General features: G+C 42.2%; 55 protein-coding genes and 1 riboswitch (2 of these 56 running past the window's edge). Of the genes, 23 read left to right on the top strand and 32 right to left on the bottom strand.

Annotated elements, in window-relative coordinates; all coding sequences use genetic code 11:
• From JOD03_RS04100 to JOD03_RS04090, 3 genes are all read right to left on the bottom strand, one after another.
• A protein-coding gene (locus tag JOD03_RS04100; protein WP_204589558.1) for an aldehyde dehydrogenase family protein crosses the window boundary here: on the bottom strand, window positions 1–770 show its 5' portion. It extends 703 nt beyond the left edge of the window; only the first 770 of its 1,473 coding nucleotides appear in the window; it begins with the start codon at window positions 768–770; its stop codon lies beyond the left edge, outside the window.
• Window positions 771–877: 107 nt separating this feature from the next.
• Window positions 878–1,438 (bottom strand): hypothetical protein, encoded by a 561-nt coding sequence (locus JOD03_RS04095; RefSeq protein WP_204589557.1) that lies wholly within the window; start codon window positions 1,436–1,438, stop codon window positions 878–880.
• Window positions 1,435–2,226 carry a hypothetical protein gene (locus JOD03_RS04090; protein ID WP_204589556.1) on the bottom strand — a complete coding sequence of 264 codons (792 nt, stop codon included), beginning with the start codon at window positions 2,224–2,226 and terminating at the stop codon, window positions 1,435–1,437. The genes JOD03_RS04095 and JOD03_RS04090 overlap by 4 nt, the downstream gene beginning before the upstream one ends.
• Window positions 2,227–2,392: 166 nt before the next feature.
• Between JOD03_RS04090 and JOD03_RS04085 the strand changes: the two genes are divergently transcribed.
• Window positions 2,393–3,067 (top strand): TVP38/TMEM64 family protein, encoded by a 675-nt coding sequence (locus tag JOD03_RS04085; RefSeq protein WP_204589555.1) that lies wholly within the window; start codon window positions 2,393–2,395, stop codon window positions 3,065–3,067.
• 15 nt (window positions 3,068–3,082) lie between these two features.
• Here JOD03_RS04085 and JOD03_RS04080 read toward each other — a convergent pair whose 3' ends face one another.
• The 3 genes from JOD03_RS04080 to JOD03_RS04070 all read right to left on the bottom strand — a co-directional run bounded on the left by JOD03_RS04080 (window position 3,083) and on the right by JOD03_RS04070 (window position 5,663).
• A complete protein-coding gene (locus JOD03_RS04080; RefSeq protein WP_204589554.1) occupies window positions 3,083–3,574 on the bottom strand; it encodes a flavin reductase family protein in 492 nt (163 codons plus the stop codon).
• A gap of 433 nt (window positions 3,575–4,007) precedes the next feature.
• Window positions 4,008–4,757: a gamma-glutamyl-gamma-aminobutyrate hydrolase family protein gene (locus JOD03_RS04075; protein ID WP_204589553.1), complete on the bottom strand. Its 750-nt coding sequence runs from the start codon at window positions 4,755–4,757 to the stop codon at window positions 4,008–4,010.
• A gap of 39 nt (window positions 4,758–4,796) precedes the next feature.
• Window positions 4,797–5,663: a DUF1028 domain-containing protein gene (locus JOD03_RS04070; RefSeq protein ID WP_204589552.1), complete on the bottom strand. Its 867-nt coding sequence runs from the start codon at window positions 5,661–5,663 to the stop codon at window positions 4,797–4,799.
• Window positions 5,664–5,799: 136 nt separating this feature from the next.
• Between JOD03_RS04070 and JOD03_RS04065 the strand changes: the two genes are divergently transcribed.
• Together JOD03_RS04065 and JOD03_RS04060 are read left to right on the top strand one after the other, a co-directional pair.
• The gene (locus JOD03_RS04065; RefSeq protein WP_204589551.1) at window positions 5,800–6,120 is read left to right on the top strand and encodes a YflT domain-containing protein; all 321 of its coding nucleotides are present in this window, start codon (window positions 5,800–5,802) and stop codon (window positions 6,118–6,120) included.
• A gap of 127 nt (window positions 6,121–6,247) precedes the next feature.
• Window positions 6,248–8,338 (top strand): type IA DNA topoisomerase, encoded by a 2,091-nt coding sequence (locus JOD03_RS04060; RefSeq protein ID WP_204589550.1) that lies wholly within the window; start codon window positions 6,248–6,250, stop codon window positions 8,336–8,338.
• 18 nt (window positions 8,339–8,356) lie between these two features.
• Here the strand turns inward: JOD03_RS04060 and JOD03_RS04055 are convergent, their stop codons facing one another.
• On the bottom strand, window positions 8,357–8,725 hold the full coding sequence (locus JOD03_RS04055) for a rhodanese-like domain-containing protein (RefSeq protein ID WP_204589549.1): 369 nt from the start codon (window positions 8,723–8,725) through the stop codon (window positions 8,357–8,359).
• A 365-nt stretch (window positions 8,726–9,090) separates the two neighbouring features.
• Entirely contained in the window at window positions 9,091–9,945 is an 855-nt protein-coding gene (locus JOD03_RS04050) for a YflT domain-containing protein (RefSeq protein WP_204589548.1), read from the bottom strand.
• Between the two features lie 183 nt (window positions 9,946–10,128).
• Between JOD03_RS04050 and JOD03_RS04045 the strand changes: the two genes are divergently transcribed.
• Window positions 10,129–10,326, top strand: coding sequence for a hypothetical protein (locus JOD03_RS04045; RefSeq protein WP_204589584.1), 198 nt, complete (start codon window positions 10,129–10,131; stop codon window positions 10,324–10,326).
• A gap of 182 nt (window positions 10,327–10,508) precedes the next feature.
• On the opposite strand, the gene JOD03_RS04040 is transcribed toward JOD03_RS04045, so the two are convergent.
• Window positions 10,509–10,973, bottom strand: coding sequence for a YusW family protein (locus JOD03_RS04040; RefSeq protein WP_204589547.1), 465 nt, complete (start codon window positions 10,971–10,973; stop codon window positions 10,509–10,511).
• 97 nt (window positions 10,974–11,070) lie between these two features.
• On the opposite strand from JOD03_RS04040, the gene ytxJ reads away from it, so the two are divergent.
• Together ytxJ and JOD03_RS04030 are read left to right on the top strand one after the other, a co-directional pair.
• The gene (ytxJ, locus tag JOD03_RS04035) at window positions 11,071–11,406 is read left to right on the top strand and encodes a bacillithiol system redox-active protein YtxJ (RefSeq protein ID WP_204589546.1); all 336 of its coding nucleotides are present in this window, start codon (window positions 11,071–11,073) and stop codon (window positions 11,404–11,406) included.
• A gap of 14 nt (window positions 11,407–11,420) precedes the next feature.
• On the top strand, window positions 11,421–12,245 hold the full coding sequence (locus JOD03_RS04030; RefSeq protein WP_204589545.1) for an STAS domain-containing protein: 825 nt from the start codon (window positions 11,421–11,423) through the stop codon (window positions 12,243–12,245).
• A gap of 45 nt (window positions 12,246–12,290) precedes the next feature.
• Here JOD03_RS04030 and JOD03_RS04025 read toward each other — a convergent pair whose 3' ends face one another.
• Both JOD03_RS04025 and JOD03_RS04020 read right to left on the bottom strand, forming a co-directional pair.
• Window positions 12,291–12,524 carry a hypothetical protein gene (locus tag JOD03_RS04025; protein ID WP_204589544.1) on the bottom strand — a complete coding sequence of 78 codons (234 nt, stop codon included), beginning with the start codon at window positions 12,522–12,524 and terminating at the stop codon, window positions 12,291–12,293.
• Window positions 12,525–12,537: 13 nt separating this feature from the next.
• Window positions 12,538–12,843 carry a DUF3243 domain-containing protein gene (locus JOD03_RS04020; protein ID WP_204589543.1) on the bottom strand — a complete coding sequence of 102 codons (306 nt, stop codon included), beginning with the start codon at window positions 12,841–12,843 and terminating at the stop codon, window positions 12,538–12,540.
• A gap of 196 nt (window positions 12,844–13,039) precedes the next feature.
• Here JOD03_RS04020 and JOD03_RS04015 point away from each other — a divergent pair, with 196 nt between their 5' ends.
• Window positions 13,040–14,764: a mechanosensitive ion channel gene (locus tag JOD03_RS04015; protein ID WP_239584820.1), complete on the top strand. Its 1,725-nt coding sequence runs from the start codon at window positions 13,040–13,042 to the stop codon at window positions 14,762–14,764.
• A gap of 112 nt (window positions 14,765–14,876) precedes the next feature.
• Complete coding sequence (locus JOD03_RS04010; protein WP_204589542.1) at window positions 14,877–16,484, top strand: AarF/UbiB family protein; 1,608 nt, start codon at window positions 14,877–14,879, stop codon at window positions 16,482–16,484.
• Window positions 16,485–16,541: 57 nt separating this feature from the next.
• Here JOD03_RS04010 and JOD03_RS04005 read toward each other — a convergent pair whose 3' ends face one another.
• The gene (locus JOD03_RS04005; protein WP_239584819.1) at window positions 16,542–17,732 is read right to left on the bottom strand and encodes a CynX/NimT family MFS transporter; all 1,191 of its coding nucleotides are present in this window, start codon (window positions 17,730–17,732) and stop codon (window positions 16,542–16,544) included.
• Between the two features lie 216 nt (window positions 17,733–17,948).
• Here JOD03_RS04005 and JOD03_RS04000 point away from each other — a divergent pair, with 216 nt between their 5' ends.
• Both JOD03_RS04000 and JOD03_RS03995 read left to right on the top strand, forming a co-directional pair.
• Complete coding sequence (locus JOD03_RS04000) at window positions 17,949–18,143, top strand: hypothetical protein (RefSeq protein WP_204589540.1); 195 nt, start codon at window positions 17,949–17,951, stop codon at window positions 18,141–18,143.
• Between the two features lie 163 nt (window positions 18,144–18,306).
• Window positions 18,307–18,395, top strand: a riboswitch (cyclic di-GMP riboswitch).
• A 47-nt stretch (window positions 18,396–18,442) separates the two neighbouring features.
• Window positions 18,443–19,306 (top strand): amidase, encoded by an 864-nt coding sequence (locus JOD03_RS03995; RefSeq protein ID WP_204589539.1) that lies wholly within the window; start codon window positions 18,443–18,445, stop codon window positions 19,304–19,306.
• Between the two features lie 146 nt (window positions 19,307–19,452).
• Here JOD03_RS03995 and JOD03_RS03990 read toward each other — a convergent pair whose 3' ends face one another.
• Entirely contained in the window at window positions 19,453–20,934 is a 1,482-nt protein-coding gene (locus JOD03_RS03990) for a phytoene desaturase family protein (RefSeq protein ID WP_204589538.1), read from the bottom strand.
• 136 nt (window positions 20,935–21,070) lie between these two features.
• Here JOD03_RS03990 and pepF point away from each other — a divergent pair, with 136 nt between their 5' ends.
• Window positions 21,071–22,879 (top strand): oligoendopeptidase F, encoded by a 1,809-nt coding sequence (pepF, locus tag JOD03_RS03985; RefSeq protein WP_204589537.1) that lies wholly within the window; start codon window positions 21,071–21,073, stop codon window positions 22,877–22,879.
• Window positions 22,880–22,954: 75 nt separating this feature from the next.
• Window positions 22,955–23,929 carry a class I SAM-dependent methyltransferase gene (locus JOD03_RS03980; RefSeq protein WP_204589536.1) on the top strand — a complete coding sequence of 325 codons (975 nt, stop codon included), beginning with the start codon at window positions 22,955–22,957 and terminating at the stop codon, window positions 23,927–23,929.
• 314 nt (window positions 23,930–24,243) lie between these two features.
• Here JOD03_RS03980 and JOD03_RS03975 read toward each other — a convergent pair whose 3' ends face one another.
• Window positions 24,244–25,143 carry an acetamidase/formamidase family protein gene (locus tag JOD03_RS03975; RefSeq protein WP_204589535.1) on the bottom strand — a complete coding sequence of 300 codons (900 nt, stop codon included), beginning with the start codon at window positions 25,141–25,143 and terminating at the stop codon, window positions 24,244–24,246.
• Window positions 25,144–25,169: 26 nt separating this feature from the next.
• Entirely contained in the window at window positions 25,170–25,727 is a 558-nt protein-coding gene (locus JOD03_RS03970) for a hypothetical protein (protein WP_204589534.1), read from the bottom strand.
• Window positions 25,728–25,815: 88 nt separating this feature from the next.
• Between JOD03_RS03970 and JOD03_RS03965 the strand changes: the two genes are divergently transcribed.
• The 3 genes from JOD03_RS03965 to JOD03_RS03955 are packed head-to-tail and all read left to right on the top strand — an operon-like array spanning window position 25,816 to window position 28,365.
• Window positions 25,816–26,784, top strand: a complete 969-nt coding sequence (locus JOD03_RS03965) for an ABC transporter ATP-binding protein (RefSeq protein WP_204589533.1) — start codon at window positions 25,816–25,818, stop codon at window positions 26,782–26,784.
• The gene (locus JOD03_RS03960) at window positions 26,781–27,428 is read left to right on the top strand and encodes an ABC transporter permease (protein WP_204589532.1); all 648 of its coding nucleotides are present in this window, start codon (window positions 26,781–26,783) and stop codon (window positions 27,426–27,428) included. The genes JOD03_RS03965 and JOD03_RS03960 overlap by 4 nt, the downstream gene beginning before the upstream one ends.
• 16 nt (window positions 27,429–27,444) lie before the next feature.
• On the top strand, window positions 27,445–28,365 hold the full coding sequence (locus tag JOD03_RS03955) for a glycine betaine ABC transporter substrate-binding protein (protein ID WP_204589531.1): 921 nt from the start codon (window positions 27,445–27,447) through the stop codon (window positions 28,363–28,365).
• Between the two features lie 287 nt (window positions 28,366–28,652).
• On the opposite strand, the gene JOD03_RS03950 is transcribed toward JOD03_RS03955, so the two are convergent.
• The 5 genes from JOD03_RS03950 to JOD03_RS03930 all read right to left on the bottom strand — a co-directional run bounded on the left by JOD03_RS03950 (window position 28,653) and on the right by JOD03_RS03930 (window position 33,816).
• A complete protein-coding gene (locus tag JOD03_RS03950; protein WP_204589581.1) occupies window positions 28,653–29,900 on the bottom strand; it encodes a NupC/NupG family nucleoside CNT transporter in 1,248 nt (415 codons plus the stop codon).
• Window positions 29,901–30,080: 180 nt separating this feature from the next.
• Window positions 30,081–31,091, bottom strand: a complete 1,011-nt coding sequence (locus tag JOD03_RS03945) for a FecCD family ABC transporter permease (RefSeq protein WP_204589530.1) — start codon at window positions 31,089–31,091, stop codon at window positions 30,081–30,083.
• Complete coding sequence (locus JOD03_RS03940) at window positions 31,088–32,098, bottom strand: FecCD family ABC transporter permease (protein WP_204589529.1); 1,011 nt, start codon at window positions 32,096–32,098, stop codon at window positions 31,088–31,090. The genes JOD03_RS03945 and JOD03_RS03940 overlap by 4 nt, the downstream gene beginning before the upstream one ends.
• Window position 32,099: 1 nt before the next feature.
• Entirely contained in the window at window positions 32,100–33,020 is a 921-nt protein-coding gene (locus JOD03_RS03935) for an iron-hydroxamate ABC transporter substrate-binding protein (protein WP_204589528.1), read from the bottom strand.
• A gap of 1 nt (window position 33,021) precedes the next feature.
• A complete protein-coding gene (locus JOD03_RS03930; RefSeq protein WP_204589527.1) occupies window positions 33,022–33,816 on the bottom strand; it encodes an ATP-binding cassette domain-containing protein in 795 nt (264 codons plus the stop codon).
• Between the two features lie 119 nt (window positions 33,817–33,935).
• Here JOD03_RS03930 and JOD03_RS03925 point away from each other — a divergent pair, with 119 nt between their 5' ends.
• Window positions 33,936–34,976: an NAD(P)/FAD-dependent oxidoreductase gene (locus JOD03_RS03925; RefSeq protein WP_204589526.1), complete on the top strand. Its 1,041-nt coding sequence runs from the start codon at window positions 33,936–33,938 to the stop codon at window positions 34,974–34,976.
• 804 nt (window positions 34,977–35,780) lie between these two features.
• On the opposite strand, the gene JOD03_RS03920 is transcribed toward JOD03_RS03925, so the two are convergent.
• From JOD03_RS03920 to JOD03_RS03885, 8 genes are all read right to left on the bottom strand, one after another.
• Window positions 35,781–36,227: a DUF4385 domain-containing protein gene (locus JOD03_RS03920; protein ID WP_204589525.1), complete on the bottom strand. Its 447-nt coding sequence runs from the start codon at window positions 36,225–36,227 to the stop codon at window positions 35,781–35,783.
• 200 nt (window positions 36,228–36,427) lie between these two features.
• Window positions 36,428–36,607 carry a hypothetical protein gene (locus JOD03_RS03915; RefSeq protein ID WP_239584818.1) on the bottom strand — a complete coding sequence of 60 codons (180 nt, stop codon included), beginning with the start codon at window positions 36,605–36,607 and terminating at the stop codon, window positions 36,428–36,430.
• Between the two features lie 62 nt (window positions 36,608–36,669).
• Window positions 36,670–38,091 (bottom strand): NAD-dependent succinate-semialdehyde dehydrogenase, encoded by a 1,422-nt coding sequence (locus JOD03_RS03910; RefSeq protein ID WP_204589523.1) that lies wholly within the window; start codon window positions 38,089–38,091, stop codon window positions 36,670–36,672.
• 15 nt (window positions 38,092–38,106) lie between these two features.
• The gene (locus JOD03_RS03905; RefSeq protein ID WP_204589522.1) at window positions 38,107–39,288 is read right to left on the bottom strand and encodes an iron-containing alcohol dehydrogenase; all 1,182 of its coding nucleotides are present in this window, start codon (window positions 39,286–39,288) and stop codon (window positions 38,107–38,109) included.
• Window positions 39,289–39,299: 11 nt separating this feature from the next.
• Window positions 39,300–40,148, bottom strand: a complete 849-nt coding sequence (gene ahlS, locus JOD03_RS03900; RefSeq protein WP_204589521.1) for an AhlS family quorum-quenching N-acyl homoserine lactonase — start codon at window positions 40,146–40,148, stop codon at window positions 39,300–39,302.
• Between the two features lie 113 nt (window positions 40,149–40,261).
• A complete protein-coding gene (locus JOD03_RS03895; protein WP_204589520.1) occupies window positions 40,262–41,275 on the bottom strand; it encodes a LacI family DNA-binding transcriptional regulator in 1,014 nt (337 codons plus the stop codon).
• Between the two features lie 102 nt (window positions 41,276–41,377).
• Window positions 41,378–42,271 (bottom strand): DMT family transporter, encoded by an 894-nt coding sequence (locus tag JOD03_RS03890; protein WP_239584817.1) that lies wholly within the window; start codon window positions 42,269–42,271, stop codon window positions 41,378–41,380.
• Between the two features lie 12 nt (window positions 42,272–42,283).
• Window positions 42,284–43,213 (bottom strand): AEC family transporter, encoded by a 930-nt coding sequence (locus JOD03_RS03885; protein ID WP_204589518.1) that lies wholly within the window; start codon window positions 43,211–43,213, stop codon window positions 42,284–42,286.
• Between the two features lie 147 nt (window positions 43,214–43,360).
• Here JOD03_RS03885 and JOD03_RS03880 point away from each other — a divergent pair, with 147 nt between their 5' ends.
• The 5 genes from JOD03_RS03880 (at window position 43,361) to JOD03_RS03860 (ending at window position 49,539) form a co-directional block, all read left to right on the top strand.
• On the top strand, window positions 43,361–44,542 hold the full coding sequence (locus tag JOD03_RS03880; RefSeq protein WP_204589517.1) for an MFS transporter: 1,182 nt from the start codon (window positions 43,361–43,363) through the stop codon (window positions 44,540–44,542).
• Between the two features lie 89 nt (window positions 44,543–44,631).
• Window positions 44,632–45,186 carry a glycerol-3-phosphate responsive antiterminator gene (locus tag JOD03_RS03875; RefSeq protein WP_204589516.1) on the top strand — a complete coding sequence of 185 codons (555 nt, stop codon included), beginning with the start codon at window positions 44,632–44,634 and terminating at the stop codon, window positions 45,184–45,186.
• 186 nt (window positions 45,187–45,372) lie between these two features.
• A complete protein-coding gene (locus tag JOD03_RS03870; RefSeq protein WP_204589515.1) occupies window positions 45,373–46,197 on the top strand; it encodes an MIP/aquaporin family protein in 825 nt (274 codons plus the stop codon).
• A 13-nt stretch (window positions 46,198–46,210) separates the two neighbouring features.
• Window positions 46,211–47,701: a glycerol kinase GlpK gene (gene glpK, locus JOD03_RS03865; protein WP_204589514.1), complete on the top strand. Its 1,491-nt coding sequence runs from the start codon at window positions 46,211–46,213 to the stop codon at window positions 47,699–47,701.
• 218 nt (window positions 47,702–47,919) lie between these two features.
• On the top strand, window positions 47,920–49,539 hold the full coding sequence (locus JOD03_RS03860) for a glycerol-3-phosphate dehydrogenase/oxidase (RefSeq protein ID WP_204589580.1): 1,620 nt from the start codon (window positions 47,920–47,922) through the stop codon (window positions 49,537–49,539).
• Between the two features lie 85 nt (window positions 49,540–49,624).
• On the opposite strand, the gene ptsP is transcribed toward JOD03_RS03860, so the two are convergent.
• The 4 genes from ptsP to JOD03_RS03840 form a co-directional block, all read right to left on the bottom strand.
• On the bottom strand, window positions 49,625–51,343 hold the full coding sequence (ptsP, locus tag JOD03_RS03855; protein WP_204589513.1) for a phosphoenolpyruvate--protein phosphotransferase: 1,719 nt from the start codon (window positions 51,341–51,343) through the stop codon (window positions 49,625–49,627).
• On the bottom strand, window positions 51,340–51,609 hold the full coding sequence (locus tag JOD03_RS03850; RefSeq protein ID WP_204589512.1) for an HPr family phosphocarrier protein: 270 nt from the start codon (window positions 51,607–51,609) through the stop codon (window positions 51,340–51,342). Before JOD03_RS03850 ends, ptsP begins: the two co-directional genes overlap by 4 nt.
• Before the next feature lie 253 nt (window positions 51,610–51,862).
• Window positions 51,863–53,149 (bottom strand): Zn-dependent hydrolase, encoded by a 1,287-nt coding sequence (locus tag JOD03_RS03845; protein ID WP_239584816.1) that lies wholly within the window; start codon window positions 53,147–53,149, stop codon window positions 51,863–51,865.
• Window positions 53,149–54,675 (bottom strand): AbgT family transporter, encoded by a 1,527-nt coding sequence (locus JOD03_RS03840; protein ID WP_204589510.1) that lies wholly within the window; start codon window positions 54,673–54,675, stop codon window positions 53,149–53,151. The genes JOD03_RS03845 and JOD03_RS03840 overlap by 1 nt, the downstream gene beginning before the upstream one ends.
• 204 nt (window positions 54,676–54,879) lie before the next feature.
• Between JOD03_RS03840 and JOD03_RS03835 the strand changes: the two genes are divergently transcribed.
• The gene (locus tag JOD03_RS03835; RefSeq protein ID WP_204589509.1) at window positions 54,880–56,061 is read left to right on the top strand and encodes a M20 family metallopeptidase; all 1,182 of its coding nucleotides are present in this window, start codon (window positions 54,880–54,882) and stop codon (window positions 56,059–56,061) included.
• Window positions 56,062–56,065: 4 nt separating this feature from the next.
• Window positions 56,066–57,671 carry the 5' portion of a helix-turn-helix domain-containing protein gene (locus JOD03_RS03830; protein WP_204589508.1) on the top strand. It continues 140 nt past the right edge of the window, so only the first 1,606 of its 1,746 coding nucleotides appear in the window; its start codon is at window positions 56,066–56,068; the stop codon falls past the right edge of the window.

Here is a 57,671-nt window from a genome sequence, read left to right as displayed (position 1 = left end):
TCATCCATTACGATGACTGCATTCTTTCCGCCCATCTCAAGAGACACTTTCTTTAAGTGACGTCCACCAAGTTCAGCTACTTTGCTACCTGTCTCCGTCGAACCTGTGAAGGAAATCACTTTAACGTCTGGATGTTCAATCATTGCCGTACCTACTTCAGACCCTGAACCAAATACGATATTGGCAACACCTTCTGGAAGACCTACTTCTTCAAAGATTTTCGCCATTTCATAGGCCATCATTGGTGTCTCTGTAGCCGGCTTCCAAAGGAATGTATTTCCTGCAACTATAGCCGGGAACGATTTCCAAGTTGCGATGGCTACCGGAAAGTTCCATGGTGTGATGAGTCCAACAACACCAATTGGTGCACGCACACTCATCGCAAATTTATCAGCGAGTTCTGAAGGTGTTGTTTCTCCAAACAAACGTCTTCCTTCACCCGCCATATAGTAAGCCATATCGATTCCTTCTTGGACTTCTCCACGACCTTCTTCAATTACTTTTCCCATTTCTTTTGTGAGCACTTGAGACAAATGTTCTTTTCGCTCTTCCATCAAGCGACCAATTGCATATAAATACTGTGCACGCTTTGGAGCGGGAACTTTTGCCCATTTCTTCTGAGCAGTTTTTGCCCCTTCGACTGCCTTTGCCACGAGGTCCGCATCTGCCATTGGAACATGTGCTAGAACTTCTCCTGTAGCTGGATTTAGTACTTCTTTTGTGTGCCCAGATTCGAGCCATTCTCCGTTGATAAAATGTGTTAACTTCATTCGATCCCTCTTTTCTAGTTGTCAGTACGAAAAAGCCCTTAATTTGAAAGCGCTTACAGATAGTATTCTACAGACTCAAAGAAGTTCCTTCTATTTTTTTCAAATTTTCATTGAGGGAATTGTACGAGAGTCTTCACAGGAAGCTCTCTCGTTTCTCTTTCGAACGATTTTCTCTTCCATAAAAATCCGAAATAGTACATGTAACAGACGACAGATCCGACAACTAAGCCTATTACCCAAGTACCGGCTTCACTCGCTGTAAAATGAGGAGTGAGACCAGTTGCAGCGTAAATAAAAAGTTGGGCGCCTAAAAATACTTTAGGAATTCCTGTACCAAGCTCCGGAAGCCGCTGCGTAGACACGATAAAAACATATGCTAGCTGAAGAATAATCAATGCTCCAATTACACTCTCAATCACAAAAGGATAAAAACTGTAAAGGACTAGATAACCTGTTGGTTCAAGCCGGACAAACAACAGAATGAATGAAATTACAGCGAGGACCAGTGAAATGGTTTGTCCTACTTGGGCTTCTTTGGTTTTGACCGAATCAAACGCTGTCGCGATTAAAAAAAAGCCTAGAAAGTCTGGTAACACATCGATTGCATTGACGTTAAAATCGAAGACGACTAATAGGCTTCCTAGTAAAACACGCTTGTGAAAGTTCATTTGTTCTTCGCCTCCTGTACTTGTGCTTGGATCCATTCTTCGGAAGGTCTGCTGTTAAACGCTGACACTAAGAATAGTTCACTTGGCTCTCGAAATTCCTCTTTGATAGTTAATTGCACAGTTCCCCACTCCCCGAGAAATAGTGCGGGTGAATCGGATTGCACAACCACAAATGAATCTCCTTTACTAATTGAAAGCGGCTCGTCCAATGGAACTTTCAACTCTTTATCGTTTAAGCGAACACTCAAGATTTCAATACGCTCATCTGGAATGATATCCATTAAAATGAAATCATCTTGTGCTCTATAAGACTCTGTCTGAGTTTCATTACTACCAACCCAAGATTGAGAAACAAGTACGTTGTTTAGCGGAAGCTTTTGTAGCACTTGAAGAGGAAACGACTGACTTGATTCATCTCCGAAATGAATAGTCAGTGTTTCAGCATTCTCTATAAACTCATAATAGCCATCGTGTGGCAATTGAATGGTTACAGAATAGATTGCGTGATACGGATACTCCACTTCAAGTTGCGCATTGATTTGAGGAGTCTCTTCAAAAAAGAAAATGTCTCCGTTGCCCGGTGCAAAGTTGTATCCATTGATCTCGACTTTTTCCACGTCAGCAGGTTCAAGAGTTTTCGTAATATACGAGACAAAAACTGAATTCAATTCCATATTCATTTGGCTCGCTACCACTACTGGCTCATCTACTGTTTTCGCCTCGTAGACACCGACGGACAACCAGCGAAACCCTAACAGAACGACTACTACAATCCAAAACTTCTTCATTCCACTATCCCCTAGAATTGATTTTCTTCAGTATAGTAGATTGGTTGATACTCGTATATCCTTTTATTCCATTTATTTGTATTTTATATTGAAAAGCTAGGCGTACTAAAATGGGCAACGCGTGGGAATAATGCTATGATAGAACGACTAGAGAGGTGACGATGACATGAAAAAATGGATGATAGTTCTCCCCATTGCCCTACTGATTTCCTGTTTATTAGTCATTCATTTTGACCTCTTCCGCTACTTGTATGAAAGAGATATTGACAGAGCACAAGCTTATTTGACTAGAAACTGGGCGTCTACACTATTACTAACCTTCTTAATCATGTTGATTCAACATACATTTACTATATTCCCTTTATTACTCGTCATCTCTATGAATGTTTTGATTTATGGACTACTACCAGGGTTTTTATGGAGTTGGTTTGCAAGCCTTCTGGCATCCGCCATCGTTTTCTACGCTGTTCGGTATTTAGTAGATGACTTGGTCGTCAGAAAAATCCCGAAATCAATTACACGCTCAATAGAAGCAAACAGCTTCCTGTATGTATTTCAAGCCCGTATCATTCCATTCATTCCTACTAGCCTCGTAAACTTAGCTGCAGGTCTTAGTCACGTGAAATTCATGCCATTTATCCTAGCTACCGCTATAGGAAACTTTATCTTTTTCTTCCTTTTAGCATTAGTGTCAGAAGGTTTATTAGAAGCGACAACGGAGCAATTTTCACTCTTTGGTATAGCGTTCGCGGCTCTTCTTATTTATTTAGTTCTCATGTGGAGAAAACGGAAATGGAAAAAACCAAAAGTGAAGACAGAAGAAAACCCGCCACACCTGTGACGGGTTTTTGTGGAATTACGACTGTTGATAAAATGCATCTGGAATTTTTCCGAATAGACGCTTGTGATAAAGAAGCGGCTCTTTGTCTTCATTATGAATAGAAGTCACTTCGCCGATTAGAATCATATGATCTCCAGCATCTACTGTATTGTAGACCGTGCACTCTAGCTGTGAAGCCGTGTCTTTTAATACAGCGACTCCATTTTGACCTGGGTGCCATTCACACTTGCCGAAGCGATCATCTACACGACTTGCAAATAGCATACACAAATCGCCTTGGTCAGCAGCTAAAATGTTAACATTGAAAGTAGTTGCATTTGTGAAAGCATCGTAATAAAACGCGTTTTTATCGATGGACCATAAAATTAAGAGAGGATCTATCGAAACCGATGCGAATGAATTTACGGTCATTCCAATCGGATTTCCGTCTGCATCTTGTGCAGTGACGACAGTAACGCCTGTCGGATAATTCCCTAGCGCTTGCTTAAATTGTGTAACAGCGTCCATACGGATCACTTCCTTCTTTCTAGTGTTTGTTCTCTTTTATCATACTAGATTGAGGAGTGAAATGCTTTCCATATACTCTCATTCAAAAGACTGATTTTTAGTTAGCAAAAGAGCTACATAAAACAAAATATGGAGTTCTCGTAATTGAGTAACTCCATTCTGTTTGGTGTTGGGTGTGTAGGGGCAGTATTCCGCGAGCTGAGCCAAAATCGAGTTACAAACGCCAGAAATACACTCCGGAATCAGCCGAACCCACAAAGGCTGTACTTCGCCTTCATGGGCACGTCTGATTTCCTCGGAATTTCTAGAGCGGCGTTCTCCACATCTAAAACAAGGTCTCAGCTTCCGCTTTTAATCCCGCTGGAGTCACCCCTACCCACTCTCGATATTCAGTTCTTTCGATACTATATACCCATGAATTTTTCAACTAAATTTATTGTCGATCTCGCTTTTTTGAATCATCAATTTCTTTTCTGCGCTTGATTGCTTGCTTCATGAACGCTTCAAAAATCTTACCTGAAGTTTCGTCACCAGCCATTGCAAATTCTTCCGGATGCCACTGGAAGCCGAATGCAAATTCATGTGTTTTACTTTCCATCGCCTCAATGATTCCATCTGTTGCACGTGCAACGACTTTCAAATCACGCCCAACTTGATCACATGCTTGGTGGTGGAATGAATTCACACGGAACTTTTCCTCCCCAAGAATTTTACCGATTTTAGAGTCCAAGTCTAACTCTACTTCATGAGAGCGGTAGGTACGAGGACCTTTTTGTAGGTGCAGATACGATTTTTCTTCTCGTTGCGCATGAATGTCTTGGAACATCGTCCCACCTTGCACAATATTCAACATATGCAGTCCGCGACAGACACCGATATATGGTTTATCGAGTTCTAGCATGAGCTTTACAAGTTCCGATTCCATTTGGTCGATTTCAGGTGCGATCTTGCCAAGTTTCAAATGCGGATTTTCATTATAATAAGAAGGGTCAATATCTTCTCCACCGGTAATAAATAGTCCATCCAGACGAAGCGAAAGCTCATCTAGATTTTCATCCCCCATTACTGGAATCATAAGAGGTAAGCCCCCGTATTTTAATACAGTTTCTACATATACAAAAGGTAACCAGAAATGATCTTGATTTTGTGACATTTCTGCAGATATCCCTATAAGTGGTTTCATGTCATTCATCCTTTCAAGTACAATGACTCTCTATACCCACTATTTCTTTGCTGTGAAACCTCTCGCCTGTTCTTCCAAATACTCGAGTACACGGCGATCAACTTGACCTCTAGATTGTTGGCGCTCTTCGAAGTTCTCCGTATGATGATACGTATCTAGTGCCTCAAGAACTTCGTCTGTTGAAACTTCTTCCAGTTTTAAATAACCGAGTTGATGAAGTGATGTTGCAAGTTGGGCTTCTAGTTCTTCTGTGATAGATAATACATCGTCTTCTCCAGTCTTCTCAAAATACAGATGACGAAGTTTCAATAACCGTCCCAGTTCTTGCACAGGATCTTCGTGATCATCTATTCGCAGATCAATATAGCGATCCGTATACCCGCCGTAGCTCCCATTCTCTTTCACAACAAGTAAAGCTGCTGATTGCCGCCCTCGACTATCTCCACCAGCTGCATCTCCAGCAAGTAAAGCTGCTAGCAAGCGCTCAGCCAAAGAACCTTCCGTTTGCTCAAATGTCGCTTCCATCTGTTCCACCACTTGCTGGCTCACTAGGATATTTCCTTGAATCGCATAATTCTTAGCTGCTTTTCCACCAGCCCAGTCGTAACAATCATCTCCTGTGTATGTAGCGCTTTGGCCTGTAGCATCCACTATACCCACTTGCCGCCATGCTGCATTTTCATCTTTTTTCGTAAGTGTCTCTACTACTTCAAGCGGGGAATGTCCTTTTTCTAATAATTCTAGTCCTCCAACTCCATAAGAAAGATTAGCAAGAGATTGTGTTGCGATAGCACCAACACCAGCTTTTGCAAACGGTACAACGGCTCCTACCCCTAAAAATTTTGAAGCAACTGCAATCCCGAGCTCTTTAGTTTCTGGATCAAATCCTACAATTGAAAATGTCATCGTATGCTCCTCTCAAACCTCATTCTATTTTCAGTGTAATCTGAAAACTTAGCTTTTCAAAGTAATTTGGTTTAGCTTTTTGTGAACTGGGTAATTTTAGAGTAGACGACAGATAAAAACTTGGAGGGATTCACTAATGGCTATGAAGTACACAGTAGAAAATTCAGTACAAGCAAAGCAAAAGGTTGAAGAACTAGAGGCTCAAGGATATTCACGAGACGATATTTATTTGTTCGCTCACTCAAAAGATCGTGAAGGTCATATTGCAGACATATTAGATACTGAAAAAGTCGGCATGAGTGAAAAAGGATTTTTTGAATCAATGAAAAATGCGTTTAGTAAACGAGGAGACCAACTTCGAAGCGATATGCATGCTGCCGGATTGACAGAGGCAGAAGCCGAAACCGCTGAGGAAGAGCTTGATCAAGGTAAGTTGGTTCTCATCGTAAATAAATAGAGGGGCAATTGCCCACCATCTGAGCTGCCTACATCTGTAGGCAGTTTTATTTTGCCTTCTAGTGCAAAAACACGTATACTTATGAACATACGTTCCCCTCCACTCTCTCTTCGAAAGGAATCCTCTTATGAAACCACTTATTGTAGCTGAAAAACCTAGCCAAGCAAAAGCTTATGCCGATGCATTCAAGACAAAAAAGCAAAAAGGATATTACGAAATTTTTCCAGATGAGATTTTTCCAGATGGTGCACTAGTAACCTGGGCAATCGGACACTTGGTTGAGCTACGAGAACCAAAAGAATATGATGCTAAATGGACAAGATGGTCACTGAAGTCACTTCCTATCCTTCCTGATGCCTTTGAATACAAAGTTGCTCGAGGCAAATATGAACAGTACAGTATTGTTCGAAAACTTATGAAAGAAGCAAGTTTCTTAATCAATGCGTGCGACATCGACCGGGAAGGTTCGAATATTTTTTACTCGATTTTGACACTCACAGGCATTCGTTCAAAACAAGTGAAACGGTTGTGGATTAACTCCCTCGAAACGTCGGAAGTGCGCAAAGGCTTCGCCAACCTTCTCCCAAACGACCGAGATCTACGTCTATATGAAGAAGCGCGTACGCGTCAAAAAAGTGACTGGTTGGTAGGCATGAACGCTTCTCGCATCTATACAATTTTGTTAAAGAAAAAAGGTGTGGCGACTGTATTTTCGATTGGCCGTGTGCAATCCCCTACTTTATATCTAATTTATCAGCGCACTCGTGAAATTGAGGACTTTCAACCAGAGCCATTTTTTGAGCTGGAAGGTAAATTTTCAACAGAGAATGGCAGTTATAAAGGAAAAGCTAAGATAAAAGAGAAAGAGCGAAAGATTGTTGAAAACATTTTAGAAGAGCACAAACTAGCAGAAGGACAATCTATACAGGCGACAGTTTTGGATGTCGTAGAGAAACAAAAACAGATACCACCTCCCCAACTTCATTCGCTCTCAAGCTTACAGCTCGCCGCGAATAAGAAGTGGAAGGCGAGTCCGTCTGCCGTTTTAAAGGCAGCACAAAACTTGTACGAAAAGAAAATCATTACGTATCCACGAACCGATACACGTCATATCACACCATCTGAATTTCACTATATAAAAAACATCGCGGCTGACTTGCAATCGTACATTGGATGTTCGTTCCCTTTGCAAACTGCTCCATCCAAACGATTTGTTGATGCTAGTAAGGTACAAGAACACTATGCCATCATTCCAACACGAAAAGTTCCCAAGGTCGGGACTTTGAGTGGCCTTGAAAAAAACTTGTATGATGAAATCACTCGTACTACTTTAGGAATGTTCCATTCAGCATTCGTCTTTCGTGAAACGACGATCACGACAGACGTTTCAGAATTACCGTTTTATACAAAAGGCACTGTTCCTCTAGAGTTGGGGTGGAAGCAGTTATTCCCACAAAAAGAAAAAGAAGAATTTCTTCCAAGTGTAGAAAAAGGGCAATCTGTCGAAGGAACCGTTCATATTGCGGAAGGCATCACAAAACCTCCAAAGCTCTATACGGAGGGACAATTGATTCAGGTCATGAAGACATGCGGAAAGCTAGTGGAGGACGCGGAAGACGCCGCATTGTTAAAAGAAGTAGAAGGACTTGGTACGGAAGCTACACGAAGCGGTATTATTGAGACTTTAAAAAAGCAAGCCTATATTGATGTTGTGAAAAATGAAGTACAGATCACAGAAAAAGGACGCATCCTTTGTCAATCTGTTGAAGGTACTTTGTTAGCAAGCCCTACAATGACCGCTAAATGGGAGAGCTATTTACAAAAAATTGGTCGAGGAGAAGGGACAGAGAGTCAGTTCCTTACGCAAATTACAGCTTTTATTCAACAAACGCTCGAAACTGTGCCTAGTCATTTAGAGACAAAGCAGTTCGCTGCACTGCCGGAAGAAGAAAGTGCAAGTCAGGCAATTACTTGCCCGCTTTGCAAGCAAGGTACTATTGTCTTGAAGAAGAGCTTTTATGGATGTTCGCGCTATAAAGAGGGGTGCACACAAACATTCCCCCTTCGAGTAGCCAGTAAGAAGTTATCACCTTCTGTTATCGAAACTCTATGCACGAAAGGTCGAACAGGTAAATTAAAAGGATTCACCTCAAAACAAGGCAAATCCTTTGCTGCACATTTAAAACTTGTGGACGGTAAAATTACATTCGATTTTTAAACAAGAGGCATGCAAGAATCAGTTTTCAACTGTGCCCGTCCAACTTGACATGCCTTGCTTTACGTTTATTACTTCGTAACCATCTTCTGCTAGCAGGTCACTTGCTTGTTGGGAACGATTACCAGATTGACAAACGACCACGTACTCTTGATTCGGATCTAATCCCTCAAGATTTCCAGCGCTTATTTCAGAGAGCGGTTTGTTCATAGCTCCTGGAATGTGGCCAGCATCATATTCGTTCGTTTCGCGCACGTCAATAACGAGTGCTCCTTGCTCTTGGTACTCTGTGACTTCACTGATATCTATAGTTTCGTATACTGCTCCTTCACTAGAACAGGCAGCTAAAAGTAGTGATACCACACCAATTAAAATTGCTAACTTTTTCAATTCATTCACCTCATACTAAAAATACCCTATAAGGTATGGGGATGTCTATTAAAAAAACTCGCCACTTAGGCGAGTTTTTGAATTTCATTTCTGAACAGTTGGCTTCACATCTAAATGGAATCGAGTTCCGAACGCCAGAAACACGCTCCGGAATCAGCCGCACCCACAAAGGCTGAAGTACGCCTTCATGGGCACGGCTGATTTCCTCGGAGTTTCTAGAGTGGCGTTCTCCACATCTAAATAGAATCGAGTTGCGCCTCCTAGAAATCCCGCAAGAAGCCATCGCGGCCTATGAAGCAAAGAGAGCTTCACAGTCCACGCTGTCTTCTCGCACAATTTCTGAACAGTCGGCTCCACATCTTAAATTAATAATTACTACGATCCTGCATGTTATTCTCAGAACGACGGTTTTCAATTTCCTCTACACGCTCTTCATGCTCGTGGTTCGATAAACTATCTTCGATTGCTGAAGGCTCACGTCCCTCATCTTCTAAAGCTGGGTTTAGTTCACCAAAAGCAGCAGGCCCAAAGTTCGGGTCAGTTCCAGGTGATTCTGCACCATAAGCTTTTGATTCATCGTAAGCTACAGGTTCTGACGTAGATGATTCAAAACGAGTAGTATCGTGGTGTTCAGATTCCACCGTCTCCGCATTTGTCATTTGAGGTTTTATTTCAAATGCATCATCCTGCACAACATGGTCTTCGTCGTATCCTGTAGATTCACCTTTAAATAACTCGCGATTTTCTTCAGGCGTATGTTCGCCTAGAGTGGGTTCATTATCAGTAAAGCGTTTGTTCACAAACTCCGTTCCTACCGTACCTGCAGCATTTGTTTCTCCGTGATAAGATTCATACGAATTCCCTGTCTCACCAAATGTTGCGTAGTCATCTGACCGTACCTCACCTTCAACATAAAGAATCGCTCCACCATTTGATAAATCATTAGCGTAGCTCTCTCGTTCATGATCTTCTAAATTCAAGCGATGCAGACTTTCAGAAGTTGCGTCCTCACCAGTGAAGAAAGATTTAAATCGATCCCAAAAAGATCCTGCTTCATGTGTATCGATTTGTGTATCCGTTGCATGCAGATGAAAGCGGTCAGGGTCTTTCGCTACAACGTGAATATCTGACTCATTGTATCCTTGCGCTCGCAATGATTCGATTTTCTGGTTCATTTCTTCCTGTGTCCAAGCTACTTCTACATGTCGTTTGTTTTCCATTTAATAAGATCCTCCTTCAAATTGGTAATTTTTTTGTTGTTAACTAGCTATTCCTTACTTTTAGAACACCTAAACCTGTTGACTCGAAATGTCATTTTTGTCATCAACTTGTGATGTTTAGTCTGGCGAAAGAAGGGGATAATACATACTAGAACTACAACTAGTTATGAAGGAGTGATAGAAATGGCAGGGAAAAATAATAAAGCGCTACTTGCTGCACTTGGTCTCGGAGCTGCTTATCTTATGCGAAACAAGGAATCACGTGATAAGTTAGCGAAACAATTTGAAACGTTTACGAACACTCCAATGCGTGGACAGAAAAATGATGCGAACACTACAGGTCAAGAAACGCCTGAGTCTATGAGACATCAAGGACTTTAGATGTGTAAAACGCCACTCTAGAAACTCCAAGGAAATCCAGCGTGCCCGTGAAGGCGTACTTCAGCCTTTGCGGGTGCGATGGATTCCGGAGTGTGTTTCTGGCGTTTGAAACACGATTCCAACCTGGAAAAGGTGTGTTAGACGGATTGTTCGGCAAATAAAAAAAGCCCTGAGGGCTTTTTTTATTTGCGATCTTCCCACTTCACTTCAGTACCATCTTCAAATTCCACTTCCAATTCAAACTCCTGATAATCGGTTACACCAAATGCTTCCGTTACCTGGGCAATCACATCTTCTTTTGCCAGATCAGCAGATAATTCAAAAGTAGAGAATATAGGATCAAGAGCCGTTACCGCTTCATCTCCACCCAAATTAATATCTTCTAACTTATTCACATATTCAAGTTCTGCACCTGACCTACCTGATTCAAAGTCAACATCAATGGCATCGTTTTCATCCGCCGTGTCGATGGAAAGATCAAAACTTGAGAAACCATATCCATCCGTCGTAACAAGATCACTATTTTCTACAGGAGAAGATTCTGCAGGTTGAGATTCTACAGTATTATCTTGTGTTTCATTACACCCAGCTAAAATTCCTGTCGTTAGAAGTAATGATACACCTGTCCATTTCGCCGTTTTTTTCATTTCCACTCTTCCTTTCATAAATCCATTTAAAATTATCTTTCCCCTAAACGATTTGTGTTAAACTGAAAAAAGACACTTGACAGAAAGGATGAAGACGTTGACCAATCTACTTGAAATTACATCTCGCGAGCAGTGGAAAGAACTACTAGAATTATCCGAAACACAACCTTTTTTCTTATTTAAGCACAGTACGACTTGTCCAATTTCTGCATTTGCACACCGCCAAGTCACCAATTTTCAAACAGACCTTCCTATCTATTTTGTAAAAGTGATTGAAAATCGTCCGATTTCTTTAGAGATTGCAGACGATTTAAATGTTACACATCAATCACCACAAGCTATTTTAGTTATGCATCGCTTAGCAAAATGGGATCAGTCTCATTACGACATCACAGAAGAAACGATGGCTTCTGCCATTGATTTCTTAATTTAACAGGAGGCCCTCCCATGGATCAAATTGTCCGCGTAAGTCAGTATTTGCAAGAAAATGCTGACCTATTAATTGATAAGATTGTAGAAGATGCATTGAAACATATTACGCTTGAATTGTCGGAAGAGCAGTTGCAGATTGCACGGCAGCAAAATATCGAATTTCTTCGGATGATGGCTCGTTCTTTCCCAGCAACAGATGAAGAAGCTGCTGCTGAATTACTTGACTGGGCGGAGAAACAAGGTGAAACAAATTCACAAAACATGGACGAATTTTCTCAATCCATAGAACCCTTTGCTCAAAACCGATTAGTATACTCTAAACATATTGCACAAGTAGCACTAGATTTAGAAGTAGGTCCTGCTCAGATTGTTCGAATCATGAACCGTTTCAATTATCTATTAGATGTTGCGATGGTCCAATCTATTCAATCGTTTGAAAAACATCAAGCAGCCAAGTTACGGGAGCGCCAAAATCAAATTAATGAACTTTCTGCACCTGTTGTCCCGGTTCAAGATGGTGTCGCTATACTCCCTCTAATTGGAATGATTGATTACGACCGTATTACTTATGTGTTGAATCATGTCGTTCCAAAGATCCCAAAGATGGAAGTTGATCACTTGATTATCGATTTTTCAGGGATTTTGACCATTGATTCTGAAATTGCACAACACATTTTTACTCTGCACAATGTATTACAGCTACTCGGAATACATTTATATTTCACAGGCATGCGTCCGAATATTACAATGGCCATCGTACAAGGGAATATCGACTTCTCTGATTTCCACACGTATGGTTCTGTACTTCAAGCACTAGCAGCAATCGAAAAAACACGATAATAAAGAAAGACTGCCGGCATTCTATCGCCGGCAGTCTTTTCTGTATTAATCAGGATAACGTTCTTCACTCGAAGACGAATCTTTCGTGTGACGATGTTTGTCCTCATCTTTTACCTTTTGATTCAATTCTTCGACTGGAATTGTATCCACAGTCTTCATATCATCATGCATATCATAAATACTTTCTTGATCCGTTTTCATTACCTCCGGATTATCCATGATACGCCCTTTTATATCTTGTTTCTCTTGTGTTTGGTCTTTTTTAGGATCGTGTTTCATAAAAAACTCCTCCTTATTTACGTACCATGTTTACAAGCATATGAGCAAGTGCATGCTGTTGCTCTTTATCTCCAGAGCGCCATAATTTTTGTAGTAAATTTTCTTCTGCATTACGTGGCTCTTCTTTTTTAGCCAGATATCCCGCGACTACTTCTGCTGTCTTCGCTAATTGTTCTTCTCCTAGACCCATTTTTTCTCCAAGAGCTACTTTATCTCCTAAATAAGATTTGAATCTATCAAAGTCTTGTAAGATCTGCTCCTTTTTTTCAGGTGATACGTTTTCCATTTCGTTTTGTACTTTGTTTTGAATGTTGTCCATTAGTGTCCAACTCCCTTTTGTAATATTCGTTCTATGCTTTCAGGTACATCCTCAGTTTTTCCAACCAAACACTCTTCTAAACATTTTTCCAAAAATTTGATTCGATTGGTCTAGGGGGTTTATATCCAATGTTAATGGGTATAGTTTACTAGATTGGCACAGTTTCAACTTATTTACTAAAGAGGAGGAGATTTTATTGTTTAATGAGTTTTATGTACGTGACATGCTTTCATTTTTACCTGATCTTTTATTAGCACTTTTTGTTTTATTAATTGGATTTTTCATTGCAAAGTTCATGGAGAAGCTCGTTTATAAAGGTTTGCGTAAGTTGAACCTTAATGAACGATTAGGTAACACAAAATCAAAATGGTCTGTGGAGAAAGTGATTAGTAAAGTAGTTTTCTTTATTCTATTATTGTTAGCTTTCGTTCTATTCTTTAACATCATGAACCTACATACTTTTGCTGCTCCGTTTGCTAGTATGTACGATACTTTAACAAGCGCATTCTTAAACATTCTAAAAGCTGGTTTGATTTTACTAGTCGCCTGGGTACTTGCCACTCTTGTAAAGAAAGGCATTCAAATGCTTGGCAACAAAGTAGACTTCAACCGCTTTGGTGAAAAAGCAGGGATGACGACTACTGGTGAGCAGACAACAAAATGGACAGATACAGTAGCAAATATCGCTTATTACTTGATCTTCCTATTATTCTTACCAGCCGTACTGAATGCACTTGGAATTGATGGATTAAGTGGTCCATTCGAAGATATGCTTTCAAGCTTCATCAACTTCATCCCTAAATTAGTATCTGCTGCAATTGTTTTTGCAATTGGATTCTTCCTTGCAAAACTTGTTCGTAATTTGGTAGAGAAATTCCTACACTCGGTTGGAATCGATCGTTTTACAGATAAACTGAATTTAAAAAATGATACCTCTACCTCTAATACGAGCCTTTCAAAAATTGCTGGTTTAGTGGCTTTCATTTTAATTTTGATTCCAATCACAATTACCGCTCTGGAAATTCTTGATTTAGAAGGAATTTCTGGTCCTGCGATTGCCATGCTCAATGACATTATGTCGATGATTCCACAAATTATCGTAGCTATCATCTTAGTCATTGTTGGTATCTATGTAGCAAAATTTGTGAAAGATTTTGTAATCAACTTATTGAATGGGTTTGGTATCAACAACTTAGCTACAAAGATGGGTTTAAACTCTACAAATGCAAAGAACTTTGATATAGCGTCTATTATCGGAACTATTGTCCAAGTAGTAATCGTCTTGTTATTCGTTATGGAAGCACTGCAACTCGTTAACTTAGAGTTCATGGTTTCACTTGGAAGTGCAGTCTTCGCTTACCTTCCAATGGTAATTGCTGCATTAGTTATCTTAGCTGTAGGTTTCTGGTTAGCAAACTTAGCTGAAAAATTAGTAGGAAGTTTGATGAAAGATGCATCAGGATCTCCTCACTTCTTACGCCTAGTAGCTAAATATGCTATCTTAGGATTTGCATTCTTCATGGCACTTAGCCAATTAGGATTCGCACCTGGTATCATTCAATCTGCCTTCATCTTAATCTTGGGTGGAGTAGCACTTGCTTTTGGTTTAGCCTTCGGACTGGGTGGACGCGAACATGCATCTCGTTACCTAGATCGTATGGAGAAATCAATTGATGAAGCAGAAGTTGATAAAGAGAATTACGAGCAGAAAAAAGAAGAAATGAAACAAAACGCGAAAGACGATGTAAAGGCTGCTCAAGAAGAAGAGCGCTTTATGCACGGAACTTCTGCTCATGGAGACGAGACACTAGCACAAGACGTCCCTCAAGATACAGGATTTAATCTTCCTGAAACAAATGATCTTCACCCATACCACGATTCACCGGAAGATCACCGTACTGACGAAGACCGTAAAGAATAACTTTATTTCCCCTCGGGCAGGTTCGCACAGCGGCCTGTCCGATTTTTTATGTGAGTTCTTGGACTCTTGGTTTCAGGCGCACTATAATGAGAGCTACAAGGAGCGATGTCGAGTGAAAAATGTAGCCTGGTACCGGATGTATCGAATAGTTTGGATGTCGATTAAATTTTTCCTGCAAGTCTACTTCTTCCAAAGAAAATATCGCGGTCGATTTACTCCTTCCGTTCAAGTGAAGTGGGAACGACTCATTGTAAAACAAGCGATAGAATACAAAGAAACAGCCCTGTATTTAGGCGGACTCATGATAAAAGTGGGACAATTTCTATCTGCACGTGCAGACGTTTTGCCTCAAGCCTTTATTGAAGAATTAGAGGGGATGACAGACCGTGTCCCTCCTGTGGAACGCGAGCTTGCTATGAAAGTTTTAGAAGAAGAATGGAACGGGCCCACCTCTCAATATGTCACATCCATCTCAAAAGAATCGATTGCATCTGCTTCCATCGGAGAAGTTTATAAAGCTACGCTTCTCGATGGCCGTGATGTTGCCGTAAAGATTCAACGCCCAGGCATCGAACGTATTATTCGGTATGACTTTCAGGCGATGCGTGTCGTTATTTGGCTTGCCAAGCGATTTACTACATTCACTAAGCAAATCGATTTTGACCTACTTTATAGAGAAATGGAAAGTACGTTGCTTCCTGAATTAGATTTCCTGCAAGAGTTGCGTCATGGTCGGTCGTTCCAACAACGGTTTCGTGATTTAGATGGCATCTGTTTTCCCATCTATTTTGAAGAGTATTCCACACGTAGAGTATTGGTGATGGAATGGATTGAAGGAACGCGAATCACGAATGTCTCTTATATGGAAAAACACGGTATTGATCCTACAGAAGTGACGAAACGGTTATTTAATTTGTTCTTAGAACAGATTCTGCGCAGTGGTGAATTTCATGCAGATCCACACGCTGGCAACATGATGATTCAACAAGATGGCACGATTGTTCTTTTAGATTTTGGAATGGTCGGAGCGATTACTCCTGATCAAACGCGCTCCATTATGAAAGCTATTCAAGGTATCTTGCTTGAAAATGACGATGAGATATTGGATGCACTTGAAGAGTTGAATTTCTTGTTACCCAATGCAGATCGGCCACTTTTGGCAGATACGATTCGACGCATGATTCATGCATACGAAACGAATGAGCTAGCTAAAATGGACAGTTATATTATCGAAAGACTGCTGACCGATATTCGTCATATTGTTCGCACGCAGCCTGTTCAATTACCTGCAGAATTTGCATTCTTTGGTCGAGCACTTACAACGTTTGTTGGTGTTCTCCATGCACTCGATCCGAGTGTGGACTTATTGGCTCTTGGGAAACCACGCATCTTGAGTTGGACACGAGATAAAGCACTTGGAAACGAAGATGTGAATCAACAAGACCGTGTCTTATCCTGGCTTCAAAAAGGGGCTGTTCCTTTACAAAAGGTGTATTCACTTTTGGATGAACCTGCCCGCTTACGCAAATTAGTTGAAGCTACAACAATCGAAAAAGTACGTGTGCAACATATCTTTTTAGATCGGGCTGTCCATGCGTTGATGGGAGCTATTTCATTAATTGCCTTTTTCACAGGCATATTCTTTCAACATGTTTGGCTCTCTACCCTATCTGCCATTTTCGGGATTGTATTCTTACGAAGCTTTTACAAAAAACGTTGAGCGATATGTATAAAAAAGAAGCCTCCGACTGAACTGTCGAGGCTTCTTTGCATCTAGTTAATTGCGTACGTATCGATTTCCTGCTGCGTGAAGTGCTGCAACTAGCAACAATACACATGTCACAATGAATAGAATTGTCGGGACATACCAGCTACCTGTTGTTTCATTCACGAATGCGAACAATACAGGTCCTGCTGCTGCAAGAAGATATCCAATAGATTGAGCAATTCCCGATAATTCTGCTGCATCCATAGCTGTCTTCGTGCGTAGCGTGAACATCATCATCGTCAGAGCAAAAGATGTACCTCCAGCGAATCCAATTAAAATCATCCAAAGGATTGTCATTGCTCCATTTGGATCAAGCAGTAAGCCAGTGAATCCAATGATGTAAAGAACACTGAAGAACCAGACAAGTGGACGTTGATTTACCATTTTCGCTGCCAAAATCGGAGCGATGAAGGTCATCGGTAACTGGGCAAACTGCATAAAGGATAGCATATACCCTGCAGAATCTGGGCTCATGCCCTTTTCAATCAACATCGCCGGTAACCAAGCGGCTGTCGTATAGAAAATCAAAGACTGTAACGCCATCATCAGTGTCACGCTCCATGTGACAGGAGATTTCAAAATAGATGGATTATCTACTATTTCTGAAGTGGCATCAATCGGTTCCGTCTTACGATGTTTCAATTGAGGTAACCAAATAACAATTGCCAGCACTCCAAGAATTGCCCAGACTCCTAATGAACCTTGCCATCCGAATGATGTTTCTGCTGCAACTGGATATGCAATTCCTGCTCCAAGTGCTGCTGATAAGTTCATGACGACAGAGAATACGGCTGTCAATAAACCTACATGCAGTGGGAAACGATCTTTAATAATGGATGGTAATAACACGTTACCAAACGCAATCGCAACACCAATAATAGCTGTTCCGAAAATCAATAGTGTAATTGAGCCACCCGAACGGAGCGCAATTCCCCCAACAAGTAACACTATGGACCATAATAAAGTAGCTTCTGTTCCAATTTGCTTGGCCACTTTAGGTGCAAACGGTGAAACTACTGCAAATGCCAATAATGGAATCGTTGTAAGTAGTCCTATTAATGTCGTTGACATCATGAGGCCGTTTTGAATAAATTCCGTTACCGGTCCAACTGCTGTTAGAGGAGAACGGAGAGTCAGTGACAAAAAGATAATTCCGAGTATAAACAGCACTAGTCCCTGCTGTTTCGTTGGTTTTGTCATATATATCCTACTTTCTATCATTGTAAATGTATCAAACCTTATTTAGTATACACCATTTCATTGTATGATGTCAGACCTCTATCTTAATTTCCTATGTGTTTTGCCCTATTTTAAGTAGTAGAGGTTTGTTCAAACAGGTGTCTGGGTATTTATTAGTCAAGTGCACGAAATACCTGTAAGGAAAGTAAAACAAACCGACATTTAGGAGGAATTCAAATGGAAAAATTAGTAGCCGGTCAAAAATGGTTTAAAGTTGGAGCAGCAGCATTCTTATCTTTAGGTTTACTAACAGCTTGTGGAGATGGCGTCGATCAAGACAACATCGATGATGGTACAGAGCAAGAAATTGAAGAAGATGTAAATGACGCAGAAGATAATATGGATGACACGGATGAAGAAGATTCAGAGTAATTCATGGTCCAAATCCCTACCCTCTATCTAACTAGATAGAGGGTTTTTCTATGAAGTGCCCTAAGTCCCTACTGTTCTTTGATTTCAAATTTTTCATACTATAAAAATAAGAAATTCGCACTCTTTCTTTTTTATTTTTTCGATTTATACTGACACTAAAAGTTGTTGTAAACGGCAAACTTGTCCGAAAGGCAAGGACGCAAAGCCATGAGCCTAAGCATACAGTGTATGTAAGGTCGTCAGGTTGCCAACATCCTACTAGGATGCTTGGTCAAACATCATCCTAGGAGGGAATCATCATGAAAAAAATCGTTGTTCTATTCTTTACTCTCTTGCTATTCATCGGAGGTAGTCCTGCAATGGCGCAAACACCAGACCGTGCAACTTGGCTATGGAACCCATGGATGTTCTATGATTCGCCAGAGTCCACATTAGCGTTCTTACAACAAAAGAAAGTTTCAACTGTCTTTGTGCAAATCGATTCAGACATCCCACGCACAAACTATCATGCATTCTTGACAGGTGCTCATAAAGCGAATATCAAAGTGTTTGCTTTAGACGGGGCTCCAAACTGGGGCAACACTACTGGCGCTAAAGCAAAAAACAAATTCAAAAACTGGGTAGCCAATTATCAAACAACTGCTCCAGCTACAGCAAAGTTTGATGGCATCCACGTAGATATCGAGCCTTACGGACTTCCTGAATGGGAAACGAAACGTGCCGCAACTGTTCGAGGCTTTCAAAATGTAATCACAGAGCTTGCTACCTTTTCAAAGACACACAAATTACAGTTTGAAGCAGACATTCCATTCTGGTTTGATGAGATCACTTATAAAAATCCAGCTTACGGAAAAGGGAACTTAGCAGAGTGGACAATCAAAAATACAGATGGTGTTGCCTTAATGTCTTATCGCGATACAGCACAAGCGATTATTGATATTTCTTCAAAAGAGATGGCTTGGGGGAATACGTATGGAAAGAAAGTTCGTGTAGGTGTCGAAACGATGGAGTCTAAGGACTATCCTTTCATTAGTTTTCATGAAGAAGGCGAACAAGCGATGGAACGGGCATTAGTAGATGTCAACACTGCATTTAGGGGTTATTCTTCATTTGCAGGAATTTCTGTGCATCACGTTGGCAGTTGGATGAATATGCGCCCTTAAAAACCGTCAAAATAAAGAGAGTTTGTATAGTGTGCAGGGGAAGCTTTCCGCGGGCGCGGGCTGAGCCTCGGTCTCAGCTTCCGCTTTTTATCCCGCTGGAGTCACCCCTGCACACTCTATCAAGTTAGTCACTTTATCACACCATTTTAAATAAATGGTTTCTTGGCAATAGAACGGGCCGCATGCAATCCACTCGTTGTAACGCCAATTGTACCCCCTCCTGGGAAGATATGATCTCCGCATAAATAGAGCCCAGGCAAACCTGAGCGATGGGACGCTGCACCAAATAACGCATGCCAAGGCGTTTGTGCAAATCCTCCAACGTATCCATTTGTACGTAGTGTATAGTTCTCCCAGCCACGCGGAGCACCATCTTCGATAAAATCAATGGCTAGTTGAAATCCCGGGTAATACTGTTCGACAGCATCTAAAATCCGCTTCTTTATCATTTCTCTATATGCGTCATAAGATTCTTTTGTTTTCCAGTATTCCAAGTTTGTATGGGTAGAGATGGTAACCGTCTGATACCCTTCCGGCGCACGTAATCGGTCTTCTGGTTTTGAAACAGAGACAAAGAAGTGCCACCCTTCGTCCATCTCTCCATTTGGTCCATGTGAGATTTGCTGGAAAGGTGCAAAAGACTTCTCTAGTTTGGAAGAGTCAATCGCAATATAAAGGGAGTATGTACCCCACGTCGACTTTTGAGGCATCAGTTTTATTTTTTTCGGTAGTTGTTCCCATTGATGCGGCTCGAGCAATCCTTCCAAAGAACGTGGATCTCCATTGAATACAACTGCATCCGCTTCGTAGATGGTTCCTCGATGGTCCTCTACTGTCCATCCCGATCCGTCTCGTGTGAGTTTTGTAACAGTACGTGGCTTTTTCACTCGGCCACCATGAGACATAATCACTTCCGCTAGCACTTCCCCAAAGCGATACAGGCCTCCATTCACATAATAGGCGCCTTCATGATAAATATCGAGTGCAATACATGAAAACAGTGCAGAGGCATGCCGAGAAGTCGTCTGCATACTATCGATTAGAATCCCATCTAGTATATGCCGAAACTCCTCAAGGTCGTGTAGCCCGTGCTTTCTTAGGATAGACTCAAGTGGCTGGAGTAAAATAGGTACTAGCTTCAAATGGGTGGGGCGAAGAACTTTTGCTACTGCCGTCACATCTTGAAGTTGGTCAGGTGGCATCACAGGCAGAGGCTTCATCAATGTTCGAATCCGGTTCGCTAAATCGAAAACTTCTTGGTAGAAACCTTCAATTTTCTCCTCATTTCCAGGAAAGGCGCGTTGCATCTCCTTTACATGCTTTTGCCGGTCCTTTGAAAAAGAAATTGTTCGGTGCGGATGATGAAGATCCATAACGTGGTCTAGCTGTTGTGCTTCCACTTCCACGTTCAAATACCGAAAAATCCGTTCGTGAATGCCGCCAGGTTCTAATGCCATACCAAGTGTTGCACCAGCAGCGAATGTATAGGGGTGACGTCTATATTTCCCGGCACACCCAGACAGCTCTGTCATCGCTTCCAAAACAGTGACCTGCGCACCGTCTTTTGCCAGTAATGCACCGGCAGTCAATCCTCCAATCCCTGACCCAACGACTATCACCTTTTTCATAACCCCGCCCCCTTTTAGTTCTACAGTAAAAAAAGTAGAAGAAGAACGCAATTTCCCTGCCTGACACTTTCTATTTTTCTGATTAGTCGGTATACTTGTAATTGATTCGAAAACCGTAATAGTTAGGAGAGAAATTATGAGTTTACCAAACCGTACAGAAGTACCAACACAAGAAACATGGGATTTAACCCACCTGTTTGCATCAGAAACTGACTATGAAGCTGCTATTAAAGAATTAAAAGAAAGTGTCACATCTTTTGAAACAACCTACCATGGCAACATTTCAACTGCTGAGGATGTGCTGAAAGCTGTAGCTGCTTATGAAGCCATCTACAAGCAATTGATTCCAATCGGTACATATGCAAGTTTAGCAATGAGTGTAGACCAAACAAATGAAGAAGCACAGATGCGCGCGAGTAAATTTGGTTCTGTATCTGCACAATTAGGAAGCCAAATGGCATTCTTAGAAAGCGAGCTTTTAGCGCTATCTGAAGACGTATTAACGGAAGCGAAAAATCAATCTGCAGAATACAGCAATTATTTAGAAGAACTCCTTCGTGCAAAGCCGTATCAATTGCATCCAGAAGTAGAGAAGACATTAGCTGCTCTTTCTACAGCATTCGATGCGCCTTATGAGTTGTACAACACAACTAAAATGGTCGACATGAACTTCCCAGATTTTGAAGCAAGCGGTAAAACACATGGCTTGAGCTATGTTGCATTTGAAAATGAGTTAGAAACAGAAAACGATTCAGAGGTTCGTCGTACAGCATTTGCTGCTTTCTCGGAAAAGCTGCGTCAATACCAGCACACGACTGCAAAGACGTATGACATGCACATCCAACGTGAAAAAACGATTGCAGACCTTCGCGGCTATGACAGTGTATTTGATTACTTGCTGTTCAACCAAGAAGTAGATCGCACATTGTACGACCGTCAAATTGATTTGATCATGAATGAATTAGCTCCGCATATGCGCAAGTACGCCAAATTACTTCAGCATGCGCATGGTTTAGATAAAATGACTTTTGCAGACTTGAAAATCTCATTAGATCCTAGCTACGAGCCAGAGGTGACGATTGAAGAATCGCGCAAGTACATGCAAGACGCACTTGGAATTATGGGCGAAGATTATATCGATATGGTCAACCGTTCATTCGATGAGCGCTGGACAGACTTTGCTAACAATAAAGGAAAATCAACTGGCGCATTCTGCTCAAGCCCTTATGGTTTCCACCCATACATCTTGATCTCATGGTCTAGCAAAATGAATGAAGTATTCGTTTTAGCACATGAATTAGGACACGCAGGTCATTTCTACAACGCGCACAAGCATCAGAACGTATTCAACTCACGTCCGTCTCTTTACTTCATCGAAGCTCCATCGACTATGAATGAGATGTTAATGGCGAATCACCTACTGAGCACTTCGAATGACCCGAAATTCAAGCGCTGGGTGATCTCGTCGATTGTAGCGCGCACATACTATCACAATTTTGTCACACATTTATTAGAAGCAGATTACCAGAGAAAGGTTTATGAACTAGTCGATTCAGGGAACAATGTAAATGCAGGCACATTAAATAAACTGAAACGTGAAACACTTGAGCAATTCTGGGGTGATGCTGTCGAAGTGACAGAAGGCGCAGAACTGACTTGGATGCGCCAGCCACACTATTACATGGGACTTTATCCATACACATATAGTGCAGGTCTCACAATCTCGACTCAAGTTTCCAAACGCATCTTAGATGAAGGCCAACCAGCTGTTGAAGAATGGTTGAAAGTTCTTCAAGCGGGCGGTACGAAAAAACCTGCTGAACTTGCGAAAATGGCTGGTGTGGACATCACAACAGAGCAACCTCTTCGCGACACAATAGCGTATATTGGTGAATTGATTGATGAACTTGAAAATCTAACAAATGAGATAGAAGCACAGAGCTAAACTGCTGTCTGCTTCTGTCTTTCTGAAACGACCTAGGCTCTAGGTCGTTTTCTAATAAAGTGAGGAGTGGACGGTATGGTTAGACAATGGAAACGCGTTTGGGAAGCACGTAAATGGATGAAACAAAATGAAGGATTTTTGCCAACTTGGCATGCTTATTTGGGGTACCGTCTAAATTTCTTTGATGAACTCCAGCAGAATGGTGCTGTCGGTGCACAAGTCAAAGACCGTGAACTTCTAGAAAACTGGGTGCAAACGGGCTTGATTCTTGGTCACTTGAAGAAAAAAGGCGACAAGATCTATCCAAGCACGCAAATGAAGAATTATTTCACAAAATCAAGTGATGTAGCAATCGGTGACTTACTCGTTGAAATGATGGAGTTACATATTCCTTCGTTAATGGATTATGCACCTGTGCTAAAAGGAGAGACACCTCGCCGCACGTTTGATGGAGATGAGCACGGCACAGCTGTGGCAACCACATCTTCCTTCATTGAACAAATCAGTTACCGTGCTGTAAAAAAAGTTGTTTCTGAAATTGGTTGCGAAACCATTTTAGATATCGGCTGTGGAAATGCAGGATACATCCGACGTCTCGCAGAAGAATTTCCACATAAAGAGTTTGTAGGCATCGATTTAAATAAAGCAGTTGTAGAAGATGCTAAAAAGAACACACAAAGCCTGACAAACGTACGTATCGAACAGCAAGACCTTCGTGAATGGGACAATGAAGGCAAAACGTTTAGTTGCATCATGATGCACAATCTCCTTCACTATTTCTCTCCAGTAGAGCGTATGGAATTGATGAAAAATATTGAAGGTCTTCTAGACAAAGATGGCGGCATCTCTTTGATTACTCCACTTTATTTATCCGATCATGGCCAGGAGTTTTCGGCAGCGTTTAATAATTTCTTATCCGTCCATAAAAATCTGCATCGTCTGCCAACTGCTGAAGATGTAGAAGTTTTAGCTGCTGCTATTGGTCGCAAAGTCACGAGCTTGAAGCCGATTGTGAAAGAAGGCGGATGGTACTCGATCGTAATCAAATAGTCATAGATGAGGAGAACGTTTTCATCACTTATTATGTTGAGTTCCGTTGCGGGGCTGCTTTCCGAGGGCGCGGCGTGAGCCTAAGGAGAAGCACTTTAATCATTCAAATTCTGCTGGAAATGATTGCGTAAGAACAAACTAAGAAGAATCGCGCAGGGGCCGCTCGAATTGAGCGGCCCCTGTCCTTTTCATTTTTAATTTGGTCTTGAAAGCAATCGTTGGAAGTAGAATTGAATTGTTAAATAGCACTACTAAAAAGCAGCATGCTTCTTCTACTTGAGAGGCATGCTGCTTCTGTTTTTTAGTGACCACACTTATAAAAGTTTTGTCTCAAGTTGATCTAAAATCGATTTTGGGAACACAGCACGGACCGTCATCAACGGATCGACCATTTGGCACACTTCCACATTCCCAACCGCACTCATCAACATCAACGCATCCTCAAATGACAAGTTTGAATACGCAACCAAACGATTCACCAATAAGTCAGTCGCCAGCTTTGCCGCTTCATCCAGTGTCTCAGCTGAAGCGATTTGCGTGAAATAGCGCCCATTTTCTAAAATCGGTTGTTCGATTGTCATGCCTTTTATAACTTCTAACTTTACTGTTACAGATCCAGCGACTTCCACACCCGATACAGAAACTTCACCGTCCCCCATAGCTGCATGCAAATCTCCTAAAGCAAATAAAGCACCCGGTGTATGGACTGGAAAATAGAGTGTTGCTCCCTCAGTGACCATCTTGTTATCCATGTTCCCACCATGTGCTCCAGGTGTCCCACAGTTTACATCTTCCCCTGCTGGTGCGACCCCAATGACACCAATCATTTTTCGCACCGGCAAGCTCAACTGATTGAACAATACACGTCCATACCGCACATGCATCACTTTTACTTTCATTTCTTCCACCTGTTCACCAAGCGCACCTAGACCAGGCCCTACCATCATGACACCCTTCACATCTGTTTCAATGGCCAAGATAGTAACCTTTAAAGCATCTCCAGGCTGAGCACCTTCTACATAAATGGGACCTGTTGCGGGATTGATTTGATTCCAGTCCAGTTCTGCAAGAGGCTGTTTCTCCGATTTGATTTGATCTGTAAAGCAATCAAATGTTTCAATCGTCAAGCTCTCTCCATCTTGTGCCGTATAAATCGGAGTATGATTTTTAGAAAACGAATAAATGTTCCCTTCCGTCTTTGCAATCACTTTCATGAATCGAATCGCCTCCAAGTTGTCTTTTATAACTCATCATACGTGAGCGGAATATCTTGGCTACGAATGAGAGAATTTAGTTTCCCTTGTGCTTGCGTCACAAAACGCGTTTCATTGACCTCTGTTGATGCTCCATCGTTGAAGCGGAATGTGTACCAAGATGGATCTTCTGATTCGGGCGGACGAACATGGTAGATGACTTCTTCAACATCCTGCCACCCATATACTTGAAGCTCTTGTTGGAAAGGGGCCCGGTACACAATTTCTTCCTCTGTGACTTGAAAATACCCTAATGCAGCTCCATAAAAACAATAAAGTGATGCGCTGAGTAGTAGAATTGACGTCAGCACCGTCCACTTCTTCACATCTAAAATCCACAAGAGTAGTGGCGCGGCTACTAGTAATCCAACGGCAACTCCATATAGTAGATAACTTGATGGATACACATAGGTAAACAATCCATTACGCACATAATAAGCAGTTTCTGTAACGACCACTGGCGCAATCAACCAAATAATAGGAGAAAAAAGTAGCATACTAATGGCAATCGCCATAAAGACATGTCGAGCACTATAATTTTTCATAAAATCCTCCTGTTTTCCCGTTTAGAATAAAAGTTAGTAGGGTATAAAAGTACTATTTCCTGTTCAAAAAATGAAAGGAGACAACACTATGATTGAATTAAAAGATGTCACAAAAACGTTCCCGGATGGGACAAAGGCATTAGACACGATTACTGTGACAATCCCCGAAGGTAGCTTAACTGTCATTATCGGGCCAAGTGGATGCGGGAAAACTACGCTGATGAAATGCATTAATCAATTGGAAAAACCCTCATCAGGAACCATATCTATACATAATAAACCTATCTCTAGTATACCTGAGGTTGAACTTAGACGCGATATCGGATATGTCATTCAGCGGATTGGCCTCTTCCCCCACATGACGATTGAGAAAAATGCGAGTTTAGTCCCTCAACTAAAAAAATGGCCAAAAGAGAAAGCACAGGAACGTGTTCGAGAGCTAATGAATCTTGTTGGCTTGAACCCAGATACATATTTAAAACGCTATCCGCTTGAGCTTTCAGGTGGACAACAACAACGAATTGGTTTTGTACGCGCATTGGCGGCTGACCCTTCTATTCTTTTAATGGATGAACCTTTTAGTGCACTTGACCCGATCAGTCGCGAACAGCTGCAAGATGAGTTGATTTCTCTTCAGAAGAAAATCCAAAAAACCATCGTGTTTGTGACCCATGATATGGATGAAGCGTTGAAAGTGGCCGACCATATCATCTTGATGCGAAATGGGAAAATCGAGCAAATGGGATCACCGGATGAAATTATTCAAGCCCCTGCGAATGAATTCGTAACGCAGTTCATTGGTCTAGAACGTTTGCAAAAAAATCGTTCTTGGTTGGACGTACCACTCCATGCTTTAGAGTTAACTTATCAGAAAGAACTTGATCCATCGATTCGTTCTTTCCGTATTAGCAATAAGGCGACAGTTCGAGAAGCTATTTCTCAATTTGAAAAACATCAGGTGAGTCATCTTATGGTAGCCAACGGAAATGAACTTGTTGGATTTATCGACCACTTTGCACTTCTACAGTCTGCTACAAATCAGGAGGTGGGCGCATGAATACACTCACAGAGTTTTGGCAGACCATCGATTCGCGAAGTGATTTAATATGGGATTCATTTGTACAACACATGTATTTATCATTTGTTGCTTTGTTTATAGGATTACTGATTGCTTTACCGCTCGGGATTTTAGTTGCCCGCTATCAACGTTTGGCTGAACCTATCATTGGCGTAACGGCAGTTTTCCAGACGATTCCGAGTCTAGCGCTTTTCGGATTTTTAGTACCTCTAATCGGCATTGGTTCCAACACGGCTTTAATCGCTTTAACGATTTACGCCCTCTTACCAATCGTTCGGAACACTTACACTGGTATTACCGGCATTGATTCTTCAATCATTGAAGCCGGAACCGGGATGGGAATGACAAAAGGAGACATCCTTTGGCGGATTCAATTACCACTTGCCCTTCCTTTCATTATGGCGGGAATTCGGACAGCCACAGTGTTAACGGTCGGGATTGCGACACTAGGTACGTTTGTTGGAGCCGGTGGACTTGGAGATGTAATCTACCGAGGACTTCAATCGTATAACAATTCATTGGTACTTGCAGGAGCTCTTCCTGTTGCATTTATAGCATTATTTTTTGACTTCACATTGAAGTGGGTAGAAAAACGCAGTACACCAAAAGGGATGAAACGATAACGAGGAGGAAATAAAAATGAAGACATGGAAAAAAGGAATGGTTGCAGTAACCAGCACGGCTGCACTAGTATTAGCGGGATGTGGTGGCGATTCATCAGGTGGAGACGGCGATAATGAAATCGTTGTCGGAGGCAAACCTTGGACAGAGCAGTTCATCTTACCTCAAATTATTGGTCAATACTTAGAAGCCAATTCTGATTATGATATTAAATATCAAGAAGGACTTGGGGAAGTATCGATCCTAACACCAGCAATTGATAATGGAGATATCGATATTTATGTCGAGTATACAGGAACAGGTTTAAAGGATGTATTAGGACTTGATTCTGAGGTTGGAGAAAGCGCAGAAGATGTTTTCAATCGTGTAAAAGAAGGCTATGAAGAAGAGTTCAATGTAACATGGTTAGAACCACTCGGCTTCGAAAACACATATACACTGGCTTACACAGAGGACAGCGGCATTTCGGCGATGACGTATAGCGATTTAGCTGAATTGTCCAAATCACAAGATTTAGTATTTGGAGCACCGCACTCGTTCTATGAGCGTCAAGGTGACGGCTATGATGATTTAACGTCGACATATGGTTTTGAATTCTCAGGCACTGAAAGTTTAGATGCCAACATTATGTATGAAGCATTGCGTAATGGCGACGTGGATGTCATTCCTGCCTTCACAACAGATGGCCGTATCGAGCGTTTTAACCTTCAAATGACGGAAGATGATATGGGCTTCTTCCCGAAATACGATGCAGCTCCACTTGTTCGTATGGAAACACTTGAACAATTCCCTGATCTTGAAGAGTTGATGAATGCGTTAGCAGGTAGCATTTCTGAAGAGGAAATGATTGCTATGAATGCTCGCGTAGATATTGATGGCGATCGCGCAGAAGATGTAGCACGTGACTTCTTGATTGAAAAAGGTTTAATAGAAGAATAAGTTTGATAAAGAAAAGGCAGTAGGGATATGCGTCCCTACTGCCTTTTTCTATTGTATGAAGTTTCGACTTCGAATGGAATCGAGTTGCCGCTTCAGATTTAAAATTAGTTTCCATAACATGACTGAGGGCACAGAAATGAGTTTCGATGGCACAGAAATGCTCGCTCGGGGAACAAACCTACTCCCGCAGGGTACAAAAATAGCCGCTCAGGGCACAAACCCCAAGCGGCGTTCTTATTTTGTTTCGACTTCGAATAGAACCGAGTTGCGTTCTCCACATCTAAACGTTAGAAGAACATTCCTGCCACAGAAGCGCTTAGTAGTGAAGCAAGCGTACCTGCTGCTACTGCGCGAATTCCTAGACGAGCAATATCCGGACGACGGTTTGGTGCAAGTTCTCCAAGACCACCGAGTAAGATTGCCATCGAGCTCAAGTTTGCAAATCCACAAAGTGCAAAGCTGACTACAAGAACTGTCTTAGGAGACAAGTTTGGAATTTCTGGTGCGAATGCAGAATAGGCTACGAATTCATTTAGAACTAGCTTTTGCCCAATGAATGAACCCGCTTGTACAGCCTCAGCCCACGGAACACCGATAACAAACGCAAGTGGAGCAAAAATCCAACCTAAGATTTTTTCAAGTGTAAGAACTGGAAGTTGGAAATCCAAATTCACAAAGTTTAATAGCCAGTTCATACCGCCTGTTGCGCCACCTAACAAACCATTGATCAATGCAATCAATGCGATGAACGCAATCAACATTGCCCCAACATTAAGAGCTAAACGAAGTCCATCACTTGCTCCGTTTGCCGCAGCGTCAATGACGTTAACTGAATTTGTGTCTTTTTCCATTTCAAAGTTTGTATCGTCAACTTCTTCTGTTTCAGGAATCATCATTTTGGCCATGATCAGACCTGCTGGTGCAGCCATGAAACTCGCTGCTAGAAGGTATTCTAAAGGAACACCAAGTAATGCATACCCGACAAGTACAGAACCTGCAACGGATGCAAGTCCTCCAGTCATTACCGCAAACAACTCAGATTTCGTCATTTTCGATAAGAATGGTCGAACGACAAGCGGTGCTTCTGTCTGCCCAACGAAAATGTTCGCTGCTGCAGAAACCGATTCCGCTTTACTAGTACCTAATAGTTTAGATAATGCGCCACCAATAAATTTAATGATGATTTGCATGACGCCAAGGTAGTAAAGAACAGAGATTAAAGAAGAGAAGAAAATAATGATCACAAGAACTTGGAAAGCAAAGACGAAACCTACGCCGTCTACTGGATCTCCAAGAGGACCAAATACAAAGGCAATCCCTTCATTTGCGTAGCTAATCATATTTTGAACAGCATTCGTTAAACCTAATAACGCTTTACGACCAAATTCCCATTCTAATACGATGAATGCAAAGAGAATTTGAATCGCTAAACCACCTAAAATTGTACGTGGTTTAATGGATTTCTTTGCTGAAGACAGTAAAAATGCAATTCCAAGGACGACAACAATACCTGCAAGACCCCAGAGAATATTCAACATGTGCACCTTCTTTTCGTTTAGTGTGTAAGAAAGGAAAACGCTTTCTTACATGAGTCACCCCTTGAAGATGTCTGACGACAGACAACTATCGGCATCTTATCAAACTTTTCACGAAAAGTAAATGAAAAGCTCTCTCACTCGCCGAATTCTATCTATTGTCTTATTTTCACATGTTCCCTATCTTTTTGCCATTAATAAGTACACAAAGTACGGTGCACCAATGAGTGCAACGATTACACCTGCTGGAATATTCCCGCTATCGAGTACTGTGCGTCCAATAGTATCAGCGACTAATAAAAATAGACCTCCGATTAATAGACTAATCGGCAAAAATAATTGATGCCGTGGACCTACAAGTTGACGAGCAATATGAGGAGCCATCAGTCCTACGAATGAGATTCCACCAGTCACCGAGACCGCTGACGCAGCAAGAGCAACGGCAATGACACTCAAGGTCATACGTTCACGTTCAATTGGCAGTCCAAGCCCTATCGCCACTTGTTCACCTAAACCTAAAATATTTAACCTGTAGGCTTTTATAAGAGCAATCGGTATGAGCACAATCATCCATGGAAGAAGCGATACAACGAATGGCCAATCTGTTCCCCATATATCTCCTGCCAACCAGCGGGCAATAAAATCAACTTTTTCCCGGTCTGCTGAAGATATCAATAACACCATTAAACCCGACAGCGCCATCGAGAATCCAACACCTACTAACACGAGACGCACGGGTTGAACGCCGAGTATACGGTCGTATGAAAAGAAGTAAATCGCAGCAGCTGTTAAAAAGGCTCCTAAAAATGCGATGACGGGCAATGCGTAAACAAATACGCCCACTTCAAGCGGGAAAAATAAGAAGTATATAGCTACGGCAACCCCAGCTCCAGAGTTGATCCCGATAATTCCTGGGTCCGCCAAGTCATTTCGCGTGATTCCCTGCAATAATGCACCTGATAATGCCAATGCCATTCCCGCAAGGAGTGTGACTAAAATACGTGGCAAGCGAATATCAAAGAACACAAACTCTTCTTTAAAGGAACCATTCCCTGACAAGATGGCACCGATTCGGTCATACGATACTGCCGCATCCCCAAGACCTAAACTTACAAAGATTGTCGTGAGAATAGCTAAGGCAAATCCACCAAGGTAATACTTTTGTCGTTTTCTAGCCTTTGCATCAATCATCGGAAAGCACCTCCTCCTTTACGAACTAAGAACAGGAAGAAAGGCAAGCCTAAAATAGCTACGACCGATGCAACAGGTGTTTCATAGGGTGCATTGATGGTTCGGGCAACCGTGTCTGCAAAAAGCATGAAGAGAGCTCCGACGACCAATGACATCGGCAACACAAACCGATAATCTGTACCTACAATTGGGCGTACTAAGTGTGGCACCATCAAACCAAAGAACGCTAAATTCCCCACAAGCGCTACAGCTGAACCTGTTAACATCACAACAAGTAAAAACATGATGATTTTCACACGCAGCGTCTTTTGCCCAAGACCTACTGCCACTTCCTCACTTAGACTTAGAATTGTCAAATGACGTGAGTACAGGATAGCCACAAGCCCTCCTACTACGACGAACGGCACCATGATGCCTACTTGTGTCCATGTTGTACCAATCATGCCTCCTGCTGTCCACATCGAAACCTGTTGTGAAAGTTTGAAATAGATTCCGACCCCTTCAGCAATCGCATAAAGGAAAGCGGAAATCGCAGCACCTGCAAGTACAATGCGAATTGTCGAAAATCCTTCTGGGTGAAACGAACTCAATCCAAAGACGAGAGCAGCTCCAACAGCGGCTCCTATGAAACAAGCAATCATTACTCCGATATAAGGCAATGATGGAAACAGCGCTAGTCCTACAGCAAGTGCCGCATTAGCTCCCGCTGTGAGACCTAATAGGCCTGGATCAGCGAGCGGATTACGTGTCATCCCTTGAATAATTGCCCCGGAAACGCCAAGAGCCGCGCCAACGAGGGCAGCGGCTACTTCACGTGGAATACGAATTTCTTGAAGGATCACAGCAGCACTGGTCAATTCACCGATACCAAAAGCCGCTAAGACGTCTTTGAATGAAGTGTTCGCTGCACCTACCACGATGGCGAGTACAAATGCAGCAATCAGAACGACAATACTGATTGACAGTTTATAACGAAACGGGTAGTTTTGTAGCTTCCACTTCCACATATTATTCTCCTAAAAATCCGTCTTCAAATGTATCCAATTGGAAATCTAATGTAATCGGGTCATTGAAGTAGAATGCTTTTGAGTCTACTTCGATTACACGTCCCTCTTTCACAGCTGGAATGTTTTTAAATGTTTCTGTTTCTGCAAACGAGTTGTCCGCTTCTGCACTGCGACTCCAAACAATGTAGTCTGCTGCGTATTCTGGGAGTACTTCTGTTGATAACGCATAGTAGCCATCGCTAAGGGCCATTTCTTGCACTTTTTCTGTCATACCAAGCCCCATTGCTTGATATAAGATTTCTGTTCCACGGCCCCAGTTATCGCCGAATACGTACAACTGTTTATCAAAGCTTTCGATAACTGAAACGGTTGTATCTTCTCCGATTTCAGTTTTGATCTGTTCTCCAATTTCTTTTGCGCGTGCATTGAAGTCATCTACCCATGCTTGTGCTTCTTCTTCTTTGTTTAACAATTTACCAATTTCAACGTGTTGTGTTAAGTAGTCCACCTGGCCGTATGTATACGTGACGACTGGTGCAATTTCACTCAACTTATCTACATTTTTCATATCCGATAGACCAATGATTAAATCTGGGTCAAGCTCAATAATTTTTTCTAAGTCCTCATCTGTTACAACTTCCACATCTGCAAGCTCTTCTTGGAAGTTCGGGTTGTCTTTCGCCCATGAGTCAACACCAACAAGTGGGACATCCAGTGCCATCACGTTCCCTGCAAAGGATGCTAGAGAGATAACGCGTTGTGGATTTGCTGGTACTTCAACTGGTCCGTTTTCAGATTCATATGTGATGGTGCCCGATTCTTCTGTTTCTTCTCCTGCCCCTGATTCAGTAGTGGGATCGCCACATGCAGCAAGAACGAGAACAGATGCTAGTATAAGTAAAAATGCATAGATTTTTTTCATATTAATTTTCTCCTCTGATTAAGTTGTAGGTGATACAAATGGGTTTTTGTGTGCGTGGATCTGTACCGATTTCCGCATCGATATTGAATAACTCCCGTAACACGTCTTTGCGAATGACCTCTTCAGAAGTTCCAGCCGTCTTGATCTGGCCAAATTTCATTCCGATGATGTAGTCTGCAAAACGAGCTGCGTGATTGAGGTCATGGAGAACCATAACAATTGTGCGCTTTTCTTCTTGATTTAGCTTTTGCAGCAGTTCAAGAATTTCTAATTGGTGAGCCATGTCGAGATAGGTCGTCGGCTCATCAAGAAAAATCATGTCCGTCTCTTGTGCGAGCGCCATCGCAATCCATACACGCTGTCGCTGTCCACCTGACAAAGAATCGACGGGATGCGTTTCAAAGAATTTGGTCCCTGTCACTTCAAGTGCCCAATCAATAATTTCAAAATCTCGTTTCGTCAGTTTCCCAAAGCGTGATTGGTGTGGGAAACGGCCATAGGAGACGAGTTCTTTGACGGTTAATGCCCCCGCACTGTCCGGCGTTTGAGGAAGCACCGCAATCTTTCTAGCAAGAGACTTTGTGTCTTCTTTTGCAATCAGCTCGCCATCAAGAACGACTGCTCCTTGCTGATGCGGAATGATACGAGTCATCGCTTTCAGTACTGTAGACTTCCCGCAGCCATTTGAGCCAATGATAACGGTAACTTTCTCATCTGGAATCTCTACAGAGAGTTTTTCGACAATGGTTCGGTCCCCATATTTAATTTGTAAGTCTTGTGCATGCAATCGCACCACTGGCCACACTCCCGCTGATAAAGATTCTCAATTTCATTTACAAACCTACTTTAATACGCTACAATCGAGATGTCAACTAATAAATGATAACTTTTCTCAATAAGAATGGGGCGGATGACATGAGAGAGCTATTTGATATAACGATTATTGGAGCAGGTCCAGCCGGCTTGTATTCTACTTTTTATAGTGGTTTGCGCGGTATGAAAACAAAACTGATAGATGCACAGGACGTTCTTGGCGGAAAGTTGAACGTATATATGGAGAAGATGGTGTGGGATGTTGGGGGTCAGCCTCCACTCCCTGCTGCGAAATTAATTGAGCAGTTAGTGACGCAAGCAAAAACCTTCGATCCGACAATTTCCTTGGGTACCAAAGTAACGCACTTGGAGCGCTTAGAGGATGAGAGCTTTGTTGTACATACTGCTACTGGAGAGAAACATTACTCGAAAACCGTTGTACTCGCTCTTGGAAGTGGTATTTTAAAGCCTCAAAAGTTAGCAATCGAAGGCGCAGACCGGTTCGAAGTGGCGAACCTCCATTACGTCGTGAAGTCTCTTGGTCAATTCAAAGACCGGCATGTCGTCATTTCGGGGGGCGGGAATGCAGCCATCGATTGGGCAAACGAACTGGCTCCTCTTGCTGCTTCTGTGACCGTTGTCTACCGGAAAGAAGCATTCACAGGTGCACATGAAGCACAGATTGATCAATTGATGAGAAGCGGTGCGAACTGTTTGTTTAATACAACGATTTGTAAGCTAGTAGCGGATCAGGAAGGTCATGCTATTGAGTGCGTGGAAGTGAAAGATGAAGTGACCGGCGAAATCTCTACGCTTCCGGTCGATGAAGTGATTATCAATCACGGCTATGAGATTGATGCAGAACTTTTGAAGAACAGCACATTTGATTTCGAACTAGACGAGTATTCACGGGTCATTGGTTCTGATTCAAGCGAAACATCGGTTCCGGGAATTTTTGCAGCCGGTGATATCTTGATCCATAGCAGTAAAGTGAATTTAATTGCAGGGTGCTTCCACGATGCGGCAAATGCAGTAAATCGCGCGAAGCTCTACATTGAACCCACTGCGGAGAAAGTTGCGATGGTTTCTTCACACAATGATGTGTTCAAGGAGCGAAATAAGGAGCTTCAGTATTCTAGTTGATTGGTGCCTGTCACTATTTGGAAACCACTTCCATTTGGTGCCTGTCACCCTTAAAAAGCTGTCGGCTTCAACCTGAACGAACATTCATCGGATGAATACGTAATTTATTCTGCACTAATCAGGATTTCTTCTACTGAAACTGATTTTTCTTCTACACTAAACGTGATTTCTTCTACCGAAGTCATATTGTGGAAACTAATACAAAACTCAGACCTGATTTCCTAAGGACCTTACTAGTAAGATCTTATGACTCTTACAATCGACAAGAGGAGGTAGTAAGTTCCTGACCATGTGCAATTTTTGTGATTTGCTGCTGGCATTTGTTTTTTATGAGCAACTTTCTACTTTTTGTGTGCAACTTTTAGATAGTGCTGATGTACTTTTGTAATTTGCTGCTGGCATTTGTTTTTTATGAGCAACTTTCTATTTTTTGTGTGCAACTTTTAGATATTGCTGATGCACTTTTGTGATTTGCTGCTGGACATCTAGATTTTGAAGACGCATCATCGCACTTATCGAAACTAAAGTTTAGTGTAGTGGAGGGGCTGACTCCAGTGGGATTCCAGTCTGCCGTGAGATCCCGCAGGAGCATGCGACGAGGAAGCTCACGCAGCGCCCTCGGAAAGCAGCCCAGGAGCGGAACTCAACTTTTCTAGAGCAGCGTTCTCCACATCTACATGGAATCGAGTTGCGCCTCCTAGAAATCCCGCAAAATGCCATCGCGGTCTATGAAGCAAAGAGCGCTTCACAGTCCACGCTGGCATTTCGCACAATTTCTGACCAGTCGGCTCCACATCTAAAAAATCATCCAAACTCTTTTTGATGCTTCTTCTTCCGCTTCAAATAATCCTCATCTTCCCGCAATTTGTCCCAATACTCTTTAAAAATTGCAGCAGATTCTGCTTTTTCATCGTTGATTTGACGCTCTTTGATAGACCCGTCTTCATTGTATTTCCTTCCACCTTTATAGTTCGCATAGCGCCTCGCTCGTGTGTAGCCCATCTGGATAAACTTGCGCGCCATGTCCATTCCAACAAAGTCATCTTTTTTTCTATAGTCTTCAAATAGCTCCATAATTTCTTCAGCAGACTTTCTGGCGATATCTGGTGTTTTAAAGCGCCAGTGTGGCAGTATCTCGGATTTGTATGGCTCCACTAGTAAGACGCCTTGTTCACCTCTTCCAACCCGGTAGAGTTCCGGCTGTTTGCGAAAATCAATTACTTCAAAATCTAAGTCATAATCAAAGGGCATCGCATTTCGCTCCTTTTCTCTTTTCTTTAGTAGTCACTACCCTAAAAAAAGATGCATGAAAACAAAAACGAACGTTAGAGTGGTTAAGCCCTTACTAGCAAGACCTTAAGTATCAAAAAGCACTTTCTAGTAAAACCATTACACTCATTTCTCACAAAACAAAAAACCACAACCTGCACACAGGTTGTGGTTCCAGACAATTAGCTACCCATTTTGCGACGCGTCGTACTCACTTTTTTACCCGCTTGTTGCGATTGCATTTTCTTACCGCCAGCATCTCCAGCGTGGTTTGCTTGGCCTTGTTGTTGCTTATTCTTCTTCGCTTCAAGTTGTGCTGCGACAGCTTCTTTCAAAGACATTTTTTTCGGTTGCTCTGACATCCTGTCATCCCCTTCCATTCATGTAGTCTGAACGTATCACGGGAGCCAGTGTGCTGTCAAAGTTATTCGGCAAGATCAAGAGAAATATATTTGATTTCCAAGAACTCATCCATTCCATAATGACCACCTTCACGGCCAATTCCACTTTGCTTGAATCCGCCAAATGGAGCTTGTGGAGAAGATGGAATGCCATCATTTAAGCCAACGATGCCATATTCCAAGTTTTCAGCGATATAGATGCCTGTGTTGATTGATGATGTATAGACATAGGCAGCTAAACCGAAATCCGTATCGTTCGCACGCTCAATTGCTTCGTCCACATCTTTAAATGTAGTAATCGGAAGGAGAGGTCCAAATGTCTCTTCGTTCATACATAGCATATCGTCTGTTGCATTCATAAGTACTGTAGGTTCAAAGAACAAACCTTCTTTAATTTCTCCACCCGTTAATACTTTTGCACCTTTGTCTTTCGCATCTTGAACATGCTTCTCCACTTTTTCAATAGCGTCTTCATTGATGAGTGGACCCACTTTGACGCCTTCTTCTAAACCATTTCCGACTTTCAATTGCTTGGACTTTTCTGCTAAAGCTTGTGCAAATTTATCGGCGATTTTCTCATGCACATATACACGGTTGATACAGACACATGTTTGCCCCGCATTGCGATACTTTGCTGCCATAACATGTTCAACGGCTTTATCAAAGTTTGCATCATCCATGACGATTGACGGTGCATGGCCACCTAGTTCAAGTGATATTTTTTTGACCGTCTCTGCAGCACCTTTCATGAGCTCTTTCCCCACTTCAGTAGAACCCGTGAACGTCAATTTACGCACGCGCATATCTTGCATCCACTCTTCTCCGATGGCTTTCGAGTCTCCAGTCACTACGTTAACGACGCCATCTGGAATCCCCGCTTCTTTTGCCAGTTGTACCATGCGGATTGCAGTGAGCGGTGTTAAGTTGGCTGGTTTGATAACGACTGTACAACCACTTGCAATGGCTGGACCTACTTTACGTGTGATCATGGCTGCAGGGAAGTTCCAAGGTGTGATCACCGCTACGACACCTACTGGTTGTTTGTGTACAAAGATACGTTTGTTCGCAGTTGTGGCAGGGATGGTTTCACCGTAAATACGCTTTCCTTCCTCTGCATACCATTTAAAGAATCCATTAGCGTATTTCACTTCACCTTTTGCTTCTTCTAAAGGCTTCCCTTGCTCACGTGTCATCAGTTCGCCAAGTTCGTCTGTATGTTCATCCATCAGACGTGCCCATTCTGCTAACTTTTCAGTACGTTCGTAGGCGGATAGCTTCGACCACGTTTTAAACGCTTCAAAAGCCGCGTCTGTTGCTTGACGTGCTTCCGTCTTTCCACCTTTAGGGACTGTTCCGACGACCTCACCTGTTGCTGGGTTGGTAACCTCTTGTTGTTCTAAGTCTTGGCCTGTCTCTTTTCCATCTATAATTAGTGAGTAGTTCATCGTTCCACTCCTTTTTTATGTTGGTTCTGTAAGTTTACCACTGTAAGCAGCTCGGTAAACGTTACGGATATCCTCTTCAAGAAGTGGAAGTGGACTTCTCGCGAGAATCCGTTTTTGTTTGACCCCATCTTTCGTCAAAGACTCAATGGCGGATTCTGGAATATCAAACTCTTGTAATGTATGCGGAATACCAACGTCTTTTACGAGTCGTACGAGTTCGTCCACACAAGCATACGAGGCTTCTTCATCACTCATTAGCGCGGCATTGCCGCCTAACGCTTCGAAAATATCACGCATCCGCTTCTCTGACGACTTCCGGATATAGTTCATAACGTATGGAAGCAAGACCGCATTCGATTCTCCGTGTGGAATGTGGAATTGACCACCAAGTGGATACGCAAGTGCGTGGACACCCGCGACCCCTGCATTGAAGAATGCAAGCCCTGCAATGTAACTGCCATGACTCATTGCGGTGCGCGCCTCTTTGTTTTCTCCATCATGCACCGCTTTACGAATTGAGCGGCTCATCAACCGGATCGCGTGTAGAGCTAGTGCATCGGACGTAGGAGAAGCGTTGACAGATACATAGGCTTCAATAGCGTGCGTTAAAGCATCGACACCTGTAGCCGCAGTGACGCGAGGCGGTACCGTGACAGTTAGTGCTGGATCGACTATGGCGACGTCGGCAATCAACGCTTCATGTGCAATTACGTCTTTTGAAGAATCAAGAGACAATACTGAAATATTAGTGACCTCTGAACCTGTGCCAGCCGTTGTTGGAATTAAAATTTTCGGTAGTCCTTTTTCGGTGATGGAACGAGTCGCTGTCAGATTTAAGTAATCTGCAACGTCACCTTCATTCTTCGCAAGGACTGCAGCGAGCTTCGCTAAGTCCAGTGCACTGCCTCCACCAAAACCTACGACTAGGTCGAAGTTTCCTTCTCGAGTGAACTTCACGAGTCGTTCTCCAAGAGCAAGAGGTGGTTCAGGTTCAACATCAGTAGAAACTTCGACTTCCCACCCTTTTTCACGAAGTGGTTCTGTTGCACGTGCTGTCAATCCGAGTTTTTCGAGCATAGGGTCTGTGATGACCAAAATTCGTTTTGGATTGAATTTCTCGACCTGTGGAACAAGTTCTTCAAGTGATCCCCAACCTGTGAAACTAAGTGGTGCAAATACCAACTGCGAATAACTCATCCAATCTCTCCTTACTCGTAGTAACCTTCTGTGGATTTTCTAAAATTAGCAAATTGATTGGCATCATGGCCGAACCACACTTGTGAATTGGTTTCTTTTGCTAACTTGCGAATCCGTTCAACAGTCGCATTGTAGCCAACCGAATCATAGAGTATACCCGGTGGTTTGACAGGTGGGCCAAAGCTCTCTGCGGTGTAAATGGCATCTGACGCCAAAATGATGCCCCCTGTCTCAGGCATATCAATGCGGAGACCTAACATGCCCCAAGCATGGCCGCTTCCGAAGTTTAGGACCTCTACTCCCGGAAGTAGTTGTAAACGGTCTTCGGAGCGTTTAATTGTGTTCCATTGAAGATTGTTTTTAATCCACGCATCAATATCCCCCCACACATAAGCACCTTCTTTTTGATTGCGCGCGTATGTTTGAAGTGTGCCGTTGAACTCATCTTCATGGACGATAATCTGTGCGTTTGTGAACAATTCTAAGCATCCTGCATGATCCAGGTGCAAATGTGATGCGACTACGTATTTGATATCTTTTGGGTGCACACCAAGTTCTCCTAAGCGGTTGTGTAAGTAACAGGCTTCCGGCATATCAATCGGAAACATTTGTTGCGTCGCTTGACCCCAGCGTCCTTCAGGTCCCATCGAGTTTGGGTTACAAGCGGTATCAAATAGTATTTTTCCTTCGGGGTGATCAATCAGTACGGTGTAGACAGGGAATTCAACAAACTCAGTGGGTGCAGTAGGATTCGTAATCGTTGCCGGGTTGTGCATCGCAATCATCCAGTTCTTGTCCATGCGCATCCGGCCATTGTCCATTACATATAACTTTTTTTGCGGTTGAATAATATGTGCCACTCTGATTTCCTCCTTTTTATCCCGTGAAAGAAGCAACAAACGGTTCTAATTGATAGTGCTCGATAGCCCCACCCCCTTAAAATGGTTACGTATTCATTTTACTGAAAGCGATTTCATTTTATGTTATCGCTTTTTGTGAAAGTTGTTGTCGTCCCACGCTCAATCAATTGAACGGGCAATGTTTTTTGAATCCACCTTGTTTGTGTTTTTTCCATTAATTGAAACAACGCTTCAATGCCAAGCTCTCCTAGATTGCTGGTGGACTGCGCAGAGACTGTCGTTAAATTGAAAGATGCATGTCGGCTCCATGTCACATTGTCGATACCCATCACGCTAATATCTTCTGGAATTCGGTAGCCAAGCTCTTGCAACACATCCAACGCATAAATCGCAATGGAATCTGTCGCAGCAAATAGTGCACTCGGTCTCTCCGATTGCTCAAGCAGTTGCAAAACCCGTTCACGAATTGCTTCCGCGCTCGTATCCGTCTCCACTATCCATTTTTCGTTGGGGACGTATCCATTCTCTATCATCATTTGTTGGAACCCTTTAAATCGGCCGGCAAACGTGCTCATTGTGAGCGGTCCCCCTATCCAGGCAATGTTTGTATGTCCGAGTGCTAGCAAATGTTCGGCGCCAAGCCTACCCGCCTGTTCATTGTCAATTTCAATATAATGACTCTCTTCATGCGGTTTCCGATTAAAATAGACAAATGGTACATTGAATCGAGATAATCTCGAATGTATCGGATCATCCAAATAAATAGACGATAAGATCATGCCATCCACTTTGGATTGGGCGAGACTCTCAAATACTCTTTCATTGCTTCCAAAGTCTTCAAATTGAACAGCTACTTGATACCCACGCTGTCTCGCAAATCGGATAATGGCTGTGACAGAATCCGCGAAAAATGGATTATGTAGAGGGCCAGATACAAGAGCAATAGATTTTGTAGAATTGCTGACAAGGGATCGTGCGATTGAATTCGGATGATAATTCAGTGCTTCAATTGCCTCAATTACTTTTTTACGAGTCTTTTCTTTCACTGATTCCGGTGTATTTAAAACACGTGAAACGGTCGTTTGAGAAACACCAGCAAACTTCGCCACATCTTTTGAAGAAACCATGTTTTTCTCCCCCATCAAATTACCGCCATCATAATCTATTCACGCTTTCATTGTCAAGAATTTTCAGATAATAAAAAGAGCATACATAAGTATGCCTGAAACTCATTGCTTTATAACTTTCGGTTTTCGCCGCATCTGCTGCAATAAGAACAAAAATACTCCAGCGAGAACAAGGACCCCACCAACCAGTTGCCAACCTGTTAAACGTTCTCCTAGAAGCCAAACAGCAAGTAATGTAGCCCCAACCGGTTCTCCGAGGATACTCATCGAAATCGTTGTAGCGTTGACATAGTTCAATAACCAGTTGTTGATCATATGCGAAATTGTCGGTACAACCGCCAGCAGAACAAAAATTCCCCACTCTTGACCAGAATATCCCGTAAACTGTACACCGGCAATCAAGTTATACAAAACCAGTGCAATCCCTGCAAACCCAAAAACGGAAAAACTATAAATCCAGTGTGAGACTTTTTTTACTGCACTCTGCCCAATCAGCAAATATCCAACGACTGCGATGACACTTAAGAAGGAAAGAATATCTCCTAAAATCGCAGCAGAACTGAGTCCGAAATCTCCCCATCCAATCATTACGGCTCCCACGACTGCAACTCCCATCGTGACCAAGGCTGCTCGCGTCGTCCGTTCACGGAACACAATAAATCCACCAATCAATGACACAATCGGTTGTAGAGCAAGAATGATAGTCGAACTTGCCACGGTAGTCAGTTTCAACGAACCGAACCATAACGCAAAATGAAGGGCGAGAAACACGCCAGAAAACGCGAGAAGTCGCCATTCTCTAGCTGTTACGTGTTTGAATTCAGCACGTCGCACCCAAACAACCGGAAGCAAAAACAAAGTCGCAAGCAACATTCGGTACATACTCAAAATCGTTGCAGGTGCATCCGACCATTTTACGAAAATGGCAGCGAATGAAATCGCCACGATTGAAATAAACAGAGGAAAAATAATCTTAGGTGAAGATTCTTGTGCCAACTCGTACACGTCCTAACCAAATAAAATAGTAGATACATAAATGACAACCGTGACCGTCAACGCGCTCACAATTGTTGAAAATAATACCGTCTGTGCTGCTGTATCCGCATCCACATCATATTCTAATGCCAGGCTAGCGCTATTACGAGATGTCGGAAACGCACTTGCAATCAGTAACGACTGCGCAATTACACCGTCTAGCCCTAGAGCAAGAATCAAACAGAAGGCAATGACTGGTCCCATGAATAACCGGAAAAAGCTGCTGAGAAAGACTGTCTTATTGATGATCGACTTCACTTCGATGGTCGATAATTGAGCACCGAGTGTAATCAAAGCAACCGCAACAAACCCATCTGCTACATAATCAATTGGAATTCGAATGGGTGTAGGTATGGGGAGTGCGAAAATATTTAAAAGTGCACCTAAAACAAGTGCTAACACAATCGGCATCTTTAGCACTTCTTTTACAATGGCAGCACCGGATTTTGTAGTAGAAATCAAATTATAGAGTCCATATGTATAAGTAGTGATATTTTGCAAAATAACCATAATAACTTGAATAGCTACACCTACAGGATTGGCCACAAACAAAAGTTGCGCAACCGGTAATCCGTAATTTCCAGAGTTAATCAGTACAATACTATTTTTAAATACTGCACTTTCTTCCCGTGGCAATTCCAGCAATTTGGCCCCAAGCGACCCAAGAGCCATTTGAGACAAAATAAAAAGTACGATAAAAACGATAACTTGCGACAAAACAGAAAGTGAAATCACTGTTTCATATAAATTAATGAATACAGCTGCCGGCATAAAACAATAGGTCACAAGATGCGACAAAGCTTTTAAACGGAATTTAAATTTCACTTGTAAGAGTGCACCTAATCCAAGCAAGATAAGGATTGGGACGATGATTTGAAAGAATAGCAATGTAAAATACGCCATAACTCGCTCCCCCCCTCTGCTTTCATACTAGACCTCTTTTTGAATTCTGCCAACATTCTTTTTTCGTAAAACGAAGCGTTTCAGTTCGCTATTTTATTTTTGAGTCCGTATAATAGGTGAGTACTGAAAAGAAAGTGAGAAAAAAAGATGACAAAAGATCAAAAGAAAAAATTAGCAATTTTGATGCTCAACATGTTCATTGCCGTCGGAAGCTTTGGATTGATCCTTCCGATTTTACCTGAATACCTTCGTGAACTAGGTGAAGGAGGCACTGCAGCCGGGATGATTATCGCCTTGTTTGCAGGTGCTCAATTGATTTTCTCGCCAATCGGCGGACGTTGGACGGACCAATATGGTCGTCGCAAAATGATTATTCTCGGCCTCTTTGGTTTAGGATTCTCTATGTTATTGTTCTACCTCGCACCAAGTATTCTATTTGTGTACATATCCCGCTTCATTGGTGGGGTAGGAGCCGCGTTCTGTATCCCTGCAATTTTCGCGTACGTAGCGGATATCACAACGATGGATCAACGTGCAAAAGGCAACAGCTTTATCTCTGCCTCGATGTCTTTAGGTATCGTTGTAGGTCCTGGTATTGGTGGATTTTTAGCGGAATATGGAACAAAGACACCGCTATTAGTTTCTGCAATCGTCGGACTACTGGCGGTTGTAATTTCCTACTTCACTTTGCAAGAAAGTCAACCAGAAGGCGACGTGATGACGCGTCCACAGTCTTCTTTACTGGATGACGTGCTGCAATCTCCTAAAAAGCCGTACTTCATTCCACTGATTATTATTATGGTGATGAGCTTCGGTCTGATTGCGTATGAAACGGTCTTAGGTTTGTATGTCGATGCGGCGTTTGGTGCGACTGCCCAACAAATTGCTTGGATGATTACAGCCACAGGAGCTGTCAGTGTTGTCATTCAATTATTTGTTGTCGACTATTTGGTACGACGTTTCGGAGAGCCTGTGCTATTGATCGTCTTCTTAGCAATCGCGGCTCTTGGTTTCTTCCTATCCCTTATCGCGACGAGTTTTGCGATGTTCTTCGGAATTACGTTACTTGTATTCCTAGCAACGTCTCTACTTCGTCCAGTCTTGACGACGATGATTTCTAAGATGGCTGGAAAAGAGCAAGGCCTTGCGATGGGTCTGAACAACTCGTATATGAGTATCGGGAATATTTTAGGACCGCTACTTGCAGGCGCTGTGTATGATATTGACATGAAGTATCCCTTCATGCTCGGTTTGGTCGTGTTGCTTGCAACGTTGATGTTATCGATTAGTTGGAAGCGCAAGGCTTCCCTACCAACTGCATCCTCTTAATCGTTTCATTCAACCGTAGATTCATTGATTCGGTGTATAATCAATCCAAAGATAGTAGTTTTCTCATACGAAAGGGCTGGTGTCGCGATATGCCGTTTGAAGGACAAAAAATTTTACCTGCTATCCAATCTATGAAAGACTTTGACAAAATGCTGACCTATTCTTTTCGTTACGGTGTGTTTTTGAATTTACATGTAGGGATGTTAAAAAGCGCTTTCGATTATGCAAGGTCTAAAAACAAAAAAATGTTTCTTCATATGGATTTGATTCAGGGCTTGTCAAACGATGAATTTGCGACTGAGTATGTGTGTCAAGTGATCAAACCATACGGAATTATCTCAACAAAAAGTAGTGTTATCAAAAAAGCTAGGCAACTGAATGTCAAGGCTATCCATCGTACCTTTGTTATTGACTCAAATGCTTTAGATCGAAGCGTTCAATTGATTAATAAATCAGATCCTGATTATATTGAACTTTTACCAGGTGTTGTTCCTAAAGTAATTGAACGTGTAGGGATTACAACTGGTAAACCTATAATCGCAGGTGGCTTAATCGAAACAGAGCAAGAAGTTGAAGAAGCACTCCGAGCTGGCGCCATTGCGATCACGACCTCTTCTATTGCTTTATGGACGGCCTTCTCTTGAAAACAGAATAGTATGGCTACCCGTTGACACCGCTTTCATTGTTTGATATGTTAGTCACAAGTTAATATTCAGTGTAGAGAATCAAGAGACCCACAGGTGCTTCCACAATACATGAATTGTGGAACCTATCTATGGGTCTTTTTATTTTATAAAAACCAACATTTACCAAGAGAGGGAGCAATGTATATGAGTGAATTTTTGGCAGAATTAATCGGTACAGCTATTTTGATTATCTTTGGAGCAGGGGTTTGTGCAAATGTAAATTTAAACAAATCGTTTGCACGGAATAGTGGATGGATCGTCATCTCGTTTGGATGGGGTCTTGGAGTCGCTATGGCAATTTATGCAGTCGGACAATTTAGTGGAGCTCATTTAAATCCTGCAGTAACACTTGGATTAGCCTTTAACGGAGATTTCGCTTGGGCGAAAATCCCATTATATATCTCGGCTCAAATGATTGGCGCTTTCATAGGTGCAACAATTGTATGGCTACACTTTTTACCGCATTGGAAAGCGACAGAAGATCCGGCAACCAAGTTGGGAGTATTCTCAACTAGCCCTGCCATCCCTCACTATTTCTCCAATGTATTAAGTGAACTCATTGGTACTTTTGTGTTAGTTCTTAGCATTTTAGCAATTGGGGCAAATGAATTTACAGAAGGCTTGAATCCATTTATTGTGGGGATGCTCATAGTAGCATTAGGACTTTCTTTAGGTGGAACGACTGGGTATGCCATCAATCCAGCTCGTGACCTTGGACCAAGAATTGCTCACTTTCTCTTACCGATTGCAGGCAAAGGAAAATCAAATTGGGGATACGCTTGGGTTCCTGTACTAGGTCCAGTCCTCGGAGGGTCATTGGCAGGAGTATTTTACAAGGCGTTCTTTACAAATGACGTCACAATTTGGTTCTGGATTGTTTTAGGTACAACAGTCCTTTGCTTACTAGCTCTATTACTACTAGGCAAGCGAGAATCTCAAAATGAAAATACCAAAAAAGCAGTTGCTTAGAGGAGATTATAAAATGGAAAAATATATCTTATCACTAGATCAAGGAACGACGAGTTCAAGAGCAGTCTTATTTAATATAAAAGGTGAAATCGTAAAAATCAGCCAAAGAGAATTTACACAGATTTTCCCCAAGCCAGGTTGGGTCGAGCATAATGCAAGCGAAATTTGGGGATCTATTTTGGCTGTAATTGCCACTGTTTTATCTGAATCTGGAGTGAAACCGGACCAAATCGCAGGAATAGGTATTACAAATCAACGAGAGACAACCGTAGTATGGGATAAAGAAACTGGCTTACCCGTCTATAATGCTATCGTATGGCAATCTCGACAAACTGCTGATATTTGTGAAGAGTTAAAAGCACAAGGTCATAATGATTTGTTTCGTCGCAAAACAGGTTTGCTAATTGACGCTTACTTTTCAGGTACAAAAGTAAAATGGATTCTAGATAACGTTGAAGGGGCAAGAGAAAAAGCAGACGAAGGTAAATTACTTTTTGGTACCATTGATTCTTGGTTGATTTGGAAGCTCTCAGGAGGAAAAGCGCATATTACAGATTACTCGAATGCGTCCCGAACACTGATGTACAATATTCATGATTTAGAATGGGATCAAGAGCTGCTTGATATTTTAGGAGTACCAAATTCGATGTTACCTGAAGTGAAATCCTCATCTGAAATTTATGCGAAAACAGTAGATTATCACTTCTTTGGACATGAAATTCCAATTGCAGGTGCTGCGGGTGATCAGCAAGCTTCATTATTTGGACAGGCTTGTTATTCAGAAGGTATGGGTAAAAACACCTACGGTACAGGATGCTTTATGTTAATGAACACTGGTGAAAAAGCCGTTTCTTCATCTCATGGCTTGTTAACTACTCTCGCATGGGGCATTGATGGAAAAGTAGAATATGCATTAGAAGGCAGTATTTTCATTGCGGGAAGTGCCGTTCAATGGCTTCGAGATGGAATGAGAATGATCAAAGATGCTCAATCTACTGAAGACTATGCAAAACGTGTTGATTCAACTGACGGAGTTTACGTTGTACCTGCTTTTGTAGGTCTTGGAACACCGTATTGGGATAGTGAAGTCCGAGGTGCAGTGTTTGGATTAACAAGAGGTACAACAAAAGAACATTTTATTCGGGCGACACTTGAATCCATAGCCTATCAAACAAAAGATGTACTGAATGCAATGGAGAAAGATTCAGGTATCCAGCTTAAAAAGTTACGCGTCGATGGTGGAGCTATTCACAATGATTTTCTCATGCAATTCCAAAGTGATCTCCTAGACGTAACTGTTGAGCGTCCAGTAATTGGGGAAACTACTGCTTTAGGCGCAGCCTATTTAGCAGGACTTGCTGTTGGTTTTTGGAAGAGCCGTGATGAAATTGCAGACATGTGGAAAGTGGATAACAATTTCGAGGCCAAAATGTCTGAAGAGCTTCGCACAGACCTCTACTCGGGTTGGAAAAAAGCTGTGACAGCAGCTATGGCTTTTAAATAATACGAATTTATGATAGAATTTACTTAAGTTAATAAATGGGTACAGAATGAGAGAGGCCTGAATTCATTATGATGCATGCATCATAATGTGATTCAGCCTCTCTTTTTTTTATCTAAAAAATTCGTTTATTTAGAGAACCACATACACTAAAACTGAAAGGCGGAAGTAAAGTGATACAAAATTTTTCGAGTCTAAATAGAGACGCGCAAGTAAACAAGATGAGCCAACAGGAATACGATTTAATTGTCATTGGCGGAGGGATTACTGGGGCCGGTATTGCTCTTGACGCTGTAACAAGAGGAATGAAAGTTGCTGTTGTTGAGATGCAAGATTTTGCAGGTGGAACATCTAGTCGATCTACCAAACTTGTCCATGGTGGACTGCGTTATTTAAAACAATTCGAAGTGAAAATGGTGGCTGAGGTCGGGAAAGAGCGGGAAATCGTCTACGAAAACGGACCTCATGTTACGACACCAGAATGGATGCTTTTACCTATCCATAAAGGTGGAACATTCGGAAAGGTAAGCACATCCTTTGGTTTGCGTGTTTATGACTATTTAGCTGGCGTCAAAAAGAAGGAGCGACGCAAGATGCTTTCTGCTCAGGAAACGCTAGCTCATGAACCTTTAGTAAAAAAAGATGGATTACGCGGAGCTGGGTATTATGTAGAATATCGTACCGATGATGCACGATTGACCCTTGAAGTCATAAAAAAAGCTGTGGAATACGGAGCAGACATAGTCAATTACGTGAAAGCACAACGCTTTATCTATGATCAAAAAAAGATTACTGGAATTGAAGTGATGGACCAATTATCTGGTACACCCTATATCCTCTCAGGAAAAAGAGTTGTAAATGCAGCGGGCCCATGGGTCGATGAAGTCCGAAGCCTGGATTACTCCAAAAACTCAAAACAATTGAGATTAACTAAAGGTGTTCACTTGGTAGTAGACCAATCCGTCTTCCCTTTAAAGCAAGCTATTTATTTTGATACGCAAGATGGTAGAATGATGTTTGCCATACCGCGTGACGGCAAAGCCTATGTAGGCACCACAGATACACTTTTTGATAAAGATAATGATATTGCGAATCCTAAGATGACTGTTGAAGACCGTCAGTATATTTTAGATGCCATTCATTATATGTTCCCAACAGTTCACGTAACGGTTGATGACGTTGAATCGAGCTGGGCTGGCGTTCGTCCACTTATATTTGAAGAAGGCAAAGACCCCTCTGAAATATCGCGTAAAGATGAAATTTGGGAGCAAGAAAGTGGACTAATCACAATAGCTGGGGGCAAGTTAACAGGATACAGAAAAATGTCAGAGCACGTAGTTGACCTTGTCTCTAAGCGTTTAAAATCAGAAACGAAACAAACCTTTAAAAAATCTAAAACAATTCATTTACCTATCTCTGGAGCGGATTTTGGGGGCTCTCAAAATTATCATTCCTTCGTTGAAAAGAAGGCTCTTGAAGCAGTTAAGTTCGGGTTAACTCCGGATGAAGGCCGTCATTTCGCCTCATTTTATGGCTCGAATGCAGATCAAATTTTCAAAATAGCACATGCTGCAACTGGGATGAAAATGGACGGTTCTTTGACACTCGCTGTTTATTCCGAAGTCGTCTATGCCGTGCAAAATGAAATGATCGTGAAACCTGTAGATTTCTTTATTCGCCGCACGGGAAGATTGTTTTTCGATATCAATTGGGTCCAACTTCACAAAGCATCCATTCTAGAGCTTATGAAAAATCTGTTAGGCTGGGATGAAGCAACCTATAAAACATACCAAGAGGAATTAGAAAAAGAAATTCACGATGCCATAATTGCCCTTCGTTAATTTCTCCTTGGCTTAAAAAATATAAAAAGATATATAGTGACTAGCACTATAGTAAACTCAGTTCCTTTCTCTTGGAACTGAGTTTTTAATTCCTCTTACCTATAATCTCTTTCATAAAATGTTCTACTTCTTCAGCTGTAGATAGAGACATGATATGACTCAAATGACCTTCCCACTTAGATTTTGAGAGTTGTGAAATCCGGGAACGAGCTTTTAAAATTGAGGAAGCACTCATTGAGAATTCATCGAGCCCGAGAGCTAGAAGTATGGGTATAGCTATGTCATCTTCTGCCATTTGACCACACATGCCTACCCATTTACCTTGCTGATGAGCAGCATCAATTACATTTTTCACTAAGCGTAGAATTGCCGGATGATAAGGTTGGTATAAATAAGAGACTCTTTCGTTCATGCGATCCGCTGCAAGTGTATACTGGATCAAATCATTTGTACCGATAGATAAGAAATCCGCCTCTTTAGCGAAATGATCTGCAATTACAGCCGCTGAAGGCACTTCCACCATCATACCTATTTCTATCGATTCACTTACCGCGATTCCTTTTGAAATAAGCTGTTCTTTTTCTTGAATGAGTATTGCTTTAGCCTTCCTAAACTCGTCAAGAGTGGCAATCATGGGGAACATTATTTTCAAATTACCGTGCACACTTGCCCGCAGAAGTGCTCGGAGTTGTGTTCGGAACATATCTTGCATTTCTAAAGAAAGTCGTATTGCTCGAAGACCTAAATACGGATTCATTTCATCAGGAAGCTTAAAATAGGGAAGTTCTTTATCTCCACCACAATCTAAAGTACGGATGACTGTAGGTCTGTTTTTCATACAATCCAGCACAGATTTATATGCTTCGTATTGCTCTTCTTCACTGGGAAAAGAATCTCGTCCCATGTACAAAAATTCCGTTCGGTATAAACCGATGCCTTCACTACCGTTTTCAATTGCTCCTTTAACATCTTCGGGGGTTCCAATATTGGCAGCGAGCTCTACTCGATGTCCATCCAATGTAACAGTAGGTTTGTTTAAATACTTTGTCATCTCTACTTTATTGGCTTCTAGATCGGCACTTTTAGCTCGATATGCAGAAATAATTTCTTCACTGGGGTTAACATAAACTCTTCCTTCTATTCCATCCACAATAACCACTTGGCCGTTCTCTATAGTCGAAGTTGCTGTGTTCGTTCCAATTACTGCTGGAATTTCAAGGGTGCGAGCAAGTATTGCAGTATGTGAAGTCCGACTGCCTCTATTGGTAACAAAACCTTTAACGAAATCAAGATTTAGTAGGGCTGTTTCAGAAGGAGACAAATCGTTCGCTATAACAATCACTTCTTCAGAAATGAGCGATAGATCAGGAAGTGTTAGACCTACTAGATGAGTTAGTACTCGTTTTGCGACATCGCGAATATCTGCCGTTCTTGCTCTTATGTACTCATTGTCCAAAGCATCGAACATGGCAATGAACCTATTTGTCGTTTCTTGAAGTGCAAATTCTGCATTTAAGCCCCTACCAATTTTTTCTTTAATCGGACCTATGAATTCAGGGTCTTTCAAGACTAAAAGATGCGCAGTAAAAATTGCTGATGTATCTGACCCCAATTTAAGTTGTGTCTGCTTTTTTATTTCTTTCAATTCGTCTTCAGCAGCAAAAATAGCCGATTCGAAACGCTTAATTTCTTTATCCGTATTGGTAACAGCTTTTTTTTCGATAGGTAAAGCAGTGTCTTCTATACGAAGTGCTTTGGCAATAGCAATTCCATTTGATGCTGCTAAGCCCGCAATAGACTTCATCCTGTAGCCAATCCTTCAGTTTTCATTAACGCATCTACAACAGCCATTAAATCTTCTTCGTCAGAACCGTCGGCAATAATTTTGATCGTGCTATCTTTTGAAATGCCTAACGACATAAGACCCATAATCGATTTCATATTTACTTGTCTTTCTTGATATTCAAGCTTTACTTCAGAGGTAAATGGTGTCACTGCTGCTACCAAGGTGGCAGCGGGTCGTGCATGAAGGCCTTCTACACTTGTAATTTTATAACTTCGTTCAATCATCTTATTCTCCTTTCTAGTTTCACTGGAATTATTAAAGGAAATGAAACATAACTCCTTCTTCACCTTACTTAAGATTTTAAACTTACCATAGGGTAATGACTAGTATGACGGTAGTATCATGACAAATTCATTATTTTATATGAACAAATGGTTACTTTATTTAGACATTTCCATGAACATCCGGAATGATCGTTTGAACAAGACGAAACAACAATACCTGCCTTTCTCATTGTTTGAGAAAAGCAGGTTTGTTTTAGTTCTCAGCTAGAGCAAGCAGAGCCTCCGTCATGACGGCGACACCTTTCACGCAATCCGATAACTCCGTCCACTCATCTGGTGAATGACTTTTCCCATTGTGACTCGGCACAAATACCATGCCAGACGGAACATACTTCCCCATAATCATGGCATCATGACCGGCACCACTGACAAGCGGCATGGTAGAAAGGCCGCACTTTTCGGCGGCTTCTCGAATCACTTGTTGGATTTGATCTGGCACTAACACAGGAGGAATTTGCACATCTTGTTCCACTACAACTTCTAAACCACGTCGTTCTGCAATTTCATATGCAGCTTGTTGGATGCGAGAAAGTAGCTCCGCACGTGTATCCTCATAAATATCACGCACATCTACCGTTACTTGCGTCTCGCCTGCAATCACGTTCGACCCGTTCGGATGAACATGCAGTTTCCCCACAGTTGCTACAGCTGTTTCGTTGATTTCACGGGGGAACTTTTCAACAGCTAAAATAAGTTCTGCTGCAGCAGGCACCGTATCTTTCCTTGCATCCATGGGTGTGTTACCAGCATGGTCGGTATTGCCTTTGTATGTTGCTGTCAGCCAGGCAGGACCAGCAATTCCTTCAACGACCCCTATATCTGTACCTGTTGCTTCGAGTTTCACGCCCTGCTCGATATGGAGTTCAAGAAAGGCATGGATTTCTTCAGGGTGACGTTTATGCTTTTGTACATCTTCGGCAGTAAAACCACTTTCTTGCATTGCATCGACAAGCGCAACTCCCTCATCATCGGAAAAACGTAGCAAGTCTTGGTACGTCACTTCTCCCATCAACACACGGCTCCCGAAAATTCCGTTACGGAAACGCGCGCCTTCCTCATCCACAAAGACAACGACTTCAATTCCACGCTTCGGCTGAATCCCTCGCTCCTGCATCGCTTTGATTGCAAGCAGACTGCTGATACAACCAAGAGGACCATCAAATGCTCCTCCGTTAGGTACGCTGTCTAAATGCGATCCCGTCATGACAACAGGCAGCGTTGAATCTTGCCCTTTATACAGACCATAAAGATTGCCGATTGCATCTTCCCGCACTTGTAACTTTACTTCTTGCATCCAACGCACAAATACGGCTTTTGCTCGTGTTTCGGTATCAGTATAGGGAAAGCGGTGCATCCCGCCTTCAGATGTCCTACCAATTTGCATAAGTTCATTTAATTTGTCAGCGATTTCTTGCGCATCAATCCCAGGGAAAGTCGGAACATCTTGCAAGTTTTGCACTAAACGTTCGTATGTAAACATCATTCTCCTCCTAACGGATACTCAATAACTGCTCCTGGTCCTAATGGTAGTCCTAAGAAGTACCAAATCGCAAAGAATACGATCCACGCAACCCCAAAGACAATCGAGTACGGGAGCATGATGGAAATGAGTGACCCAAGTCCCAAGTTTTTATCATAGCGTTTAGCGAGTGCGAGCAAGATAGCAAAGTAAGCAAACATCGGCGTAATCGGATTTGTGATCGAATCACCAATACGATATGCAAGTTGAGTGAATGCCGGGCTATAGCCGAGTAGCATAAACATCGGGACAAAGACAGGTCCCACAATCGCCCATTTAGCTGAAGCCGATGCAATGAAAAGATTCAAGAAGGCGGAGAACAAGATGAAACCGATCAATAACGGCAACCCCTTAAAGCCAATCCCTTGTAAAAGTTCTGCTCCGTTCACTGCCATGATGATGCCGAGATTACTCCAATTAAAATAAGCAATGAACTGTGCTGCAAAGAACGCGATGATGATATAAAGTCCCATCGAACTCATCGCCTTCCCCATCTCGTTCGCTACATCTTTATCGTTACGTAAAGCTTTTGTAGTGAAACCGTAAGCAAGTGCCGGGAATAGGAAGAGCCCCATAATGACAGGCACTAAAGAACTCATAAACGGAGAAATGACAATGCCTCCGTCTTCTCCACGTAACCAGCCATTTTCCGGAACGATTGTAAGTGCAATTAACGAAAGGAATACAAGTGTTGCAACACCTGCAAGCTTTAGCCCTTTTACTTCAACAGCTTGCAAAGGCTCCATTGAAAGCTTCGGACCTGTGTATTCCGGAAGACGTGGCTCGACGATTTTTTCTGTCACCCAGATCGCGAGTGGCACGATGATGAAACAAGATCCGAACAAGAAGTAAAAGTTCATTGCCGGATTGACGACAATATCCGGATTCACAATCTCAGCAGCTGTTTGTGTAAACCCTGCAAGTAAGGCATCCAACATATTGACAATCAAATTGGCACTGAAACCACCTGCAACCGCTGCATAGGCAGCAGCCATCCCAGCAATCGGGTGTCGCCCCACACTCATGAATACTAGTGCTGCAATTGGCGGTAAGACGATAAAACCAGCATCTCCCGCCATGTTAGCAAGTACACCTGCAAATACAATGGCAAACGTAATCATCTTCTTAGGTGCCGCTTGAACGACCTTACGAAGAAGAGCAGAAATTAGACCCACACCTTCGGCAAGTCCGACCCCAATCATGGTTACGAGCACAAGACCCAGTGGTGGGAAACTCGCAAAGTTTGATACCATTTTCGTCATAATCTCTTGAAAGCCGGTTTTCGTTAATAGGCTGATTGCTTTTACTTCCTCGTTTGTCCCTGGGTTTACCACAGACAAGCCGGCCATCGCTGCAAAATGAGAGACTACTAAAATAGCTAAAGCAAATAAGATAAACAGGGTGACTGGATCCGGCAGTTTGTTTCCAACCTTTTCAACGATATCTAAAAATCTCGATAACAATCCGCGCTTCTTCGTAACTTCCATAAGACTCTCCTCCAACTTTTCAGAAAATTAATAGTTTTCATTATAACGCTTTATCCAGATAAAGCTATGTGTGTTTATCCAAAATGAGATTCTATTCATTATGTAAATGAACAACTAAACTTTACTTACTTTGTGTAACTATCCATAGATATTGGAATTTGTCAGTGTATAATGAAAAGTAGTAAAATTCATGGAGGTTAGAAAATGTCTACAACATCCGAACTATTTGCACAAATCGAAGGTTTATATGATGAGATGGTGGCCATACGTCGTCATCTTCATGAAAACCCTGAACTATCTTTTGAAGAAGTAGAGACCCCAAAATTCATTGCAAACTATTTAACTGAACTGGGAGTTGAAGTGGAAACCGGTGTTGGCGGGCGTGGTGTCATTGGAAGAATTTATGGCGGAAAGCCCGGCAAGACTGTCGCACTGCGGGCAGATTTCGATGCGTTAGCTATTCAAGATGAGAAAGATGTTCCTTACCGCTCAAAGGTCGCCGGAAAGATGCATGCTTGTGGACACGACGGGCACACGGCAACTTTATTGGCAGTAGCAAAAGTGTTACAAACAAATCGTGAACTTTTGACAGGAAATGTTGTACTTATTCATCAATTCGCTGAAGAATTGGCACCGGGTGGGGCGAAACCAATGATAGATGCCGGATGTCTCGACGGGGTTGACGCAGTATTCGGCATGCACCTTTGGTCAATGGTTCCTCACGGTAACATCGGATGGGCTCCTGGTCCGTCTATGGCTGCAGCGGACCGATTTGCAATCAAAATCAATGGACGCGGCGGTCACGGCGCTTCCCCTCACGAAACAATCGATAGTCTCTATTTGGCTACTCAAGTCGTTAGCCAGTTCCAGTCAATCGTTAGTCGCCGCCTCGACCCGTTGCAACCAGCTGTATTGACTGTAGCAACGTTCAATTCTGGGTCCGCATTTAACGTCATTCCAGATAGCGCAGAGATTGGTGGAACAGTTCGCACATTCGATACGGCAGTTCAAGATCAGATCATCGAAGAGATGGACCGTGTGATAAAAGGTGTCTGTGAAGGAAGCGGTGCCACTTATTCATTTGATTTCTTTAAAGGGTATCCAGCTGTTGTAAACCATGAGAAGGAAGCACATCTAGTTGCCAACGCAGCGACTAAGGTTGTCGGAGCAGAGCACGTCGTCCAGATGCAACCTATCATGGGAGGAGAAGATTTCTCTTACTTTTTATTAGAACGTCCAGGCGCATTCTTCTTCACAGGAGCAGGAAACCCTGATGTAGGCGCAACCTACCCACATCACCATCCAAAATTTGACTTTGACGAGCGTGCAATGGTTGACGCTGCAAATGTTCTGATTCAAGTGACGTTTGATTACTTGGAAGGTTAATATCATGAACGAGTCTTTATCAAAGCGCCAACTCGAATCCCTTCTCTATGCTTCGAATGTGATGAACAGTTCACTAGATATCGATACGATTATTGAGTCTCTGTTGCAAGTATGTGTATCGCAAGTGGAAGCGATTGATGGGGGCGTCTTGTTTTTATTTGACGAAGAGCGACAACGGCTGATTGCTAAAAAGACCACCGTTCTAGATAAAACCATCATCGATAAAGTAGCATTAAAACCGGGTGAATCTATGACTGGTCAATGTTTCATTCGGAAAGAAATCGTTCTCTACCAGGGACGTGACTCTGTGACTTCTCTGACCAATACATTGACACCTGAAAATAAAGAGTATCTTCATCTATCCGTGCCGACAATGCCGTACTCCACAATTTGTGCTCCACTACTTGTGAAAGGTCAGTGTTTGGGTGTTATCACATTAGATGCATTTCAACCTGTTGAAATCACGGACGAAGATTTAAAGCTAGTAAAAGCTATTTCGCAACAGGCCGCATTGACTCTTGAGAATGCTCGTCTCTACCAAAAACAAGAGCAAGCTATGAAAGATGTAAAACGCGTAAATCATGCATTACAACGAGCTTCAACTATTCATAGAGAGTTAACAGAGCTCGTGTTGAACGGGAAGTCACTAGAAGAAATCACCTACTATATTGAGGACAAGTTAAGAATCGTATGTGCAGTGGTGAATGAAGAGGGTGAGTATTCTGTTACACCATCCACCCTTGAATTTGAGCCGATTTTAAAAGCATACTCTCAGGATCTACGCCAACAAATTCAAGTGGCGGAAACAAATTACCATCTTGCATCATTTCGTTTAGGTTCGCGACTGGAATCTGTTGGTTGGTTAATTTGTGCAAAAAATGAACCGTTTGATGCAATCGACAGTAACACACTTGAGCACGCGAGTAGTATTCTTGCGATGGAACTGATCAAACGCAGAGCTATAGAAGATGCGCAACTCCAGATGCGTGGGGAATTTGCTGAACAGTTGTTCTCTGGTGTTTTAAAAGAGGATCTACCTTTACTTGCCAAAAGACTCCATCTACCCGTAGAGGGGGAATTTGTTGTTACGATTGCTCGTTTTGATGCGCCAATCGAGAGGGTGATCATGTACCCAAAAGTTATTCAACAGGCAACAAAATACTTACAAGGCTTTACGCACTTTACCTCACTGGATAGTAGAGAGTTGAAAGTTCTTATTCATTTAACAAGCGAACAAGATTCTCAGGAGATACAATTAATTTGGAGCAAGTGGTTACGAGAGCTGAAGACATTGACAAATCGTTCTGTTGTTGTTGGAATTGGGAAAACACATGCTCATCTAAGACGCGCATACTATTCATCACAAGAAGCTTATCAATCGTTAAGGTATCTAGAAAAACGAGACCTCCGAGACACCTCTATCCGTTTCGATGATTTAGGTCTACACAGGTTATTGCTACAAGCACCAAAGGCTGAAATTGAAGGCTATATCGAAGAAACATTAGGGCCGCTCATCCGCTATGATCGTGAAAAAAACGGAGAATTAATCGCAACCCTTGGCGTGTATTTCCACTCCAACCAACAAATGAAAGCTACGTCAGAAATACTTC

The organism is Chryseomicrobium aureum, assembly GCF_016909155.1.
GTDB lineage: Bacteria > Bacillota > Bacilli > Bacillales_A > Planococcaceae > Chryseomicrobium > Chryseomicrobium aureum.
Note: the sequence above shows the minus strand (reverse complement) of the source record. Positions and strands in the feature narration are given on the sequence as shown.

Coding starts and splice junctions, on each gene's coding strand:
- JOD03_RS03870 (WP_204589515.1), top strand. CDS start 45,373: ATGAGTGAATTTTTGGCAGAATTAATCGGTACAGCTATTTTGATTATC.
- JOD03_RS04070 (WP_204589552.1), bottom strand. CDS start 5,663: ATGACATTTTCAATTGTAGGATTTGATCCAGAAACTAAAGAGCTCGGG.
- JOD03_RS03840 (WP_204589510.1), bottom strand. CDS start 54,675: ATGGAAGTTACGAAGAAGCGCGGATTGTTATCGAGATTTTTAGATATC.
- JOD03_RS04050 (WP_204589548.1), bottom strand. CDS start 9,945: ATGGAAAACAAACGACATGTAGAAGTAGCTTGGACACAGGAAGAAATG.
- JOD03_RS03835 (WP_204589509.1), top strand. CDS start 54,880: ATGTCTACAACATCCGAACTATTTGCACAAATCGAAGGTTTATATGAT.
- JOD03_RS03965 (WP_204589533.1), top strand. CDS start 25,816: ATGATTGAATTAAAAGATGTCACAAAAACGTTCCCGGATGGGACAAAG.
- JOD03_RS03980 (WP_204589536.1), top strand. CDS start 22,955: ATGGTTAGACAATGGAAACGCGTTTGGGAAGCACGTAAATGGATGAAA.
- ptsP (WP_204589513.1), bottom strand. CDS start 51,343: ATGAAGTCTATTGCGGGCTTAGCAGCATCAAATGGAATTGCTATTGCC.
- JOD03_RS03895 (WP_204589520.1), bottom strand. CDS start 41,275: ATGGTTTCTTCAAAAGATGTGGCGAAGTTTGCTGGTGTTTCTCAAACG.
- JOD03_RS04025 (WP_204589544.1), bottom strand. CDS start 12,524: ATGAAACACGATCCTAAAAAAGACCAAACACAAGAGAAACAAGATATA.
- JOD03_RS04060 (WP_204589550.1), top strand. CDS start 6,248: ATGAAACCACTTATTGTAGCTGAAAAACCTAGCCAAGCAAAAGCTTAT.
- JOD03_RS03920 (WP_204589525.1), bottom strand. CDS start 36,227: ATGCCCTTTGATTATGACTTAGATTTTGAAGTAATTGATTTTCGCAAA.
- JOD03_RS03905 (WP_204589522.1), bottom strand. CDS start 39,288: ATGAGTTATTCGCAGTTGGTATTTGCACCACTTAGTTTCACAGGTTGG.
- JOD03_RS03990 (WP_204589538.1), bottom strand. CDS start 20,934: ATGAAAAAGGTGATAGTCGTTGGGTCAGGGATTGGAGGATTGACTGCC.
- JOD03_RS03955 (WP_204589531.1), top strand. CDS start 27,445: ATGAAGACATGGAAAAAAGGAATGGTTGCAGTAACCAGCACGGCTGCA.
- JOD03_RS03960 (WP_204589532.1), top strand. CDS start 26,781: ATGAATACACTCACAGAGTTTTGGCAGACCATCGATTCGCGAAGTGAT.
- JOD03_RS04090 (WP_204589556.1), bottom strand. CDS start 2,226: ATGAAGAAGTTTTGGATTGTAGTAGTCGTTCTGTTAGGGTTTCGCTGG.
- JOD03_RS04045 (WP_204589584.1), top strand. CDS start 10,129: ATGGCAGGGAAAAATAATAAAGCGCTACTTGCTGCACTTGGTCTCGGA.
- JOD03_RS03880 (WP_204589517.1), top strand. CDS start 43,361: ATGACAAAAGATCAAAAGAAAAAATTAGCAATTTTGATGCTCAACATG.
- JOD03_RS03925 (WP_204589526.1), top strand. CDS start 33,936: ATGAGAGAGCTATTTGATATAACGATTATTGGAGCAGGTCCAGCCGGC.
- JOD03_RS04080 (WP_204589554.1), bottom strand. CDS start 3,574: ATGGACGCTGTTACACAATTTAAGCAAGCGCTAGGGAATTATCCGACA.
- JOD03_RS04075 (WP_204589553.1), bottom strand. CDS start 4,757: ATGAAACCACTTATAGGGATATCTGCAGAAATGTCACAAAATCAAGAT.
- JOD03_RS03885 (WP_204589518.1), bottom strand. CDS start 43,213: ATGGCGTATTTTACATTGCTATTCTTTCAAATCATCGTCCCAATCCTT.
- JOD03_RS03975 (WP_204589535.1), bottom strand. CDS start 25,143: ATGAAAGTGATTGCAAAGACGGAAGGGAACATTTATTCGTTTTCTAAA.
- pepF (WP_204589537.1), top strand. CDS start 21,071: ATGAGTTTACCAAACCGTACAGAAGTACCAACACAAGAAACATGGGAT.
- JOD03_RS03910 (WP_204589523.1), bottom strand. CDS start 38,091: ATGAACTACTCACTAATTATAGATGGAAAAGAGACAGGCCAAGACTTA.
- JOD03_RS04020 (WP_204589543.1), bottom strand. CDS start 12,843: ATGGACAACATTCAAAACAAAGTACAAAACGAAATGGAAAACGTATCA.
- glpK (WP_204589514.1), top strand. CDS start 46,211: ATGGAAAAATATATCTTATCACTAGATCAAGGAACGACGAGTTCAAGA.
- JOD03_RS04065 (WP_204589551.1), top strand. CDS start 5,800: ATGGCTATGAAGTACACAGTAGAAAATTCAGTACAAGCAAAGCAAAAG.
- JOD03_RS04085 (WP_204589555.1), top strand. CDS start 2,393: ATGAAAAAATGGATGATAGTTCTCCCCATTGCCCTACTGATTTCCTGT.
- JOD03_RS04040 (WP_204589547.1), bottom strand. CDS start 10,973: ATGAAAAAAACGGCGAAATGGACAGGTGTATCATTACTTCTAACGACA.
- JOD03_RS03935 (WP_204589528.1), bottom strand. CDS start 33,020: ATGAAAAAAATCTATGCATTTTTACTTATACTAGCATCTGTTCTCGTT.
- JOD03_RS03945 (WP_204589530.1), bottom strand. CDS start 31,091: ATGATTGATGCAAAGGCTAGAAAACGACAAAAGTATTACCTTGGTGGA.
- JOD03_RS03850 (WP_204589512.1), bottom strand. CDS start 51,609: ATGATTGAACGAAGTTATAAAATTACAAGTGTAGAAGGCCTTCATGCA.
- JOD03_RS04005 (WP_239584819.1), bottom strand. CDS start 17,732: ATGACAAAACCAACGAAACAGCAGGGACTAGTGCTGTTTATACTCGGA.
- JOD03_RS03860 (WP_204589580.1), top strand. CDS start 47,920: ATGAGCCAACAGGAATACGATTTAATTGTCATTGGCGGAGGGATTACT.
- JOD03_RS03915 (WP_239584818.1), bottom strand. CDS start 36,607: ATGTCAGAGCAACCGAAAAAAATGTCTTTGAAAGAAGCTGTCGCAGCA.
- JOD03_RS03995 (WP_204589539.1), top strand. CDS start 18,443: ATGAAAAAAATCGTTGTTCTATTCTTTACTCTCTTGCTATTCATCGGA.
- JOD03_RS03940 (WP_204589529.1), bottom strand. CDS start 32,098: ATGTGGAAGTGGAAGCTACAAAACTACCCGTTTCGTTATAAACTGTCA.
- JOD03_RS03970 (WP_204589534.1), bottom strand. CDS start 25,727: ATGAAAAATTATAGTGCTCGACATGTCTTTATGGCGATTGCCATTAGT.
- JOD03_RS04030 (WP_204589545.1), top strand. CDS start 11,421: ATGGATCAAATTGTCCGCGTAAGTCAGTATTTGCAAGAAAATGCTGAC.
- JOD03_RS04095 (WP_204589557.1), bottom strand. CDS start 1,438: ATGAACTTTCACAAGCGTGTTTTACTAGGAAGCCTATTAGTCGTCTTC.
- JOD03_RS03845 (WP_239584816.1), bottom strand. CDS start 53,149: ATGTTTACATACGAACGTTTAGTGCAAAACTTGCAAGATGTTCCGACT.
- JOD03_RS03875 (WP_204589516.1), top strand. CDS start 44,632: ATGCCGTTTGAAGGACAAAAAATTTTACCTGCTATCCAATCTATGAAA.
- JOD03_RS04000 (WP_204589540.1), top strand. CDS start 17,949: ATGGAAAAATTAGTAGCCGGTCAAAAATGGTTTAAAGTTGGAGCAGCA.